The organism is Massilia sp. UYP32 (genome assembly GCF_050434365.1).
In the GTDB taxonomy this organism is placed as follows: domain Bacteria; phylum Pseudomonadota; class Gammaproteobacteria; order Burkholderiales; family Burkholderiaceae_D; genus Telluria; species Telluria timonae.
On the sequence record NZ_JBNDIK010000026.1, the window covers coordinates 54,659 to 109,457 of the forward strand.

The window sequence follows — 54,799 nt, forward strand, 5'->3', positions numbered from 1 at the left end:
CAGAACCCGGACCTGACCGAGGTCCGCGCCGTCAGCCTGGCCCAGGGCAAGGCCAGCCGCAAGGTGGTCGAGTTCACGCTCGGCGTGTCGATCAAGCGCGCGCGCCTGAGCGACGAGGGCGACGAGGCCGCGCACGGCGACAAGCCGGCCGGGGGCAAGCGCGTGGCGGAGAAGTCATGAACATCGACATCAAAGAACTCGGCGCCCGGCTGGCGGCGCAGTTCCAGGACCTGCAGGGCCGTCCGCCCGGCCAGTGGCCGCTGGCGCCGCGCCTGCTGTGCGCCGCCGGCGTGATGGCGGCGGTCGTCGGCCCGGGCTACTACTTCTACTGGAGCGACCAGTTCGCGGCCCAGGAACGCGGCGCGCGCGACGAGCAGAAGCTGCGCGAGGAGTACAAGACCAAGATGGCGCAGGCGATCAACCTGGAAGCGCTCAAGGCGCAGAAGGCGCAGGTCGACCAATACGTGGTGCGCCTGGAGAAGCAGTTGCCGAGCAAGTCCGAAATGTATTCGCTGCTGTCCGACATCAACCAGTCGGGCGTCGGCCGCGGCCTGCAGTTCGAGCTGTTCAAGCCGGGCCAGGAAGTGGTGCGCGACTACTACGCCGAGCTGCCGATCGATATCAAGGTGAGCGGCCGCTACCACGACATGGGCGCGTTCGCCGCCGACATGGCCAACCTGCCGCGCATCGTCACGCTGAACAACCTGACCCTGCTGGCCGGCAAGGACGGCAGCCTGGGACTGCAGGCGGTGGCCAAGACCTTCCGCTACCTCGACCAGGAAGAGCTGGCGGCCCAGCGCGCCGCGCGCGCGGCCGAGAAGAAGAAGGGCAAAGGCAAGGGCAAGACGAGCGCCAAGGCCAAGGCCAAGACCGGGGGCAAGAAATGATGCGCGCACGAGTGACAGCTCTGTTGCTGATGAGCAGCCTGCTGGCCGCCTGCGGCGACGGCGGCGTGGGCGAGACCCGGGCCTGGATGAAACAGGTGGAAAAGCAGACCGTGCCGAAGGTCAAGCCGCTGCCGGAGCCGAAGACCTTCGAGCCCTATGGCTACGATCCGCGCGCGGCGCTCGACCCCTTCGATCCGACCAAGCTGCTGGGCGAGATGGCGCGCATGGCGCAGGCCGGCGGCAATGCCAACCAGCCCGATCTCGAGCGGCCGAAGGAATTGCTGGAGACTTTCCCGCTCGACACGATGCGGATGGTGGGCACGATCCAGAAGGGCGGCGTGAACTACGCGCTGCTGCAGGTCGAGCGTTCGCTGTACCGGGTGCGCAGCGGCCAGCGGATTGGACAGAACTACGGGCGCATCACGCGTGTGAGCGAGGGCGCCGTCGAGATCAGGGAATCGGTACAGGACGCCACTGGCGACTGGGTGGAGCGGATGGCCCACATCGAGCTGCAGAGCCGCGCAGCCAAATAAGGAGAGCAGTAGATGACCTTCAACGTCAAGATTCGCTTCGCCCCGCCGGCCTGGCTGGCGCGCGCCGCGGCCGCACTCATGCTCATGATGTGCGCCGGCGCCGCCCTGGCCCAGGGCAATGCGATCGAGTCGATCACGGCCAACCAGCAGGGCAGCAACGTGGTCATCAACGTGACCATGCGCGAGGTCCCGGCGCGTGCGCCGATCGGCTTCGCGATCACCAACCCGTCCCGCATTGCGCTCGATTTCGGCGCCACCGCCAACGCCACCGGCAAGACGGCGCACGAGCTGAACCTGGGCGACGTGCGCAGCCTGAACGTGGTGCAGGCCGGCGAGCGCACCCGCCTGGTGCTGAACCTGGCGCGCGCCCTGAACTACGCCACCACGATCGACGGCAAGTCGGTGATCGTGACCGTGGAAGGCTCGGGCGGCGTGGCGCGCGCGCTCGACGCCAGCGGCATGCCGGCCGCTGCGGCGGCGCGGGCGTCGCTTCCCGCGACGCGCCCTCAATTGCGCGACCTCGACTTTCGCCGCGGCGCCAATGGCGCCGGCCGGGTCGTGGTCGACCTGCCCGCCAACCAGGTGGCGGTCGACGTGCGCCAGACCGCCGGCGGCGTGACCGTCGACTTCCTCAATGCGCGCCTGCCGGAGGCGCTGCGCCGGCGCCTGGACGTGACCGATTTCGGCACGCCGGTCACCCGCGTCTCGACCCTGGCCCAGGGCGACAATGTGCGCATGACGGTGGAGGCGCAAGGCGACTGGGAACAGTCGGTATTCCAGAGCGACACCCAGCTCGTGGTCGAGGTGCGCAAGGTGGAGAGCGACCCGAATCGCAGCAGCCCGGGCTCGCGCGACAACCCGCAGGGTTATCGCGGCGAGAAGCTGTCGTTCGATTTCCAGGACGTCGAGGTGCGCGCCGCGCTGCAGGCGGTGGCCGACATCTCGGGCCTGAACATCATCGCCAGCGACTCGGTCACCGGTTCGCTGACCCTGCGCCTGAAGGACGTGCCGTGGGACCAGGCGCTGGACGTGATCCTGACCGCCAAGGGCCTGGACCAGCGCAAGAACGGCAACGTGGTGTGGATCGCGCCGAAGGAAGAACTGCTGACCAAGGAAAAGCTCGAGCTCGAGCAGCGCGCCCAGATCGCCGAACTCGAGCCGCTGCGCTCCGAGATCTTCCAGCTCAATTACCAGAAGGCGGAATCGTTCCGCAACGTGTTCGGCCTGGACGCCGGCGGCGCCACCGCGAGCAGCGATGCGGGCGGGCGCAACCGCGTGCTGTCGCGGCGCGGCAGCGCGATCATCGATCCGCGCACCAACCAGCTGTTCGTGACCGACATCGCGTCCAGGATCGAGGACATCCGCAAGCTGATCCAGAAGACCGACATCGCCTCGAAGCAGGTGCTGATCGAGGCGCGCCTGGTCGAGGCCAACGACGGCTTCTCGCGCAACCTCGGCGCCAAGCTCGGCTTCAACGACCTGCGCACCCAGCGCGGCGGCGACTCCGGCTGGCAGATCAGCGGCAACGAGCGCGTCGCCATCGGCGGCAACCTGGCCGGCGTGGGCCAGGTCACCGGCCAGACCCCGGCGACCACCAGCATCGACAACACCACCATGGTCAACCTGCCGGCGGCCGGCATCGGCGGCGTCCCGGCCTCGACGCTGGCGTTCTCGCTGTTCTCCTCGGCCGCCAACCGCTTCCTGAACCTGGAACTGTCGGCGCTGGAAGCCGACGGCAAGGGCAAGATCATCTCGAGCCCGCGCGTGGTCACCGAGGACAAGCAGGTCGCCGTGATCGAGCAGGGCGTCGAGCTGCCCTACGAGCAGGCGACCAGCAGCGGCGCCACCTCGATCTCGTTCAAGAAGGCCAACCTGCGCCTGGAAGTGACGCCGCAGATCACGCCGGACGGCAACGTGGTGCTGGAAGTGGACGTCAACAAGGATTCGAAGGGTGAAGAGACGCGCGCCGGCTTCGCGATCAACACCCAGCACGTCAAGACCAAGGTGATGGTCGAGAACGGCGGCACGGTGGTGCTGGGCGGGATCTACCAGCAGACCGAGCGCAACAACGTGACCAAGGTGCCGCTGCTGGGCGACGTTCCGCTGCTGGGCTACCTGTTCAAGACCAGCGGCGTCGAGCACAGCAAGACCGAGCTGCTGGTCTTCATCACCCCGAAGATCGTGAACGAGAACGTGGCGGGCACGCGCTGAACCGACCTTAACCCCCCAACCGATAATAATATGAAAAACCAGCACATCAAGTACGGCAGCCTGGCGCTGCTCCTGGCCGCGACCCTGTCCGCCTGCGGCGGCGGCGGCGGCAACCCGGGCACACCTAGCGGCAGCGGCGGCAGCGGCACCGGCAGCACGCCGGTCACGCCTGCCGCGCCGACCGTCGGCGTCAGCCTGGTCAATGCCACGGGCAGCGCCAGCACCGCGCTCTCCGGCGCCACCCCGCTGACGGTGCGCGCCCTGGTGCTCGACGCCAACAAGCAGCCGGTGCCGAATGCGCTGGTCACCTTCACCACCGCCGACGACCTGGCCGTGTTCGCGCCGGGCGCCGGCACCGCCCTGACCGACGCCAGCGGCACCGCCAGCATCACCATGCGCGTGGCCAGCCTGGCGGCCGGCGGCGCCGGCGCCGTCACGGCCAGCGTCACCGTGGCCGGCACCACCGTCACCAACACCGCCAACTACGCGGTCAACGCCACCGCGCTGACCTTCAGCGCGCTGCGCCTGGAGCCAGGCAGCATCAATGCCTACGACTCGAGCAAGATCGCGGTCGACCTGCTGGCCAACGGCGCCAGGTACACCGGCCAGGTCAACGTCAACTTCACCTCGGCCTGCGTCGCCGCCGGCAAGGCCACGCTGGCCGCCGTCGTCGCGACCAGCAACGGCACCGCGGAGACGGTCTACCGCGACCAGGGTTGCGGCAACAACGACACCATCACCGTGAGCGCCGACGGCGTCGCGACCCCGGCCACGGGTTCGCTCGTGATCGCCCAGCCGGGCGCCGCGTCGGTGCAGTTCGTCGAGGCGCTGCCGACCGACAAGTCGATCGTGATCCGCGGCCAGGGCGGCATCAACCGCACCGAGACCGCGACCCTGCGCTTCCGCGTGTTCGACCTGTTCAATCGTCCGCTGGCCAACAAGCAGGTCGATTTCATCGCCGAACCCGAGAACCTGGTCACCCTGAACAAGACGACCGACCGCACCGACCAGAACGGCGAGGTGATCACCACCGTCAATTCGGGCAACGTGCCGACCTCGTTCCGCGTGCACGCCGTGCTGCCGGGGACCACGCCCGTCATCTCGACCACCTCGGATTCGATCGTCGTGACCACCGGCCTGCCGACCCAGCGCGCGTTCTCGATCTCGACCACCAGCGGCAACGTGGACGGCTGGTCGTTCGACAGCGGCACCACGACCCCGGCCGCCACCGTCAACGTGCTGCTGGCCGACCAGTTCGGCAACCCGGTGGCGGATGGCACGCCGATCGTGTTCCAGACCAATATCGGCGCCATCGGCACCTCGAGCTCGGGCGGCTGCGTCACCGTCAACGGCGGCTGCTCGGTCCCGTTCCGCACCCAGGAGCCCCGCGTCGCGCTGCCGAACACCCCGGCCACGCCATGCAATACCGGCCCGAACGCGACCCCGGACAGCACCCGTCCGGGCGTGGCGACGATCTGCGCCAGCACCACCGACGGCAGCAATACCCAGTTCGTCAAGACGACGATCACGTTCAGCGACGAAACCCTGGCCCGTGCCTACGTCAACGGCGCCACGTCGCCGTCGACCGGCGACCTGGGCAGCGCCAGCGCCAACGACCCGAAAGTATTCGTGGTCCAGTTGACCGACCTGAACGGCAACCCGCTGCCGTCCGAGTCGACCGTGGCGGTCACCGGCCTGGTCAACGCCACCCTCGTCGACATCAGCCCGGCCCGCGTGCCGAGCATCTTCGCCGCCGCCGGAACCGGCGCGCAGGGTTCGTCGCACCGGATCACCCTGAGCGCCACCGGGACCAAGCCCTGCACCGCGGGCGCCCGGGCGACCTTCAACGTGAGCGTCACCACGCCGCGCGGCGACGTCAGTTCGCTGCCGTTCTCGCTGAACTTCACTTGTCCATAAAATTCGCGGATTGACAGGCGGCCAGTCTATACTGGCCGTCTTTTCATTAGAGCGGGTTTGGTAGTGCCACATCCCAAGAACGACAATATCTTCCTTGTTGGCCTGATGGGGGCAGGGAAGACCACGATCGGACGATTGCTTGCACGCAAGCTCAATCGCCGCTTCGTCGATTCCGACCACGAGATCGAGGCGCGCACCGGCGCCACCATCCCCTGGATCTTCGAGATCGAGGGCGAGGCCTGCTTCCGGCGGCGCGAAGCGGACGTGATCCGCGACCTCTCCGGCCAGCAGGGCCTGGTGCTGGCCACCGGCGGCGGCGCCGTGCTCAATCCGCACAGCCGCGCCCTGCTGGCCGAGCGCGGCACCGTGATCTACCTGCGCGCCTCGATCGGCAGCATCCTGCAGCGCACCGCCCACGACAAGAACCGTCCGCTGCTGCAGACGGCCGACCCGCGCGCGAAACTCGAAGAGCTGTGGGCCCAGCGCGATCCGCTGTACCGCGAGATTGCGGACCTGGTCATCGACACCGGCCGTCCTAACGTACAATCGATGGTACAAACCATATTGGACCAGCTGGCGGCGCAGGAAATGGCTCGCGCGCGCCGGCTTGCAAGGACATCGATGAACGAACAGGACCGCATCACCCTCAACGTCGACCTCGGCGAACGCAGCTATCCGATCGCGATCGGCCCCGGCCTGCTGGACGACGCCGCGCTGCTCGCGCGCCACATCGGCGGCAACAAGGTGGCCATCGTCACCAACACCACCGTCGCGCCGCTGTACCTGGACAAGGTGGCCGGCCACCTGCGTGCCGCGGGCCGCGACGTGGTCGAGATCGTGCTGCCGGACGGCGAAGAGCACAAGAACTGGCAGTCGCTCAACCTCGTCTACGACGCGCTGCTGCAGAACAAATGCGACCGCAAGACCACGCTGGTGGCGCTGGGCGGCGGCGTGATCGGCGACCTGACGGGCTTCGCCGCCTCGAGCTATATGCGCGGCGTGCCCTTCGTGCAGATCCCGACCACCCTGCTGTCCCAGGTCGATTCCTCGGTCGGCGGCAAGACCGGCATCAACCACCCGCTGGGCAAGAACATGATCGGCGCCTTCTACCAGCCGCGCGCCGTCATCGCCGACACCGCGACGCTCGACACGCTGCCGCCGCGCGAGCTGTCGGCCGGCCTGGCCGAGGTGATCAAGCACGGCGCCATCCTCGACGCGACCTTCTTCGACTGGATCGAGGCCAATATCGGGAAACTGATGGCCCGCGAGCCGCAAGCCATCGCCCACGCGATCGCGCGCTCGTGCGAGATCAAGTCCGAGGTGGTGCGCAAGGACGAACGCGAAGGCGGCCTGCGCGCGGTGCTGAACTTCGGCCATACCTTCGGCCACGCGATCGAGAACGGCCTGGGCTACGGCGAATGGCTGCATGGCGAGGCGGTCGGCTGCGGCATGGTGATGGCGGCCGACATGTCGGCGCGCCTGGGCCTGATCGAGCCCGCCGCCGTGGAGCGCGTGCGCGCCCTGGTGCGCGCCGCCGGCCTGCCGGCCGAGGCGCCGGATCTGGGCGAGGCGCGCTGGATCGAGCTGATGGAAGTCGACAAGAAGAACGAGGGCGGGGAGATCCGTTTCATCCTGCTCAAGCCGCTCGGCAGCCCGTCGATCACCACGGCGCCGCTGGACATCCTGCGCTCGACCCTGGCGGCGTGCAGCGGCTGAAAGGCGCATGATGGACTTCGACGCCGGCCTTGCCCCCTACGCGGCGCACTCGTCGCAGTCGCGCGGACGGCGCCACTCCGAGCCGGGCCCGGGTTCGCGCAGCGAATACCAGCGCGACCGCGACCGCATCATCCATTCGACCGCCTTTCGCCGGCTGGAATACAAGACCCAGGTCTTCCTCAACCACGAGGGCGACCTGTTCCGCACCCGGCTGACCCACAGCATCGAAGTGGCGCAGATCGGCCGCACCCTGGCGCGCAGCCTGCGCCTGAACGAAGACCTGGTCGAAGCCACCGCGCTGGCGCACGACCTGGGCCACACGCCCTTCGGCCACGTGGGCCAGGACGTGCTCAACGACTGCATGAAGGATTTCGGCGGCTTCGAGCACAACCTGCAAAGCCTGCGCGTGGTCGACCACCTCGAAGAGCACTACGGCGCCTTCGACGGCCTGAACCTCACGTTCGAGACGCGCGAGGGCATCCTCAAGCACTGCTCGCTCAACAATGCGCGCCAGCTGGGCGAGCTGGGCCAGCGTTTCATCGACCGCAGCCAGCCCAGCCTGGAAGCGCAGCTGACCAACCTGGCCGACGAGATCGCGTACAACAACCACGACATCGACGACGGCCTGCGCTCCGGCCTGTTGACCATGAAGCAGATGGAAGAGGTGGAGCTGTTCGCGCGCCTGCGCAGGCAGGTCGAGCAGCAATACCCTGGCCTGGCGGGACGGCGCGCGCTGTATGAGACGATCCGCCTGATGATCACGGCGATGACGGCCGACCTCGTGGAGACTTCACGACAGCGCATCCTGGACGCGAACCCGCGGACCATCGACGACGTGCGCGCCGGCCCGCCGTTGATCCGCTTCTCGGACACCATGCGCGCCGAGACCACGGCCCTCAAGCGCTTCCTGTACGCCAACCTGTACCGCCACTTCCAGGTCAACCGCATGCGGGTCAAGGCGAGCCGCATCGTGCGCGAGCTGTTCCAGGCCTTCCTGGACGATCCGGTGCTGCTGCCGAACGACTACCAGGTCGAGGGCGACCCGATCAGGCAGGCGCGCAAGATCGCCGACTATATCGCCGGCATGACGGATCGTTATGCGATCCGCGAACATCGGCGGATTTTCTCGCTCGATCATTTCTGAATGGAGGCGGCACCGACCGCACCCAGTGGCGTGGATCAAGCGATGGCCTGCAGCAGAAGGCGCAGGCGCGTCTGAATCCGTGGCTCTGCATCGTCGAGATGGCGCATTGCCTTGGTCATTTCGTTGGATAGCCGGTTGAAGTCACGCTCGACGATCTGTGTCAGCACAGCGATAGTTTGTTCACTTGCGACGCGTCGGATATCCTTGCCTAGCAAATAGACGCCTGCCAGGTCTGGATCGTAGTCGCCGGCTTCGATGACACCATCCTCTTCGTACACACGATCGATATTGCCGGCGGCGGCATAACTGTCCATGAGGTGGATGAGATCGTGAGCATCCTTCGGGTTTTCCAGTCCTCGATCCGACCATGCGACCAGCTTGAGTATGGCAAGTCCCGCAAGAGAGACGACCTTGCCGTCGAAGCCGGGCAGGAATGTCACGCGTTCCGCAGCAGCCAGAACGTCGTCATAACCGGCCAGGTTCATGATGACCTTCATGTCGGGCGGCCAGGCCAGTTCGTCGCTTCCTTGGGTTATTTGTCCGAATGGCACAAGGTCCAGATGGTAGTTGAGATCACCTTGATCGCCCTTGTAGTAAAGGCGCTGTCGTGCCTGCCCACCAGGAATGAAGGTCCCGCGCGCAATGAGCCTTGCCCTGAGCGCATCGAACTGATCCCAGTCCTTGACGGCGATGGTGAAATCCACGTCGTATGTCGCACGCCTGGCGGCAAGTCCGAATACATGGGTGAGCAGGATATCGCGTGCCGTCGCGCCTACAAGCATATAATCGACTTGTTCGGCCTGCGCTTCTTCTGCCACGGCGCGAAGGATGTCGATCGTGACATCATCGATGGGCCGGTCAGCCCTGATTGAACGAGGTGTCAATGAACCTCTCCTTGATCATGCCCGCGGTCTCTTGTGTGCGTGGGTCCAGCAACGCGAGCAGCTCTGAGTACACCAGCAAAGGCGGCGCAGTATCGCGCGCTGTCGTTGGTTTCCAGCGCCAGAATTTCTCCAGTATCTCGATGTCCCCATTGTTGTCTGGCCTGATGCGATACTGCTTGCTCAGTTTCCTGATCATGCCTTCCATATCGTCCGGGCAGACGTACAGGGTTTGCGTGGCCGGCTTGAGGTGCCCGGTCAATCTGGCTGCGGCGACTTCCGATCCCCATACGGCGTCGAATCCCTCCAACTCGGCCTTTTGCCACCAGGACGGTTCGGTAGCGCTGAAACGCCGGCTCTTCAGTTTTGCACGCAGGGTAGTGGGATAGTTGACTGCCCACTCATCGATCAGGCGTTCCGGTTCCAGCAATCTTCTGCGCTCGGAATTCCCTTTATTGATGAGGTAACCGCGGCGCTCCAGATCGTTCAGTACGTTATAGGCTGTTCCCAGCGAAACGCCGGCATGGTTTGCAAGCTCCTTGTAGGGCAAATGAACAGCGTCTGGCTTGGCAAGCAGGACAAATCCCATGCGCAGGGCTGCGGCATTCGTGAGTCCTTTTGCGGCCGGTAAAAGCAGTTGGTTGCGCTCCTTTTTTTCGCCGGTGACGAGAACGAAAAGGCCGGGCGCTTGCAAATAGGCGTTGCCGTTCGTGTCGATGAACTGCAGTCCCGTGACACGACAGTATTCGGCCAGTTCTCTAGTAATGTACGGTGCGATCAACAGGCCTGGATGGCCAGTCGTTTGCAATTGGCGCCTGACATGGTCGATGTGTGCTTTGCGGTCGATCAGGAGCTTGCACTCGACTGCGTAACGGGCGGAGCCGTTCTCATGCACAAGATCGATCGTTGCGTCTGGCCGGTACCCGGCTGATGGGACCGCCTCAAGCTTGGCCATGTGTCCTTCGACATCGACCTTTTCCTTGAGCGCATCGAACGCAGCCAGGATCAGCCCTTCTTGGGCCTCGGCAGGATTATAGGTAATTGCACGATCATTCATTCACTCTTCCTCGTTTCCACAGGCTGTGAATGAAACCATTCTATGCAAGATAGCGAGGATTTTCAATAATTTTTAATTTTCACGTTACGTGAAAATGGATAAAAATTGAAAATTTCAGCTGAACAGACTTGGCGTCGCCAGGTCCAGCAACAGCTTCTTGACCGGCGCCGGCAGCGGCGCTTCCCTGACCACATCCAGCTTCCACCAGACGTGGCCTGGCGCCAGCGCAGCGCGCGCCGTCAGCGTCACCGCGAACGGCGCGATGTGCAGCTTGTAGTGGGTGAAGACGTGCACCAGCGGGCTCAGTGGCCGCACTTCGTCGAGCGTGCCGAAGGCGCTTGCCGCAGCTGCGACGTCGGCCGTACAGACCGGCGGCTCGTCCTCGTCCATCGGCACATGCCCGCCCACCTCCGGCAGCGACAGCAGGCCGCCCCAGATGCCGGTTTGCGGACGCTGTTCCAGCAGCACTTCGCCGCCATCGATCACGACCAGCAGCGCGGTGCGCTTTTCCGGCGTCGCCTTCTTCGGTTTGCGCACCGGCAGGTCGGCGGTGCGGCCGGTGGCGAAGGCCACGCAGCGCGCCTGCAGCGGGCAGCGGCCGCAGTCGGGCCGCGAACGGGTGCACAGGGTGGCGCCCAGGTCCATCAGGCCCTGGGTGTAGGCTTCGATGGCGCCCGGGTTGCCGGCCACCTCGGGCAGCAGGGCGTCGGCGCGCCGCCACAGCGCATCCTCGATTGGCTTGAGGCCCGGATAGGCGTCGATCCCGAACACGCGCGCGAACACGCGCTTGACGTTGCCGTCCAGGATGGCGGCGCGCACGCCGCTGGAAAAGGCCGCGATCGCCGCCGCCGTCGAGCGGCCGATGCCGGGCAGGTCGGCCAGCAGCGCCGGGTCGCTCGGGAACACGCCGTCGTAGTCCCGCACCACGCGCTTGGCGCAGGCGTGCAGGTTGCGCGCGCGGGTGTAGTAACCGAGGCCGCTCCAGTGGGCCATCACGTCGTCAAGTGGGGCTTCGGCCAGCGCGTGGACGGTCGGGAAGCGTTCCAGGAAGCGCGCGTAATAGCCCAGCACCGCGGCCACTTGCGTCTGCTGCAGCATGATCTCGGACAGCCAGACGCGGTAAGCATCCTGGGTGTTTTGCCAGGGCAGGGTGTGGCGGCCATGGCTGCGCTGCCAGGCGATCACGGCCTTCGAGAAGGTCGGATCGGCCAGCTGGTCGAACTCGGTGAGGCGTTTCATGCGGTGTCTTGTGAAGGCGCTAGGCCTCTAATGTGGTGGTGACGCCGGCCGCGATGGCGGCCAGGCGCTGGCGCGTGGATTCGAGCTCGGCCTGGCCGTGCTCGAAGGCGCCGATCTTCTGTTCCAGGCTGTCGCTGGCGTCATGGATGCGCTGGACCGTGGCCTGGCGCTGGCGCAGGCTGTCGCGGTGCTGGCGGATCTGCGCTTCCAGCGGCGCGTTGGCGACCTTCAGCCAGGCTTCGACGTCGGCGTTGGCGGCGCGGTAGACGCGCCGCACGCGCGAGGCGATCGAATCGAAGAAGCGCTCGAGCAGCGTGGCGCGGCTGGTCATCAACAGGGTCGCGGTGCCGAACTGGCGCTCGAACAGCGTTTCGATGGCGTCGATCTCGTCGACGTGGCGCGTCAACGATAACGCTTGCGGCAGCGCCAGCGACAGGCCGTGTTCGGCCGCGAAGCGGCGGTGCATGGCGTCCATCATGGACTTGATCTCGTCGACCTTGGCGCAGGCGTCGAGCAGGCCGGCGCGCGCGCCGGCGAAGTAGTTGCGCACCGGCGCGCGCATGCCGGTGGCGAAGCGCGCCGCCGACATCGCGGCGCGCACCGTTTCGGTCCGGTCCTGCAGGCCATCCATGCCGACCAGGGTGTACAGCTCGGTCGACAGGCGCGTGAACACGGCGCGCGTGCCCTGCAGCTTGAACAGGCCGGCGTCGAATTCCTTCTTTTCGGCCTCCACCCGGCGCACCATGTGGGCGATCATGCCCTGGTTCTTGCCGCGCAGGCTGCGCAGTTCCTGCAACTGCTCGACCAGTTCGCGCAGGCGCGCCGCCACCAGCAGCTGCTGGCCGGCGGCCAGCAGTTCGAGGTCGGCGCGCAGCTGGCGCGCATTGATCGAGCGCCGCGCCGGGATCAGGTGGTGGAACAGCGCCGATTCGAGCTCCCCCAGGCGGCTGCGCTCGAACAGGTCCATGTCGCCGCCGATGCGTCCGACCAGCGCCTTGTGGGCCGAGACCGGATACACCTGGCCGGCGTCCAGCCCGAGCAGGCGCGCGACGTCGTGCTGCTGGCGCGCGATCTCGGCGTCGACAGAGCTCGGACTCGTGAGCTCGTCCCACATGGCGTCGATCTTGTTCAGCACCGCCAGCCGGCCCGGCCCGGCGCCGATATGGGTGCGCCAGACCTCGATGTCGCTGCGCGTCACGCCGGTGTCGGCGGCCAGCACGAACAGCACCGCGTGCGCGTTCGGGATCAGGTTCAGCGTCAGTTCCGGCTCGGTGCCGATCGCGTTCAGGCCCGGGGTGTCGAGGATCACCAGGCCCTGCTTGAGCAGCGGATGCGGCAGGTTGATGATGGCGTGGCGCCAGCGCGGGATGTCGATGCTGTCGTCCGCAACGACGTTGTCGGCCAGGTCGGGATCCTGCGGGTCGAACAGGCCGTAGCGTTCGGCCTCTTTCACCGGTACGCGGCGCGTCTGGCTGACCTGGCGCAGCGTCTCGTGCATCGCGCCCGGATCGTCGAGGTCGAGCGGCAACACGGTCCAGGCGCCGGGATCGTCGCGGTAGTCACCCAGGGACAGCTGGCCGGCGCGGGTCTCGATCGGCAGCAGGCGGATGCAGGGCGGCAGCTGGGCATCCCACAGCAGTTCGGTCGGGCACATGGTGGTGCGGCCGGCGCTGGACGGCAGGATGCGCTGGCCGTAATCGGCGAAGAACAGGGCGTTGATCAGTTCGGTTTTGCCGCGCGAGAACTCGGCCACGAAGGCGACCGACAGCCGGTCGTCGCGCAGGCGTCCGAGGGCGCGCGCCAGCACTTGCTCGCCGGCGGCGTTGATCAGTCCGGCTTCGCGCAGGGCAGTGCCGTAACCCTCGAGGCTGGCGGCAACGCTGGCCCGCCACGCTCCATACTGTTGTAGATCCTGCATCGTTCAGCTCGTAGCCCGTTATATCCCTAGCGCTGGCACTGCGCGCAATAAAACGTCGAGCGCTGGCCCTGCTTGATCTGGCGGACCGGCGCCTCGCACTGGCGGCAGGGCACACCAGCACGATCATAGACGAAATATGTCTGCTGGAAATATCCTGACTGCCCATTTACCGCAATAAAGTCACGCAGGGTACTGCCGCCCTGGACGATGGCGGCGGCCAGGATGTCGCGGATCGCCTCGGCCAGCCGGTCGTAGCGCGCGCGGCTGATGCGCGAAGCCGGTGTCTTGGGGCTGATGCCGGCCCGGAACAGGCTTTCGCAAGCGTAGATATTGCCGACGCCCACCACGATGTCGCCGGCCAGCAGCACCTGCTTGATCGGCGCGCTGCGGCGCCGCGTTTCCCGATGCAGCAGGGCGCCATCGAAATGCTCGCCGAGCGGTTCCACGCCCAGGCCGCGCAGCAGGATGTGCTCCTCCAGCGCGCCGTCCTCGCTCGCATGCCACAGCACGGCGCCGAAGCGGCGCGGATCGTGCAGGCGCAGCACTTGCAGCCCTTCCGGGCCATTGACGACGAGGTCGACATGGTCGTGCTTGCGCGGTTCGATGCCCGGCGGCAGCACGCGCAGGTGGCCGGACATGCCCAGGTGGATGATCAGGGCGCCGTGCTCGAAATGAATCAACAGGTATTTGCCGCGCCGGCCGGTGCCCAGGATGCGGCGGCCCGCCAGCAGCCCGGACAGGCCGGGCGGGAAGGGCCAGCGCAGGCCGTCGCGGCGGCAGATGACCTGCTCGACGACGCGGCCTTCGATATGGGGCGCGACACCGCGCCGGGTGACTTCTACTTCTGGCAGTTCAGGCATGGGGGAGACGAATCGTGTAAAGTCGGGTTGCCGTCGCGGCTGGGCAGCCTGCGGGCCGGGCTGGCGCCAGGAATCCTGGCGCAGCTCATGCGCGGCAGGCGCCTGCGCATGAGCGTAGAATCAAATCAAAACATCAACTCGGATTTTGGACTTGCTTTGAAAAACGCTTTCGCCATTGTAACCGTCTCCGGGCTGCTTGCAGGCCTGCTCTCGGGTTGTGCTGTCTCGCCGCAACAGCAGTCGCTCGCCGCCGGCGAGCAGGCCGGGTCCGGTCAGCAGCAATCCGCACCGCAAGAAGCCGAGCTGGATGAGGAAGAGCTGGCGGCCAAGAAAAAGGCCGAGGAAGAAGCGCGCCTGCCCAAGGTCGAGCTCACGCCCGTGATGCTCGAGCAGTTGATGAAGGCGGAATTCGCGTTTCGCAACGGCGACTGGCAGGGGCCTTATCTGACCGTCTACAACCTGGCCCAGCGCACCGGCGATCCGCGCCTGGCGCGCCGCGCGGCCGAGATGGCGGTGGCCGCCAAGCAGGCCGACGACACCCTGGCCGCGGTGCGCCTGTGGTACCAGCTCGACCCGGAATCCGACGAAGCGACCCAGTATTTCGTCGGCATGGCGGTCACGTCCGACAAGATCGCCGAACTCGAACCGATCTTCGAGCAGCGACTGCGCGAGGCGACCCCGGCCCGGCGCGGCGTGCTGCTGTTCCAGGTCCAGCAATTGCTGGGCCGTGCGAAGGACAAGGAAGCGGCGATCGCCATGCTCGAGCGCCTGATCGCGCCCTACGACAACACGATGGAAGCGCGCGTCGTGCGCGCCCAAATCGCGCTGGTGAAGGGCGACAAGGCGCTGGCCAGCAGCGAAGCCCAGGCGGCCCTGGCGATCAAGCCCGACGCCGAGATCGCCCTCCTGATGCTGGCGCAGGTGACCGAGAACGAGGCGCAAGTGGTGGCCTTGATGCAGAAATTCCTCAAGAGCTATCCGAAGGCCAGCGACGTGCGCGCCGCCTATGCGCGGGTGCTGGTCAACCGCAAGGATTATCCGGCTGCGCGGCGCGAGTTCGAGCTGCTGGTCAAGGCCCAGCCCGACAACGTCGCCCATCTGTATGCGCTGGGCATCCTGGCCACGCAGATGAACGATGCCCTCGGCGCCGAACAATATTTCACGCGCTTCGTGGAAGTGCTGGGGCGCAATCCAGACGACGAACGCGATCCTTCGCGCGCACTATTGATCCTGTCGCAACTGGCGGAAGAGCGCAATGACCTGGTCGGCGCCCTGCAATGGCTGGACAAGGTGCCTGAAGGCACGGATCCGCAAACCCGCTTCAACACCCAGTTGCGCCGCGTCCACCTGGTCGGGAAGGGCGGCGACGTGAACAGCGCGCGGCGCCTGCTGGCCGAGATCAAGACCGACGATCCGGCGCGCCAGGCCCAGCTCATGGCGGCCGAGGCGCAACTGCTGCGCGAAGCCAACCAGCTGCAGGAAGCCTATGCGGTGATGGAAGCGGCCACCAAGCGCTTCCCGAAGAATCCCGACCTGCTGTACGACTTCGCGCTGCTGGCCGAAAAGCTGGGCAAGGTCGACGTGATGGAAGCGCAATTGCGTGAAGTGATGGCGCAGGCGCCGGACAATCACCATGCCTACAACGCCCTCGGCTATTCGCTGGCCGAGCGCAATGTGCGCCTGCAGGAAGCCTACGGCCTGATCGCCAAGGCGCTCGACATGGCGCCGGACGACCCCTTCATCATGGACAGCATGGGCTGGATTCATTATCGGATGGGTAATCTGGCGGAAGCCGAGAAATTCCTGCGCCGCGCCTACGATTTGCGCAAGGACCCCGAGATCGCCGTTCACCTGGGCGAGGTGCTGTGGCAGAAGGGCGATAAATCGGCGGCCGAGAAGCTGTGGCGCGAGGCGCGCGCCAAGGATCCGCAGAACGATACGCTGCGCACCACGCTGGCGCGGTTGCGGCCCGCCTTGTGAAATAATCCAGTCTTGCGGCGGACCGCATTGCGCGGTCCGCTGCGTTTGTCCATTTCCCGATCGTTCCTATGCCACTGACCCGACGTCTTACCCTGCTCGCCGCCGCGTGCTCATTCGCTGCCGCGCTTGCCGGCTGCGCCACCGGCACCGCCAACCTGTCCACCGCCACGGTCGGCGACTACCGCGACACCATCGACCTGTCGGGCAAGCTGTCGGTCAATTACCAGAAGGATGGCAGGCAAGAGTCGATCACCGGCAACTTCAACTGGGAGCAGCGTCCCGAGGCGATCGACGTCGCCCTGATCTCTCCGCTGGGCCAGACCGTAGCCACGATCAATGTCACGCCGAATGCCGCGACCCTGGTCCAGGGCGGCCAGGAGCGCACGGCGGGCGACATCGACAGCCTGACCCAGGAGACGCTGGGCTGGCCGCTGCCGGTATCCGGCCTGCGCGACTGGCTGCAGGGCTATGCGCTGGACGCGCAGGGTCAGCGTTTCCGCGCCTCGCCGGCCAATAACACCGTCACGACCAGGGATGGCTGGCGCCTGCGCTTCGTGGAATGGCAAGACGCTGCCGCGGCCCAGCCGGCGCCGCGCCTCATCCAGGCCGAGCGCGCCGCCTCGGGCGACATCACGGACCTCGCGATCCGCATCGTCATCCTGCCTTCGGCCTGATCCATGCGTTCGTTGTACGATTGCCCGGCGCCGGCCAAGCTCAACCTGTTCCTGCACGTCACCGGCCGCCGCGCCGACGGCTACCACCTGCTGCAAAGCGTGTTCCAACTGATCGACCGCGCCGACCGGCTGCATTTCGACTTGCGCGACGACGAGCAGATTCGCCGCACCAACGACGTTCCGGGCGTGCCCGAAGACCAGGACCTGGTCGTGCGCGCGCTGCGCCTGTTGCAGGCCGAGTTTGCGCGCCGCCATGGCCGGCTGCCGCCAGGCATCTCCGTCAGGGTGGACAAGGTCTTGCCCATGGGCGGCGGGCTGGGCGGCGGCTCGTCGGATGCGGCCACCGCCTTGATGGCGGCCAATGCGTTGTGGGGCGCCGGGCTGGGCCGCGAAGAATTGATGGCGCTGGGCTTGCCGCTGGGCGCCGACATCCCGTTCTTCCTGTTCGGCGAAACCGCGTTCGCGGAGGGCGTGGGGGAGTCCTTGCAGGCGGTGCCGGGGCCGGATTGCTGGTATGTGGTGATCGAGCCGGGTGTCGCGGTGCCGACGCCCGCAATTTTTTCTGCGCCAGATTTGACAAGAGATTCAAAGCCCGTCAGAATAGCGGACTTTTCCAGCTACACCGATTCATGCAGTACGGTTGGTTTTGGGAAAAATGATTTGCAGGACGTGGCGATGCGCCTGTTCCCGCCGGTAGCAGAGGCGGTTGAATGGTTGAGCAGCCATGGCGATGCCAGGATGACTGGCTCAGGGGCGTGCGTGTTTTGCGCGTTCTCCAGCGAAGACGCTGCCGACCAGGTGTTGGCGCAAGTGCCGGGTAAGTGGACGGCATGGAAAGCGAAGTCGCTGCAGACACACCCGCTGATGAAATCGCTCTTGCAAAATCAGGGAGTTATAGAATAAAATACTGCCTGTCGCAGCGTTGAGTAGCAAGTTAAGATGCTGGCGGCAAGTAGTAAAGATCGTGTAGGGGAATCGCCAAGCTGGTTAAGGCACCGGATTTTGATTCCGGCATACCAAGGTTCGAATCCTTGTTCCCCTGCCAAAGTTTTCTTGTTCTGTCGATGCGTGTGCGTCCAGCAAGAAAATCGCGATGCGGTGCCGAGCGCCACATCAGCATGCTAATCAGCCGGTATATCCGGCTGATTGTTTTTCTACCGTACAAACGCTTTTTACCCTTTAGGACTCCCCATGGCTTACGAAAACCTGATGGTTTTTACCGGCAATGCCAATCCGGCACTAGCAGAGGGGGTCGCAAAAAGCCTCGGCATTCCTCTCGGTAAAGCAGTCGTCTCCAAGTTCTCCGATGGCGAAGTCATGGTCGAGATCAACGAGAACGTGCGTGGCAAGGACGTCTTCGTCCTGCAATCGACCTGCGCCCCGACCAACGACAGCCTGATGGAAATCATGCTGATGGTCGACGCCCTCAAGCGCGCTTCGGCCGGCCGCATCACCGCTGCCATTCCTTACTTCGGCTATGCCCGCCAGGACCGCCGTCCGCGTTCGGCGCGTGTCGCGATCTCGGCCAAGGTCGTCGCGAACATGCTGGAAGAAGCCGGCGTCGAGCGCGTCCTGATCATGGACCTGCACGCCGACCAGATTCAGGGTTTCTTCGACATCCCGGTCGACAATATCTACGCATCGCCGATCCTGCTGGGCGACCTGCAGAAGCGTAACTACGACGACCTGCTGGTCGTGTCGCCCGACGTCGGCGGCGTGGTGCGCGCACGCGCCCTGGCCAAGCGCCTGGGCTGCGACCTGGCGATCATCGACAAACGTCGCCCGAAGGCGAACGTGTCGGAAGTGATGAACATCATCGGCGAAGTCGAAGGCCGCAACTGCGTGATCATGGATGACATGGTCGACACCGCAGGCACCCTGTGCAAGGCCGCCGAAGTGCTCAAGGAGCGCGGCGCCAAGAAAGTCGTTGCATATTGCACGCACCCGGTCCTGTCCGGCCCGGCGATCGATCGCATCGCGAGCTCGCCGCTGGATGAACTGGTCGTCACCGACACCATCCCGCTGAGCCCAGCCGGCGCCGCTTGCGGCAAGATCCGCCAGCTGACCTGCGCACCGCTGCTGGCCGAGACCTTCAAGCGGATCGTCAAGGGCGACTCGGTCATTTCGCTGTTCGTCGACTAAGCAGTTTCGACGTCGTATTGCGCGGCGCGCCTGGCTCAACAGCCGGCGCGCCGTTGTAGCATCCAGGATTTCTTGAGCGCGCAATATTGGCGCTCGTTCTTGACCGTCCCTGGTCGCGGGGATGGTCGCCACTTGGGCAACCGGGCCGGGAAACTTTTTTCCCGACATTCGGGCCCGATTTATTTTTGGAGTTTCACATGAAAGTAGTCGCATTCAACCGCACTCAGCAGGGGACCGGAGCGAGCCGCCGCCTGCGCAACGCTGGCCAGACCCCAGGCATCATCTACGGTGGCACCGAAGCCCCGGCGCTGATCGCCCTGGACGGCAACGCGTTGTACCACGCGCTCAAGAAAGAAGCATTCCACGGTTCCGTGCTGGACCTGGAAATCGACGGCAAAACCCAGCAAGTGCTGCTGCGTGACTTCCAGATGCACGCATACAAGCAACTGGTCCTGCACGCTGACTTCCAGCGCGTCGACACCTCGAAGCCGATCCACACCAAGGTCACCCTGCACTTCGTGAACGCCGAGATCTCGCCAGCAGTCAAGCTGAGCGGCGCCATCGTGTCGCACGTGCTGAACGAAGTCGAAGTGTCCTGCCTGCCAGGCCAACTGCCAGAGTTCATCGAAGTCGACCTGTCGAAGCTGGAAGCCGGCCAGTCGATCCACACCGGCGACCTGGTCCTGCCAGAAGGCGTGACCGCGCTGACCCACGGCCAGAACCTGACCATCGTCACCACCTCGATCCCACGCGGCGCAGCGACTGCTGAAACCGCTGCTGAGTAATATCGGCTGATCGCGCCGCTTCGGCGGCGCATCGATAAAAACCCGCCGCGGCTTGCCCGGCGGGTTTTTTGTTTTCCGCCATCGCCGCGGCCCACATCGAGCATCGTTGTGTACGCCGGACGGCCCGTTTGAGCGATAATCGCGTTTTCTCCAAAGAACACCACGCATGTCCATCCGTCTGATCGTCGGCCTCGGCAACCCTGGCCCGGAATACGAACAAACCCGCCACAATGCCGGCTTCTGGCTGGTCGACAACCTGGCCAACAGCCTGCCGGGTTGCCGCCTGCAGCGCGAATCGCGCTTCAACGCCCTGGTGGCCAAGACCTCGATCTCGGGCAACGACGTCTGGCTGCTCGAGCCGCAGACCTTCATGAACCGTTCGGGCCAGTCGGTCGGCGCGCTGGCGCGCTTCTATAAAATCAATCCGGACGAAGTCCTGGTCGTGCACGACGAGCTGGACCTGATGCCCGGCGTCGCCAAGCTCAAGAAAGGCGGCTCCTCGGGCGGCCACAATGGCCTGAAAGACATCACCGCGGCCCTCGGCACCCAGGAATACTGGCGCCTGCGCCTCGGCATCGGCCACCCGCGCAGCCTCAACCTGCAACAGGGCGTGGCCGACTTCGTGCTGCATCGCCCGCGCAAAGAAGAACAAAGCCTGATCGAGGAATCGATCGACAAGAGCCTGCGCATCATCCCGCTCGCCTGCGAAGGCAAGCTCGACGTGGCGACGATGCAGCTGCATACGGCCTGACGCCGCGCTCTTCGCTTCTTTAGCTCATCCTCCCCGCACCACGACCTGCGAGCGCAGGTCGCGCAGCATGCGCTCGAGCGCCGGCCGCATGCGCCGGTAGTCGTCGGGCGAGCAGGTGGCCGCCGTGTGCCTGAACTTGAGCTGGCGCTTGACCGTCACCAGCGCGCCGCGCCGCTGGTAGTGCGAGCGGTAGGCGAAGTTGGCATCGATCACCTTGACGGCGCGCGGCAGGGCCAGCACCTGCGCGCGCTTCGGCAAGTGGAAGCGTAGTTCATCCTCGGCATCGATCGCCGGGCAGACGAACTCCTGGCGCCGCTCGGGTTCCTGCGTGAACGCGAACACGGCGTCGCCCAATCCTCCCCAGAAGTTGTACGTGGTGGCCAGCCCTGTCGGCCCCGGCAGTTGCGTGAAGCCGCTGCTGGCGCCGCGCAGCGACAGGGTATAGTCGTCGGCCACGCCTTCGGTGTCGCCCGGCTCCAGCACGCCGCCGCCCTGTTGCCCCAGCCCTTGCAGCATGCGTTCGACGAAGCGGTCGCGCTCGGCCGCCGGCGTGGCGCGCACCACGCGCCGGTAGGGCTCGGCCTGGGCGCCGCTGCTGGTGCGCGTGACCTTGAAGCGGCTGCCGCCGTCGGGCTGGATGTCGAACTGGGTAAACGTACGGCTGCGCGCCTGCTGGAAGAACGGGATCATCGCGAACTCTCCCGAGCGCGCCAGCACCGCCGGCTTGCCGAGCAGCGCGGCGGGCAGGAAGCCGCCCGCCACCGATTCGGCGGTCGGGTCGAGATACAGCTGCAGCGAAGGGATGTAGACGATCGCATGATTGAGCACGCCGAGCGTCGGCACGCCGGGCAGGCGATAGGCGTCGCCGTTATTGACCAGCGCCACCGTGCTGTCGATGCCGGAGCTGGCCAGCAGCGCCTCGAGCAGGGTCGCGTGGTCCTTGCAGTCGCCGTAGCGGTTGGCCAGCACGCTCGATGCCGCATGCGGCACCACGCCGCCGGGGCCGAGATAGACGCCGACGTAGCGCACGTTCTTGCGCACCCAGTCGGAGAGGGCGATCGCGCGGGCGCGGCGGTCGAGGATGGCGCCCGTGATGCTGGCCGCCAGCGCCGCCACCGTGTCGTCGGGCAGCGCCTTGCCGGCGGCGCGCTCCTGGTAGGCGCGCGCAAAGGCGGTGTAGTCGGCGAAGGTCGAGACCGCGAGCCGCTTGCCGTAGTCGAGATAGCTGACGGAATCGGCCTCCAGCCGCGCATTGTCGCCGTCGACGTAGCGCCAGGCATAGCGGCGCTTGCCGGGCGCGGGCGCAGGCATATTCGTGGCGGCGCTCGCCTCGAAGCCGACCGCATCGGCGTGCAGGGGCATCGAGGCCGGCATGTCGTAGACCAGGCGGAAGTCGCGCTGGCGCTGGAAGCGCGCCGAGGTCAGGTCTTCGAAGTGGCCGGGAAACAGCGGCGTATGGCGCCGCACGACGTAGCGCACCGCGACCCTGTCGCCCGCTTCGACATCGGGGAAGACGACGATCTTGAGCCGCGTGTCCTGGAACATCGGGGCGTCGAGCGAGGCGGCTTCTTGCTGGTCGCGGATCTGGTGCGGCTGCACCGCCAGGCGCCGGCCGTCGGCCTTCTGAGTATGCGCCTCGACGGAGACGACTTCGTCGAGCGACTGGTTGTAGCCGATATAGAACTGGGCGTGTTCGTGCAGCGCCGCGCGGTTGACGATGGTCTTGGCCTGCTCGACCGTGAGCGTGTAGCCGCCGCCCGTCTCGACCACGAAATGCTGGACGTGGCGGTCCACCACCACCGAGCGGTCGGTGCCGCTGTCGGCCTCGAGCGCGCTGGCCGACGCAGGCAGGCACAGCAATGGACACAGAAGCAGACACAGCATGACGACGAAGCGCAGATGCATGACACTCTCCGGACACGCGACCGGCCCATGTTACGCAGCGGTACGGTGGCAGGATTGATCGGGCGCAAGGGCATGCTTCCTGCGATAATTCCGGCATGAAGTCGCTCACTTTTCATGCCGGGCCAGTGGCCATGGCCCAGATTGCGGAACACGGCTTGCGGGCCCGGGACGTGGCCATCGTGCCGGCCGCGGCGGGCGGCCCGAAGGGGCTGATCTTCCAGTCGCTGGACCAATGGATGTTCGGCGAATGGTTCCCTTCGGCCCCGCGCGAACGCACGCTGATCGGCGCTTCGATCGGCGCCTGGCGCATGGCCGCCGCCTGCCAGAAGGATCCGGTCAAGGCCCTCGCCCTGCTGGGCGAGCTGTATGCGGGCCAGCGCTACACGAGCTTGAAACCTACGCCGCAGGACATCGACGCGGTCGTGCAAGCCTTGCTGGGCGAACTGGTGCGCGGGCATGAAGACGACATCGTCAACCACGAGCATTACCGGCTGCACCTCCTGACCGTGCGCGGACTGCGTTCGCTGGCGTCGCCCGCGCACCGCTACGCAGAGATGCGCGGCTTCCTGTCGGCGGCGCTGCACAACGCCGGCTCGCGCGCCTGGCTCGGGCGCCTGATGGAGCGGGTCGTGATTGGCCATGCGCGCAGCCAGGCGCCATGGCTGCGCGAGCGCTTCGACAGTTTCAATACGCATTTCTCGACGCTCACGCGCGACAACCTTGCGCCCGGATTGCTGGCTTCGGGCACGCTGCCCCTGCTCATGAAGGCGGTGACCGGCATCGCCGAGGCGCCCGCCGGCAGTTACTGGGACGGCGGCATCATCGACTATCACCTGGCGCTGCCGTATTCGCGGGCCAGGGGCGAGCTGGTGCTGTACCCGCATTTCACCGAGCACATCGTGCCGGGCTGGCTGGATAAGGGATTCCCGTGGAGGAGGGCGGCGCGCGGCGCCAATCGCGGCTGGCTCGACAACGTGCTGCTGGTGGCGCCATCCGATGAATTCCTGCGCACGCTGCCGCGCGGGAAACTGCCGGACCGGGCCGACTTCAAGTTCTACGGTTTGAATCACGATGAGCGCGTGCGCACCTGGAAGCGGGCGATCGGGGAAGGGGAGCGATTGCGCGACGAGCTGGCCGAATTCGCGCTGCGGCCGGACCTGGGCCGCATCAAGCCGATCTAGATTGTCACAGTAGAAACCCGACCGTTGCAGCGGGCACGGAAAGCGCCGTATTTTGCGGCAGCCGGCCCTGTCCGGGTTACAATGCACGGTTTGGAGCGGTTTACCGATCGCTCGCGTTTACCGAATCAGAAAGAGTTCCCATGACCCTCAAATGCGGCATCGTCGGCCTGCCCAACGTTGGCAAATCCACCCTGTTCAACGCACTGACCAAGGCCGGCATCCCGGCTGAAAACTACCCGTTCTGCACCATCGAGCCGAACGTGGGCGTGGTCGAGGTGCCGGATCCGCGCATCGACGCGCTCTCCGCCATCGTCAAGCCGGAGCGCGTGGTCAAGGCCATCGTCGAATTCGTCGACATCGCGGGCCTGGTGGCCGGCGCGTCGAAGGGCGAGGGCCTGGGCAACCAGTTCCTGTCGCACATCCGCGAAACCGACGCCATCGTCAACGTGGTGCGCTGCTTCGAAGACCCGAACGTGATCCACGTGGCCGGCAAGGTCAGCCCGATCGACGACATCGAAGTCATCCAGACCGAACTGGCGCTGGCCGACATGGGCACCGTCGAGAAAGCCATCCACCGCGAGCAGAAGAAGGCGCGCTCGGGCGACAAGGACGCGGCCAAGCTGGTCGCGCTGCTGGAGCGCCTGATGCCGCACCTGAACGAAGGCCAGCCGGTGCGCACCATGGGCCTCGACAAGGAAGAGATGGCGATCATCTATCCGCTGCACCTGATCACCGCCAAGCCGGCGATGTTCGTGGCCAACGTGTCGGACACCGGTTTCACCAACAACCCGCTGCTGGACCAGCTGACTGAGTTCGCCAACAAGCAGAACGCCCCGATCGTCGCCATTTGCGCCGCGATCGAGTCCGAAATCGCCGAGATGGACGATGCCGACAAGGTCGACTTCCTGAACGACATGGGCATGGACGAGCCGGGCCTGGATCGCCTGATCCGCGCCGCATTCAAGCTGCTGGGCCTGCAGACCTACTTCACCGCCGGCGTGAAGGAAGTGCGCGCCTGGACCGTGCCGATCGGCGCCACCGCGCCGCAGGCCGCGGGCGTGATCCACACCGACTTCGAGCGCGGTTTCATTCGCGCGCAGACCATTTCGTATGATGACTTCCTGACCTACAAGGGCGAGTCGGGCGCCAAGGAAGCGGGCAAGATGCGCGCCGAAGGCAAGGAATACATCGTCAAGGATGGCGACGTGCTGAACTTCCTGTTCAACGTCTGATCCACCGGGGGCGCGCTGCGCCCACCCCAACGCAAGCCCTTCCTTCCGAAGGGCTTGTTGCTTTTTGGCTTATACAAAAACAACAAGGCATGCCGTCTGGATACGGTTGAGCTACAGGAAAACATGAACGATACAGTCCAGAACCGCTTGCTGCCGGTGCCGTACTGGCGCGCCGCGCTGGCCGAAGTCAGCCTGCTGCATCCCGAGGTGGCGCCCGACAGCAAACCTATCGCGCTCGCGGAAAACGACGGCGCGTGGCGGGTCGCGCAAGCCGCGCCCGACCTGGCGAGCTGGATCGAGGCACAGTTCAATGCCAGCAAGCTGGAACGTGCCGGCCGCATCCCCTTCGTGCTGATCCCGGCCCGGCTGGCGCTGGACGCGAGCCATGGCGCCAAGCAGGACGGCGCCGAGTTGCACAAGGGCGCTTCGGTGCTGTGCATCCCCTGCCTGCTGGACCGTCAGGGCGTGTTGTCGCCCGACCCCGAACGCATGCCGTGGATTCCGCGCGAGCTGCTGGAGCCGACCCTGCAGCGCACATCGGTCGGCGCGCTGGCCAGCGTCGACGCATTCATCGGCGCGCTGCCGGAACAAGCCATCGGCATGGGCGATACCTTCCACGTGGCGGCGCGCCTGTTCGAAGCCGTGACCGGCGCCGGGCTGCCCGGGCTTTCTGCAATGGCGCCGGCCGATGGGCGGCAGCAGCTGCCGGATTTCGCGCTGGACGAGCATCGCCTGGTGTCGGGCTGGCACGGCATGCCCTACGAGCCGCCGATCGTCGCGCGGCATCTCCTGAAGCTGTATGACCGCATCATCGCCGAGGGGCCGCCCACGCCGCTGCTCGACACCTTGCGCACCATTGCCGACCGGCCGGCGCGCGCGCCGTTGCCGCTGCAGCAGACCGCGCCGTATGACGGCCAGACGGTCGGCCACATGCATCCGCTTCACCACTTGTCGCCGTCCCAGCGCACGGCGATGGTCGAGCTGCAGCGCCTGGGCGAGGGGCAGGTCCTGGCGGTGAACGGTCCGCCCGGCACCGGCAAGACCACCTTGCTGCAAAGCGTGGTCGCCCAGCTCTGGGTCGATGCGGCCCTGGCCGGCGGCGATTGTCCGCTGATCGTGGTCGCCTCGACCAATGTGAAGGCGGTCGAGAACGTGCTCGACAGCTTCGCGAAAATCTCGGCCGAGACCGGGCACCGGCGCTGGCATCCCTACGGGCGCGGCTTCGGGCTGTTCCTGGCGTCCGAATCGCGCCAGACCCAGCATCCGGTCTGCACCGGCAAGAGCCACCCCTTCGAGGAGTTCGAGACGCCGGAAATGCTGGCGGCGGCGGAGCGCCATTACCTCGACTGCGCGGCGATGCACTTCAGGCGGCGCGGCGATGGCGTTGGCACCGTGGTCCACGACCTGCACGCCGAACTGAAGGAGCTTGCCGCCCGCCTCGACACGCTGGTGGCGGCGCGCCATACCCTGTTCCATGCGCTCGGCCAGGACGTCGACGACGGCGCCGTTGCCTCGTACCGCGCCTTGCTGGCGACCTTGAACGAGGAACTCACGCGTTGCCGTGAACAGCTGGCGCAACTGCGCGCGCGCCTGGACGAAAGCGAACAGGCCGCCGACGCCGCCTTGCGCGCCTACGAGGCGCGCCGCGACGACATCATGCAGGCCGAGAAGGCATGGGCGGCCTACCTGGCCGACGCCTCGATCTGGCTCGACCTCTTCAGTTTCGTGCCGGCCGTGCGCCGGCGCCGCATGGCGCGTGACCGCCAGGTGCTGATGGCGCATCCGCTGACTGCCGACCTCCAGCACCGCGCCGACGGCGTGCCGGGGCATTTCCATACGCTCAAGAAGGAAGCGCTGCAGCACAAGAACGATGCCGTAGCCGAGCTGCTCGCCTTGAAAGGGGAGCTCGCGCGTCAGGGAGACGACGTCAAGCAGGAGATGGCGCGGGCCGAGACGGAGCGCGCACGCATCACCAGTGCCTTCGCCGCCTGGCGCGACGTGGCCGGCGACGATCCGGAACTGCTCGACGCCAGCCTGGTCAACCTGAACGAACACCTGGACAAGAAGGTACGCGCGCGCATGTTCGCCGTCGCCGATTGGTACTGGTCGGGCCAGTGGATCCTGGAGGTGCGGCACCGCATCAGGAGCGGCATCAAGGATACGAAGGGGCGCAGCAAGCTCGAAGCGAAGTACCGCCGCTTCGCCAAGCTCTCTCCCTGCCTGGTGTCGAACTTCCACATGGCGCCGTCGTTCTTCACCGCCTGGGAAGGCGAAGACATGCCGTTCTGGAATACGATCGACCTGCTGGTGGTCGATGAGGCAGGGCAGGTCTCGCCCGATATCGGCGCGCCGATGTTCGCCCTGGCGCGCCGCGCGATGGTGGTCGGCGACACCTTCCAGATCGAGCCGGTCTGGAACAGCGGCGAAGCGACCGACCGCGCCAATGCCGTCAAATTCGGCCTGGCGCCGGCCTTCCATGACCCCGCCTACGAGCGCCTGGAGCAGGGCGGCTACACATCGGCCAGCGGCAGCCTGATGCGCATCGCCAACCGCAGCTGCACGGTCCAGCAGTACGAGGACGTGCGCGGCCTGATGCTGACCGAACACCGCCGCTCTGTGCCGGAGCTGATCGATTACTGCAACCGGCTGATCTACGCCGGCCGCCTCGAACCGAAACGCGCGTCGCTGCCGCCGGAAGCGCGGATCCTGCCGCCATTCGAGCTGATTCACGTGGGCGGCAGGGACACCCGGCGCGGCGGCAGCCGCTACAACGAGCTCGAGGCGGCCGCGGTCGTCGACTGGGTCAAGGCCCACCGCGCCGACATCGAACGGCATTACCTCGATGGCGCCGGCAAGCCGACGCCGATCTGGCAGCTGGTGGGCATCGTGACCCCGTTCGCCGCCCAGGCGGGCGCCATCGAGCGGCGCCTGCGCCGCGACATGCCGGACCTGCTGCGCAAGGACAGCCGCCTGACGGTCGGCACCGTGCACGCGCTGCAGGGCGCCGAGCGCGCCATCGTGCTGTTCTCGCCGACCTATGGCGAGAGTTTCAATGGCGGCGCCTTCTTCGACCAGAAGCCGAACATGCTGAACGTCGCGGTATCGCGCGCCCGGGACAGCTTCATCGTCATCGGCAACCGCAAGGTGTTCGATGCCGGCCGGACTGCGCTGCCATCCGGCCTGCTGGCGACGTATCTGGTGGAGCGCAGCCGCGAGACGGTCGAGGGCTAGTGCACGGGCAGGGGCGGATTGCATCGAATCCGCCCTTCGGGATCGTGCCAGCGGCGCCGATTGCTGCCATACTGTTGGCTTCTTACCATCCCGATCACAGCATGGCCATCGTCACTGAACTCCTCCTTTACCCGATCAAGTCCTGCGCCGGCCTGTCCGTGCCCGAGGCGACGCTCGCCCTCGACGGCCTGTCGGCGGGCGGCGTGCACGACCGCGAATGGATGGTGGTCACGCGCGAAGGCCTGTTCCTGACCCAGCGCGAATACCCGCGCATGGCCACCATCGCGCCGCGCGTCGAGGGCGATGCGCTGGTGGTCGAGGCGCCCGGCCTGTCGCCGCTCCGTTTGCCGCTGGCGCACGCGCCTGCGGCGCCGGCGATCGAGGTGCTGATCTGGGACGACCACGTCCTGGCCGCCGACTGCGGCGACGATGCCGCCGCCTGGTTCGCGGATGCCGTCGGCGCCCCATGCCGCCTGGTGCGCTTCCGCCCCGACGTCGTGCGCCCCAAGATCAGCCCATGGACCGGCGGCCTGCCCGCCGCGGCCCGCTTCTCGGACGGCTACCCGATCCTCTTGATCGGCCAGTCCTCGCTCGACGACCTGAACGCCAGGCTGGCGAAAGCCGGCCGTGCCGCGCTGCCCATGAACCGCTTCCGCCCCAACGTGGTCGTGGAAGGCATCGACGCCTTCGAAGAAGACTTCGTGGAGACCTTCAGCGATGGCGAGATCAACCTGCGTCCGGTCAAACCCTGCGCCCGCTGCCCGATCCCGTCGGTCGACCAGGCCACCGGCATCCCTGGCCCCGACCCACTCGACATCCTGCAAACCTACCGCGCCAACGCCCGCATGGAAGGCGCCGTCACGATGGGCATGAACGTCATCGTCCAGGACGGCATTGGCCGCACCTTGCGCGTGGGCCAGGAACTAAACGCCGAGCTTGCTTTCTAAGCACCACGGCAGGTCGAACGCCGGCGACACCGCAACAGTGTCGCAAAATCGCCTATTCCCGCATCTTCCGCGATATTGACAGGCGGTTTTTCATATCCAAGCAAGATTGGATGGCGTAATGTTACGGTTATTGCTGAAAGGAATGCTCCATGCATGAGCCGAGCGCGTCGACGCGAGAACTGATGGCGGAAAACGAGACCTTGCGCGCGCGCATGGCGTACCTGCTCGAGCAGGCCGAACGCAACCACGAAATCATGTGCCGCCACCAGGCCTTCGACCTGCAGATCGTTGGCGCCGGCAGCTTTCCGGAGCTGGTCGGCACGATCTTCCGCACGCTGCCGGTGATCTCCGAACTGGACACCGTCACCCTGTCGCTGGTCGACCCGGATGCCGACATCTATACCGTCATGCACCGCCTGGGCGTCGATTTCGAGGGGTTTCCCAACCTGATGTTCTGCGAGCATGCGGTCGAACTCGGCTTCGACATGTCGCCCGAGCGCCGTCCGCGTCCGATCCTCGGCGCCTATGCGCCGGGCCAGCACTGCGCCATGTTCCCGCATCCGCCCGCCGGGCTGCAGAGCGTGGCCCTGGTGCCGCTGCTGCGCAATACGCGCCTGATCGGCAGCCTCAACCTGGGCAGCACCGACCCGACCCGCTTCACGCCGAACCTGGGCACCGATTTCGTCGAGCACATGGGGTCGATCATCGCGATCTGCCTCGAAAACGTGATCAGCAACGAGATGCTGAAATACATCGGCCTCACCGATTCGCTCACCGGCGTCTACAACCGCCGCTACATGGACCGCCGCCTGCTCGAAGAGATCGCGCGCGCCCGGCGCCAGGGCTATCGCCTGTCCTGCATGTACATCGACATCGACCACTTCAAGCGCGTCAACGACACGGTCGGCCACCAGGGCGGGGACGATGTGTTGCGCGAGGTGTGCGGCCGCATCAAGGCCGAGCTGCGCATGTCGGACGCGCTCGGGCGCTTCGGCGGCGAGGAATTCGTGGTGCTGTTGATCGACGCCGACCTGGAAAGCGCGAGCATGGTCGCGCAGCGCATCCGCGCCAGCGTGGCCGCCGACCCGGTAAGCCTGAATTCGGGCGAGCGGGTCGACGTGACGGTGTCGATCGGCGTCGCCGCGTTGTCAGCGCAGTTGTCCGCGCAGTTGACCGATATTGCGCGCGACAACGCCATCGAAGGCGTCGCGCAAGAGCTGGTGGCGTCGGCCGATGCGGCGCTGTACCAGGCCAAGGCCGGCGGCCGCAACAAGGTCGTCACCTTCGCGTAGGAGCGTCATAGCAACCGGTCCTCGGCCCGGCTGATCGCCTCCCCATCCCCGCGCAACACCACCACGTCGCCCGCGGCCAGCACCAGCTCGGGGCGAGGCTCGACATCCGCGCCGCCGCGCCGCAGCGCCGTCACCTCGGCCGCCACGTCCTCCAGCCGCAGCTCCAGCAAGCTCCTGCCCACGGCGCCCGCCTGCGCATGCAGCCGCACCGAATGCAGCCGCACGTGCCCCGGCTCGAGATCGGCGCCGCTGTCGCTCGCGCCGTGGAAGTAGCCGCGCAGGCTTGCGTAGCGGTCGTCGCGCGCCGCCTGCACCCGGTGCACCACGCGCCGCAGCGGCACGCCCAGCGTCACCAGCGCGTGCGAGGCCAGCATCAGGCTGCTCTCCAGCGCTTCCGGCACCACCTCGGTGGCGCCGGCTGCCTTGAGCATCTCGGTGTCGCGGTCGTCGTAGCTGCGCACGATCACCGGCAGCGCCGGCGCCAGTTCGTGCACCAGGTGCAGCACCTTCATGGCGAAGCGGGTGTCGGCGAAGGTGATCACCAGGGCGCTGGCGCGGCCGATGCCGGCCGCCATCAGGCTCTCGCGCCGCGTCGCGTCGCCGTACGAGACGGTGGCGCCGGCGGCCTGCGCGTCCTGCACCCGCTCCGGGTCCAGGTCGAGCGCATGCCAGGGCAGCGCCTCTTCCTTGAGCAGGGCTGCCAGGCTCTGGCCATTGCGCCCGAAGCCGGCAATGATCACGTGGTTCTGGGTCTTCATGGTGCGCGTGGCGAGCTGGGTCAGCTGCAGCGACTGCGTCATCCATTCGTTGGCCGCGAGCTTCATCACGATCCGGTCCATGCTCGCGATGACGAAGGGCGCGAGCAGCATTGACAGCACCATCGAGGCCAGCACCAGCTGCATCACGAACGGGTCGACCAGCTTCGAGCCGGAGGCGTGATTGAGCAGCACGAAGCTGAACTCCCCCGCCTGGGCCAGCGCCAGGCCGGTGCGCATCGCCGTGCCAGGCGCGGCCCCGAAGGCGCGCGCGAGCAGGGCGATCAGGCCGAACTTGAGCAGCACCACCAGCGCCAGCAGGAGCAGCACCAGCCACCAGTGTTCGATCACCATCCGCAGGTCGAGCAGCATGCCGATCGTGATGAAGAACAGCCCGAGCAGCACGTCGCGGAACGGCTTGATATCCTCTTCCACCTGATGCTTATAGGGCGTCTCCGAGATCAGCATGCCGGCGACAAAAGCGCCCAAGGCCAGCGACAGGCCGGCCTGCTCGGTGATCCAGGCCGCGCCCAGGGTCACCAGCAGGAGGTTGAGCATGAACAGCTCTTGCGAGCGGCGCTTGGCGACGACCGTGAACCAGCGCCCCATCAGCTTCTGGCCGAAGAACAGCAGCAGGGCCAGCACCAGCGCCGCCTTGACCGCTTCCACCCCGAGCGTGATCGCCAGGTCTTCCGGATCGCGCGCCAGCGCCGGAATCATGATCAACAGCGGCACCACCGCCAGGTCCTGGAACAGCAGGATGCCGACGCTGCGCCGCCCATGCTCGCTCTCGAGTTCCAGCCGTTCGGTGAGCAGCTTGACGACGATGGCGGTCGAAGACATCGCCAGCGCGCCGCCCAGCGAGAAGGCGGCCTGCCAGCCGAGCGCAATGCCGGGCAGGAGCCAGGCCGCCAGCAGGGCGATCCCCATGACGGCCACGATCGTCGACACCACCTGGGCCAGGCCCAGCCCGAACACGATGCGCCGCATCGAGCGCAGTTGGCCAAGCGAGAACTCCAGGCCGATCGAGAACATCAGGAACACGACCCCGAACTCGCCCAGCGCATGGGTGGTGGGACTGTCCTCGGCCAGGGCCAGGGCGTGGGGGCCGATCAGGACGCCGACGGCGAGGTAGCCGAGCATCGGCGGCAGTTGCAGGCTACGAAAAAGCACCACGCCCAGGACGGCGCAGCCCAGCAGGAGGAGGGTGAGTTCAAGACCGGAATGCATTGATGCGATGCTGGGATAAACAGCAAAAGTGTTGATCTTATGGCACTAGCCAGGTGTGGTGCGGCATGCGCTTGTTATCGTTTGTTACGACTGGCAAGTTTTTTGCTTTCCCAATTCGTTTATACTTCCAAAATGAGTGTAACCGATGAAAAAATAATGCCGAAAAGTTTTGACGAGACCCTGGCCCGGCGCGTGTTGGAACTGGGTCGCGAAACGCTGTCGATCGAAGCCGACGCCATCCGCGCCCTGCAGGCGCGCCTGGGCGACGACGACAGCTTCGTGAACGCCGCGCAGCTGATCCTGGGCTGCGACGGCCGCGTGGTCGTGTCCGGGATGGGCAAGTCGGGCCACATCGGCCGCAAGATCGCCGCCACCCTGGCGTCCACCGGCACCCCGGCCTTCTTCATGCACCCGGGCGAGGCCGCGCACGGCGACCTGGGCATGGTCACCAGGAACGACGTGGTGATCGCGATTTCCAACTCGGGCGAATCGTCCGAGATCCTCGACATCCTGCCGGCCGTGAAGCGCCTGGGCGCGCGCGTGATCGCCATGACCGGTAAACCAGCCTCGCGCCTGGCCAAGCTGGCCGACGTGCACCTGAACATCGCGGTGGACAAGGAAGCCTGCCCGCTCAACCTGGCGCCGACCACCAGCACCACCGTCACCCTCGCCATGGGCGATGCGCTGGCCGTGGCGCTGCTGGATGCGCGGGGTTTTCGTGAACAAGACTTCGCGCTGTCGCATCCGGGCGGCGCGCTGGGCCGCCGCCTGCTGACCCATGTGCGCGACGTGATGCGCAGCGGCGACGCGGTGCCGAGCGTGGGCCCCGAAACCTCGCTGGTCGAAGCGCTGCTCGAAGTGACCCGCAAGGGCCTCGGCATGACCGCCATCGTCGACGCCGAAGGCCGTCCGGTCGGCGTGTTCACCGACGGCGACTTGCGCCGCGTGATCGAACGCATGCACGACTTCTCGAACGTCCAGATCCGCGACGTGATGCACGCCAACCCGCGCCGCGTGCGGCCCGAGCAACTGGCGGTCGACGCCGTCGCCGTGATGGAAGAATTCCGCATCAACCAGATGCTGGTGGTCGACGAGGACGACCGCCTGGTCGGCGCGCTGCACATCCACGACCTGACCCGCGCCAAGGTGATCTGATGAGCGACACATTTATCCCGGCCATTACCCCATTGGCCCATATGGAGCGCGCGGCGCGCGTCAAGGTCATGATCTTCGACGTCGACGGCGTGCTGACCGACGGCAGCCTGACCTACGGCCCGGAAGGCGAAGTCACCAAGACCTTCAATGTGCTCGACGGCCTGGGCATCCAGCTGCTGAACAAGACCGGCGTCCAGACCGCGATCATCAGCGCGCGCCTGTCGCCGATCGTCGTCAAGCGCGCGGCCGATCTCGGCATCTCGCACGTCCACCAGGGCATCCACGACAAGCGTATCGGCTTCGCCAAGCTGTTGGAAGCCACCGGCTTCACGGCGGAGCAGTGCGGCTACATCGGCGACGACGTGATCGACTTGCCGCTGTTCGCGCGCGTCGGCTTCGCCGTCGCGGTGCCGTCCGGCCACCCGGAGGTGCAGCACCGCGCGCACTACGTAACGAAAAACGCCGGCGGGCGCGGCGCGGTGCGCGAGGTGTGCGACCTCGTGATGCGCGCCCAGGGCACCTACGACCAGGCGCTCGCGCCGTACTTCGCCTGAGGCTTTAAAAATGGCTACCGTCGTCGTCAACAAGCGCACCGCCCACCGCTGGAATCTCCTGGCGATGATCGTCATCGGCACCTTCTTCGCCTTCGGCAGCTTCTGGCTGCTGCAACTGATGCAGGGGTCCGACATCGACGCCCAGCTGGGCGGACCGCCGGACGAACCGGACTACATCGTCGAGAACTTCTCCTTCGTGCGCATGACCGAGAACGGCCAGCCGAGCTACCTGGTGTCGGGCAAGCGCCTGGAGCATATTCCGCGCGGCGACGTGTCGCACGTCGAGGCGCCGGTGCTGCGCGGCGTCGAGCCGGGCCGCCCGCCGATGACGGTGGTCGCGAAGAACGCGCAGATCCATCACCAGGAGCACCGGGTCGAGCTGATCGGCGACGTCGACCTGCAGCGCCCCAAGACCGCGCAGAGTGAATCGCTGCACGTGCGCACCCAGGCGCTCACCGTGCTGCCGGACGAAGAAATACTGAAGACCGATCTGCCGATCGACATGCAGCTCGGCGCGTCCAGCGTCAAGGGCACCGGCATGGTCGCCAACAATGCGACCATGCAGCTGCACCTGTCCAGCCGCGGCCAGATCGTCTATCCGCCACGCCAGCGCTGATCCTCCAGAAACGCCGCGTGCCAACCAGAGACCCGTATCCACCAACCATGAAAAAACTACTTGTCGCCGCCTTCCTTTCCCTGCTGTCGCTGACCGCGGCCGCCGAACGCGCCGATTCGCTCAAGGAAGCGGTCATCAACTTCGATTCGCTCGACATCGACGAGGTGACCGGCACCCGCATCCTGACCGGCAACGTGGTGCTGACCCGCGGCACCCTGGTGCTCAAGTCCGACCGCGCCCTGGTCAAGGAAAGCCCGGAAGGCTATATGAGCGTGACCCTCACCGCTGCCGGCGGCAAGGTCGCCACTTTCCGCCAGAAGCGTGACGGCGGTCCCGACCTGTGGGTCGACGGCCAGGCCGAGCGCATCGAGTACGACGAGCGGTCGGAACTGGTGCGCCTGTATTCCAACGCCGTCGTGCGCGAACTCGAAGGCGCGCGCATGACCAACCAGATCACCGGCCCCTTCATTTCCTACGACAACCGCAAGGAAGTGGCCACGGTGCGCAACGACGAAAGCGGCAAGAGCGTCGCCGGCGGCGGCCGCGGCACCCTGATCCTGGCGCCCAAGCGCGCACCCGCCGGAGGCGCCCAATGACGGCGATTCCGATGGAGCTGGGCGATCGCAGCACACTGGTCGTCAAGGGCCTGCAGAAGAGCTATGGCAAGCGCCTGGTGGTGCGCGACGTGTCGCTGCAGGTCGAATGCGGCGAAGTGGTCGGCTTGCTGGGCCCGAACGGCGCCGGCAAGACGACGTCGTTCTACATGATCGTCGGCCTGGTGCCGTCGGACGCCGGCTCGATCGACATCAACGGCACCGACATCACCAGCCTGCCGATCCACCGCCGCGCCGTACTGGGCCTGTCTTACCTGCCGCAAGAGGCTTCGGTGTTCCGCAAGCTGACGGTGGAAGAGAACATCCGCGCCGTGCTCGAGCTGCAGAAAGACAACGGCAAGCCGCTGTCGAAAGACCAGATCAACGAGCGCCTCGACACCCTGCTGGCCGACCTGCAGATCGAGAAGCTGCGCGAGAATCCGGCGCTGTCGCTGTCGGGCGGCGAGCGCCGCCGCGTGGAAATCGCGCGCGCGCTGGCGACCAATCCGCGCTTCGTGCTGCTCGACGAACCGTTCGCCGGCGTCGACCCGATCGCCGTGATCGAGATCCAGCGCATCGTGCGCTTCCTGAAGGAGCGCCGGATCGGTGTTTTGATCACCGACCACAACGTGCGCGAGACGCTCGGCATCTGCGACCGCGCCTACATCATCAACCAGGGCGCGGTGCTTGCCTCCGGCCGTCCTGACGACATCATCGCCGACGAGTCGGTGCGCCGCGTGTACCTGGGTGAACACTTCCGCATGTGAGCGACGCCTAGATGAAACAGTCCCTGCAACTTCGCACTTCGCAGCACCTCGCGCTTACGCCGCAACTGCAGCAGTCGATCCGGTTGCTGCAACTGTCGACGCTCGAGCTGCACCAGGAGATCGAGCAGATACTGGGCGATAACCCCTTGCTCGAGCGGCTCGACGATCCGCTCGACCGATCGGTGCGCCTGCTGGCCGATGGCGCCATCAACAATGCGCCCGCCAATGGCGAAGCGCCGCCGGCGCCCGGCCAGCAGGCCGAGGGCGAGGGTGCGCCGGCGCAGGAGGGCGAGGGTTTCGAGGGCGGCGCCGACAACGAACGCGTCGATGCCGACTGGAGCGACGGCGGCGCGCCATCGTCCGGCGGCGGCGAGGACGAGGACGGCCGCCCGCAACTGGAGGCCTGCGCCATCACGCTGCGCGAACACCTGATGGAACAGGTGCGCGAAGCCATCCTGTCGGCGCGCGACCGTGCGCTGGCCGAGCTGGTGATCGATGCGCTGGACGACAACGGCTACCTGGAAGAGCCGCTCGACGAGATCCACGCCAGGCTGCCCGAAGAACTCGAGATCGAGATCGACGAATTACGGTGTGCGCTGGCGCTGGTGCAGAGCATGGACCCGGTGGGCGTCGGCGCGCGCAGCGCGGCCGAGTGCCTGGCGCTGCAGATCCGGCGCATGCCGGGCGTGCCGCTGGTGACGCGGCGCATGGCGCTGACCATCGTCGAGGGTTACCTGAGCTGGTTCGCCCAGCGCGAATACAGCAAGCTGAAAAAAGCGCTCGACTGCGACGACGAAGACTTGCGCGAGGTGCAGGCCGTGGTGCGCCAATGCAATCCGCATCCGGGCGCGGCGTTCGCCTCGAACGTGTCGGACTACGTGGTGCCGGACGTGATCGTGCGCCGTTCCAAGAGCGGCTGGGCGGTCACCCTGAACCCGGACGTGATGCCGCGCCTGCGCGTGAACAGCCTGTACGCCAGCCTGCTCAAGCAGGGCAAGAGCGAAGCGCAGATGGGCGCGCAGCTGCAGGAAGCGAAGTGGCTCATCAAGAATATGCGCCAGCGATTCGACACCATCCTGCGCGTGGCGGAGGCGATCGTCGAGCGCCAGCGCAACTTTTTCTCCCATGGCGCGGTTGCCATGCGGCCCCTTGTTTTACGTGAGATAGCTGATACACTAGGCCTACACGAGAGCACAATTTCTCGTGTCACAACGCAGAAATACATGCTGACCCCGCACGGCATGTTTGAGTTGAAGTATTTCTTCGGCAGCCACGTTGCCACCGAGGCGGGAGGCGAAGCATCCTCGACGGCAATCCGTGCGCTCATCGCACAATTGACAGGAGCAGAAGACCCTAGGAACCCATTGTCCGACAGCAAGATCGCGGAGATGCTCGGGGAACAAGGCATGGTCATCGCGCGCCGGACGGTTGCAAAATACCGTGAAGCCCTCAAGATACCCCCTGTAAGCCTCCGCAAGTCCTTGTAACTGCGCCGTCCACACCCGTCGTGCCTTGTCGCGTTGGTGTGGTCCACACGGTGCAACCTTTTCAAAGGAGTGTGTATGAACCTCACAATCAGTGGCCATCATCTCGAAGTAACCCCCGCCATCCGTGAATACGTTCAGAATAAGCTCGAGCGCATCATTCGCCATTTCGACCAGGTGATCGACACCCACGTCTTCCTGGCCGTCGACAACCTCACTGAAAAAGAAAAAAGGCAGAAAGCAGAGATCAACGTCCAGGTGTCGGGCAAGACCCTGCACGTGGCAAGTGTCGCGCAAGACCTGTACGCCGCGATCGATACGCTGATGGATAAGCTGGACAGACAGATTCTGAAACACAAGCAAATGCTGAAGGACCATAGCCGTACCTCGATCAAACGCCTGCCGGAAAACGGCGGCGAAGACGCTGCTGTCGCCTGATCAGGCGCAGGGCTCACACTAGCTAAGGGCGTCTGAGGGGACGCCCTTTTTGCATCCAGCTCCCCGATATGACGCGTTTCGTGTGTTCGGTAAAATGCATGTCTCTCCATTACGGATTACGCCATGACCGACCACGTCCTGACCCGCGTCGCCAACCGCACCGGCATCATCACCCTGGACCGCCCGAAGGCGCTCAATTCGCTGTCGCTCGAGATGGTGCGCGCGCTCACCACTGTGCTGCGCGCCTGGCGGCATGACGGGCAGGTCGACGCGGTCGTACTGACCAGCAGCAGCGAGAAGGCCTTGTGCGCGGGCGGCGACATCCGCTTCTTCCATGAGGTCGGCCATGCGACGCCGATGGGCGGCAGCGCGCTGCTCGAGGATTTCTTCACCGAAGAATACGCGCTGAACCACCTGATCCATTTCTACCCGAAGCCCTACATCGCCATCATGGATGGCGTCGTGATGGGCGGCGGCATGGGCATCGCCCAGGGCGGCCCGGACTGCGGCCTGCGCATCGTGACCGAGCGCACGAAGATGGCCATGCCCGAGGTGAACATCGGCCTGTTCCCGGACGTCGGCGGCAGCCACTTCCTGTCGCATGCGCCCGGACAGCTGGGCAACTACCTGGGCCTGACCGGGCTGACGATCGGCGCCGCCGACGCGCTCCATATCGGTCTGGCCGATGTCTTCGTGCCGGGCGCCGAACTGCGGGCCCTGCATGCCCTGATCGCGTCCACACCCGGCGCCGACCTGCCGGCGGCGATCCGCGCTTTCGCGGCGCCGTTCGCGCAGAAGGCGGGCAATGGCGAACTGCAGGCCCAGCGCCAGCTGATCGATGCGCATTTCGGCGCCGCGTCGGTCGCCGCGATCATGGCTTCGCTCGAAGGCGACGAGACGCCGTTCGCGCAGCGCGCCCTGGCGGCGATGCGCCAGCGCTCGCCCCTATTGATGTGCGTGACCCACGAACTGCTGGCGCGCGGCGCGCAGCTGTCCGTGGCCGACTGCCTGCGCATGGAACGTTCGCTGGTGCGTCACAACTTCGCGCATGGCGAAGTGCTGGAAGGCGTGCGCGCGCTCGTCATCGACAAGGACAATGCGCCGCGCTGGAATCCGCCTTCGCTCGATCAGGTGACGCCCGACATGGTGGCGCGCTTCTTCGACCCGGTGTGGCCGGAGCATGCGCATCCGCTCAGGCATCTCGCATAATCCGCTGCGTGCATATCCATTTTTGCGTGACACCATATCGGTGAGGTGTGAACATCGGGTCTTCATGACCTGAAAGGAAACCCGATGCGCCTGCCTGCCTTGCTGATCTCGATGACCTTGTCCTGCGCCGCCGCCGCGCAGGATTACCAGCCGGCCTTCGATCCGAGCCGGCTCAAGGGCCCCGCGACGGGGCCGGTCAACGAGATCATGGTGCTCGGCTCGCCCCACCTGGCGCACCTGCCCAAGACCTTCCAGACGTCGAGCCTGGCCCCGCTGAACGACCGGCTCGCCGCCTGGAAGCCGCAGGCGATCGCGGTCGAGGACCGCTCCGGGCCGCAGTGCGATTTCATGCGCCGCTATGCGGCGCGCTACCAGGAGGCGGTCGACGGCTATTGCTGGGATACCGCGCCGGCCAGGGCGGCGACCGGGCTCGACGTGCCGCAGGCCACCGCCGAGGCCGAACGGCTGCTGGCCGCCTGGCCCGCGGCGCCGTCGGCGGCCCAGCGACGGCGCCTGGCGGCCGTGTTCCTGGCCGGCGGCGAGGAGGCGTCGGCCGTGGTCCAGTGGCTCCGCCTGCCGAACGCCGAGCGCCGCGCCGGCGACGGCCTGGATGAGGTCCTGGTCGCACGGCTGCAAAAGCTCGCGGTTCATCCCAACGAAAGCGTGGCGATCGCGGCGCAGCTGGCGGCCCGGCTGGGGCATGAGCGCGTATATGCGATGGACGACCAGACGGCAGGCCGCCCCTACGCCGATCGCAAGGCGGCCGGCGAGGCGATCATGAAGGCCTGGGACAATCCGGCCAATGCCAAGCGCAAGAAGGAGGACGAGATCCTCGACCGGGGCGTGGATACTCCGGAAGGCCTGCTGGCGATGGTTCGCGCCTACAATTCGCCGGCCCACGTCGCGGCGAGCTTCGAGATCGATTTCGGCGCGGCGCTGAACGAGCCGTCACCGCAGCGCTTCGGCCGCGCCTACGTCGGCTACTGGGAAACGCGCAACCTGCGCATGGCGGCGAACATCCGCGACGTGGTGGGCGTCATGCCGGGCACGCGGCTGCTGGTCATCGTCGGTGCTTCGCACAAGGGTTACCTGGAAGCCTACCTGCACCAGATGCACGACGTGCGGGTCGTCGATACAGCGGCGTTGCTGCGGTAAATGCTGCACATGAAAGATAAGGTCATCCTGCGTGAGTCGGGCGTCCCTGCAAGCCGCGGTGAGAATGCGTGAGCTTGCGCGCTATCTCCTTGTGCTACTGTCAGATTCTTATCACCGATGACAGCTGCACATGATTTCCTGGCAAAACCTGATCTCCGAACACCGCGCGCTCTCGCAGTTCGTGAAAGCCTCCCTGGCCATCAGCGTCGTATCGTTGGCATTCCTGGTCGCATATCACATGGGTGAGGGCATGGGCGCCGCTGCCTACTACTTCTTCAATAGCTGACCAGCGACGACGAGATCACGCAGCCGGATTCTTCGGCTGCTCCCGATGCCGCACGATCACCCGTTCGGTATCGCCGAAGTAGGCGCCGAGGTGTTCGGCCATGTACACCGAGCGGTGCTGGCCGCCGGTGCAGCCCACCGCCACCGTCAGGTAGCTGCGGTTGTCGGTCTTGAACGACGGCAGCCACTTGGCCACGAAGTTGCGGATGTCGGCCAGCATCTCGATCGCGCTCGGCTGGGCGTCGAGGAAGTCGATCACCGGCTGGTCCTTGCCGGTGAGAGGGCGCAGGGCCAGGTCGTAGTACGGGTTCGGGATCGCGCGCACGTCGAACACGAAGTCGGCGTCGAGCGGCACGCCGACCTTGAAGGCGAACGATTCGAAGAACAGGGTCAGCGGCGCATGGGCGACCTCGGCCAGCTCCTTGATCCAGGCGCGCAGTTTATTGGCCGAGAGCTCCGAGGTGTCGATCACGTGGCCCAGGTTCTCGATCGACGACAGGCGCTCGCGCTCTTCGGCGATGCATTCGATCAGGGTGCGGCGCGAGGCCGGGTTCTCGCCCGGGCGCAGCTCGTGCGACAGCGGATGGCTGCGCCGCGTTTCGGAAAAACGCGCGACCAGCGAATGGGTGCTCGAGGTCAGGAACATGACCTTGACCGCATGGCCGTCCTCGCGCATGCGGCGCACGCTCACCGGCAGTTCGACCAGCGACTCGGCGCTGCGCGCGTCGACCGCGACCGCCATCTTGGCGGTGCCGGTTTCGTTGACCGTATTGACGAGGGCCGGCAGCAGCGCCGGCGGCAGGTTGTCGACGCAGTAGTAACCCGCGTCTTCCAGGACGTTCAGGGCCACGGACTTGCCCGAGCCCGAGATGCCGGTGATGAGGACGATGTGCATGCGGCGATGATACCGCAACCTTCACCCGATGGCACGCCGCCGCGCCGTCGATACCGGTTCCTCAGTTGTTCAATCCGCGCTCATGGCCTGGCGCTGGCGCTCCATGAATTCCTGCAGCGTGTCGATGCCGCGCAGTTGCAGGATCGTGTTGCGCACCGCGGCTTCCAGCAGCACCGCGATGTTGCGGCCGGCTGCCACCGGAATGACGACCTTGCGGATCGGCAGGCCCAGCACGTCTTCGGTCGGGAAGTGGAAGGGCAGGCGCTCGACCTCTTCGTCCAGCGCGCCGCGCTTGACCAAGTGCACGATCAGCTTCAGGCGCATCTTGCGCCGCACTGCTGTCTCGCCGAAGATCGCCTTGATATCCAGCAGGCCCAGGCCGCGCACTTCGAGCAGGTTCTGCAGCAGCGGCGGGCAGCGGCCCTCGATCATGTTCGGCGCAATGCGCGAGAATTCCACGGCGTCGTCGGCCACCAGGCCGTGCGAGCGCGAGATCAGTTCAAGGCCCAGTTCGCTCTTGCCCAGGCCCGAGTCGCCCGTGATCAGCACGCCCACGCCCAGCACGTCCATGAACACGCCGTGCATGATCACGCGCTGGGCCAGCTTTTTCGATAAATACACGCGCAGGAAGTCGATCACCTGCGCCGCCGGCAGCGGGGTCGAGAACAGCGGGATGTTCTGCTCGTCGCAGATCGCCAGGATGTCGGGCGGGGTTTCCAGGCCCTGGGCGATGATCAGCGCGGGCGGGCCACCGCCGATCAGTTCGCCAACCACATGGCTGCGCGAATTGGCCTTGAGGCGGTGGTAGTAGTCGAGTTCCTGGTGGCCGAACACCTGGATCCGGCCCGGGTGGATCAGGTTCAGGTGGCCGACCTGGTCGGCGGCCGAGGCGGCGTCGCCGGCGATCTGGCGTTCACCGCCGGGAAAGCCCGCGAACCAGCCGAGTTGCAGGCTGTCGCGGTTGTCGTCGTACAGCCGTTGGATGGTCAGCGGAGACTGCAGCATGGGCATTGTCGTCGTCGCAAAATAAGGCGCGCGGCGTGATTGCCGCGCGTTTCACTAGACGTGCAGTTTAACCCAGAGCCTGGAGGCTGGGTTGCCAGTTGATAATGCGGTCATGCACCGACTTCGGATCCGGGTCGGTCGCCAGGGCGGTGCGCACCGACTCGTCGGAGAACAGCTCGGCGATCTCGGACAGGATCTCGAGGTGCTGCTGGGTGACGTGGTCGGGGATCAGGAGGAAGAACAGCAGGTTCACCGGCTGGCCGTCGGGCGACTCGAAGGGAATCGGCTCCTTCAGGCGCACGAAGGCGGCCAGCGGAGACTTGAGGCTCTTGCTGCCCTTGATGCGGCCGTGCGGGACGGCAACGCCATGTCCCAGGCCGGTCGAGCCCAGGCGTTCGCGCGCGAACAGGTTGTCCGAGACGATCGAGCGGGCGATGCCGCAATTGTTCTCGAAGATCAGGCCGGCCTGCTCGAAAGCCCGTTTTTTGCTCGACACTTCGATATCGAGTTGCACGTTCTCGAGCGAGAGGATTTTGCTTAGGTTCGTCATAACGTGGGTGCGATGCACGCGTGGAGTGCTTGCGAGCACGGGATTATAGGCCTGTTTAGGGCCCGAGACACTCGAATTCGCGACAGTTTGGCCTTCTCGCCGAACGGCCGCACGATACCCGTCGAAACGGGATAAGCAGCTAGTTGATCTGCATCAACATCGTTACGCAATTTCCTCAACGAATCAGCTGTTGAAGCCAGCAATCGTATGCCGGTCCTTCTGAATACCGTCGATTACTCGAAGCTCTGCTTAAAAACAAGGCAGGTCGTTCAGTATCGTATAGCAAAAGGAGACGCCATGCACCTTGCATGGCTGTCGCCTAAAACGCACAAGCGTGCGAGTAATATCCTGACAGAAATGCGATGTTTACTGGCGCGCGCCACGCAGATTACCCGGCTTGCCGGTGCTGAAGTTGGCCCGCCATGGATTGATGTCCAGGCCGCCGCGCCGCGTGTAGCGTGCATACACGGCCAGCTTGCTCGGCTGGCACTGGCGCAGCACGTCCATGAAAATGCGCTCTACACATTGCTCGTGGAATTCATTGTGCTCGCGGAAGCCGATCAGGTATTTCAGCAAGCCTTCCTGGTCGATCTGCGGGCCGACGTAGCGGATCTGCACCGTGCCCCAGTCCGGCTGGCCGGTGACCAGGCAATTGGACTTGAGCAGGTGCGACACCAGGGTTTCCTCGACCGGCGCTTCCTCGTGATTGGCCTTGAGCAGCTGCGGGGCCGGCGAGTAATCGTCGACCTCGATGTCGAGGCGGTCGAGCAGCGTGCCCTCGAGCTCGCCCATTCCGATCTTGCCGAATTGTTCCGGATGGGTCAGGGTGACGTGGACCGGCGCGCCGAAGCCGTTCGACAGGTCGTCGCGCAGCAGGGCCAGCAGGGCCTCGGGGCCGGCGAGGCGGGTCTGGTTGAACGAGTTCAGGTAGAGCTTGAACGACTTCGATTCGACGATGTTCGGCGAATCGGCAGGCGCCGTCACGGTCGCGATCGCGACCTGCGGCTTGCCGCGCATGTTCAGCCACGACAGTTCATAGGCGTTCCAGATGTCGACGCCGAAGAAGGGGAGCGTGCCGGAGAGGCCCAGTTCCTCGCGCTTTTGCTGGCGCGGGATCGGGAACAGCAGTTCCGGAGCGTATTGGCTCTGGTAGGCGGAGGATTTGCCGAGTGGCGATTGGTCAGGTGTATTCATAATGATGGCGGTAGGTGGAAGGCCTTGCCTTCCACGCGTTCAATGAAACGATGCCGGTCACACCGCAAGATCACCGGCATCTGGGGTCTATGCCCCCAAAAACAATTTATAGACGGGATTGCCGCTCTCGTCCCAGTAACGATAACCGAGCGAGGCCAGGAATTGCCGGAACTCATCCATCTCGGCCTGCGGCACCTGCAGCCCGACCAGGATGCGCCCCACGTCGCCGCCCTGGTTGCGGTAGTGGAACAGCGAGATATTCCAGTTCGGCGCCATGCTGTCCAGGAAGCGCATCAGCGCACCCGGCCGTTCGGGGAACTCGAAACGATACAGCAATTCGTCATGCGCAAGTGAACTTTTCCCGCCGACCAGATGGCGGATGTGCAGCTTGGCCAGCTCGTCGTAGGTCAGATCCAGCGTCTTGTAGCCGTGTTCCTCGAAGGTGCGCGCCAGCATGCCCGACTCGCTGCGACTGCCCACCTGCACGCCGACGAACACATGGGCCTCGTTTTCATGGCTGATGCGGTAATTGAATTCGGTGACGTTGCGCGGGCCGACCAGCGCGCAGAAACGGCGGAAGCTGCCGCGCTGCTCGGGCACGGTCACGGCGAAGACCGCCTCGCGCGATTCGCCCAGCTCGGCGCGCTCGGCCACGAAGCGCAGGCGGTCGAAGTTCATATTGGCGCCGCAGGCCACCGCCACCAGCGTCTCGTTTTTTATCGGCTCGCGGTTCATCTGCGAGCGCTCGACATAGGCCTTGGCGCCGGCCACCGCCAGCGCGCCGGCCGGCTCGAGGATGCTGCGCGTATCCTGGAACACGTCCTGGATCGCGGCGCAGATGGCGTCGGTGTCGACCAGGATGATCTCGTCGACCACTTGCTGGGCGACGCGGAAGGTTTCCTCGCCCACCAGGCGCACCGCGGTGCCGTCCGAGAACAGGCCGACGTCGGTCAGGGTGACGCGCTGGCCGGCCTTCAGGCTGCGCGCCATCGCGTCCGAATCCAGGGTCTGCACGCCGATGATCTTGATGTCGGGACGGATCTGTTTGACGTAGGCGCCGATGCCGGCGATCAGGCCGCCGCCGCCGATGGCCACGAAGATCGCATGGATCGGGCTCGACAGCTGGCGCAGGATTTCCATGCCGATCGTGCCCTGGCCGGCGATCACGTCCGGATCGTCGAAGGGGTGAACAAAAGTAAGGCGCTGTTCTTTTTCCAGCAGCAGCGCGTGGTTATAGGCGTCGGTGTACGAGTCGCCATGCAGCACGACTTCGACGCTGGCGCCGCCGCGCGCCTTGACCGCGTCGATCTTCACCTGTGGGGTCGTGGTCGGCATCACGATCAGCGCGCGGCAGCCCAGACGGCAGGCCGACAGCGCCACACCCTGGGCGTGGTTGCCGGCCGAGGCGCAGATCACGCCGCGCTTGAGTTGCTCGGGCGTCAGGTTCGCCATCTTGTTGTAGGCGCCGCGCAGCTTGAAGCTGAACACGCTCTGCATGTCTTCGCGCTTGAAATAAATGCGGTTGCCCATGCGCTGGGACAGGGTCGGGGCGAGGTCGAGCGGCGTCTGTTCGGCGACGTCGTAGACGCGGGCGGTCAGGATTTTTCGAAGGTAGTCGGTAGTCATGGTCGGATTGCAATAGTCAGGCCGGCAGGGCCGGCGGACGGACGACGTGAACTGTTCCGCTAAGGTGGGTGACCGTGGCGCAAAGGTCGATGCGACTGGCTGGGTGACAGGCTCGTCGTATCGTGTCGTGACGAAAGTACCGGATCATTATAATGGAGGCTTATTGCCACCACTAGGCCACCGCAAGGCGCCCCATAAGCCCGCATGATCGAATCCGCTGTCCAATGGCTGCTTGACTTCCTGGCTGCACCGACCGTCGGGCTGACCTCGATCTTCATCGTCAGTTTCGTTTCCGCCACCTTGCTGCCGCTCGGCTCAGAGCCGGCCGTGTTCGCGGTGATCAAGGCCAATCCCGACATGTTCTGGCCGGCAATCCTGGTGGGGACGCTCGGCAATACCCTGGGTGGCGCCTTCGACTATTTCCTTGGCTACCGCGCCAAGGTCGCGTTCGCGAAAGAACGCCAGAGCCGCTGGTTCGGCTGGCTCAAGCGCTATGGCGCCAAGACCATGCTGCTGTCGTGGCTGCCGGGCATCGGCGACCCGCTGTGCACGCTGGCCGGCTGGCTGCACCTGCCGTTCTGGCCCAGCGTCATGTATATGGCGATCGGCAAGTTCGCGCGCTATCTGACCATGACCCTGGCGCTGCTGTACATCCCGGACAGTTTCTGGACCAATCTCGGTGATATGCTGACCCGTATCACCGGCTGAGTATTCCTTTCCGACAGCGGCCGGGTCATCAGGAAGACGCCGATGCTCGAACTGCGACCGAACTGCGAACACTGCAATATGGCCCTGCCGCCGGCCTCGACCGAGGCGCGCATCTGCTCCTACGAGTGCACGTTCTGCGCCGCCTGCGTCGACGGCGTATTGCTGAACGTCTGCCCGAACTGCGGCGGCGGCTTCGCGCCGCGGCCGGTCCGGCCCGCGCGCGACTGGAAGAACGGAAACTATCTCGGCCACGACCCGGCGCGCACCGAGCCGACGCTGCGGCCGGTGGATCCGGCCGCGCATGCGCGCTTCGCGGCCGCCATCCAGGACATCGCGCCGTCGGAGCGCTAGCGTCCTGCACGTTCGCAAGGGGCGGTTCATAATGGATGTTTCGACGCAGCCCCAGGATCGTGCATGACCGACCGCCTTCCCGTTCCCCTCGACAAAGCGTATCGCCTGATGAACCACGGCCCGACCGTGCTCGTATCGAGCCGGCATGGCGAAGCGATCAACGTGATGGCCGCCGCCTGGTCGATGCCGCTCGACTTCGATCCGCCGAAGGTGGCGGTGGTGCTCGACAAGAGCACGCTCACGCGCCGGATGATCGAGGCGTCCGGCGAATTCGCCCTGATGGTGCCGTCGCGCGAACTGGCGCAGCTGACCCTGCAGGTCGGCTCGACCACGGGCCGCGAAGTCGACAAGTTCGCCGCCTTCGGCGCCGGCCATTGGACCGGCGAGCAGGTCGGCGCGCCGCTGCTGGACGGTTGCCTGGCCTGGCTCGAATGCCGCCTGCTGCCCGAACCGCACATCCAGGAAACCTATGACCTGTTCCTCGGCCAGGTGGTCGCCGCCTGGGCCGATCCGGCCGTGTTCCGCGACGGCCACTGGGTCACGACCGAAGGCGGGCCGAAGAGCATCCACTACGTCGCGGGCGGGCATTTCTTCGAGCTGGGCGAGGCGTTCGAGGCGAGCGCGGAATTGCCGCAGACGTCAAACAACGCCGGATGACATATGCCGTTCGGGTCGCGCTGGCTCATAAACGTTGCATCAGAAGCCTTGCAGGCAAATAAAGTTTGCACTTTCAAAATAGTATAGACATTTTGTTTCGCGCCGTAGAATGGCGGCCCGGGCATTAGCCGAGCGTGGTGCATCGCAATAAGCTAGAATGAACGTCCTTCGGGCCTGTCCGATCGTCGACCAGAATTCATGAACGCCCCCGCACACATCCATACCCTGCTTGCCGACAACGCACCCGCGCGCCTGCGCGAGATCCCTTATAACTACACTTCGTTCTCGGACCGCGAAATCGTGATCCGCCTGCTCGGTGAGTCATCGTGGGAGCTGCTCGACAGCCTGCGCGGCGCGCGCCAGACCGGCCGTTCGGCACGCATGCTGTACGAGGTGCTGGGCGATATCTGGGTGGTGCGCCGCAATCCCTACCTGCAGGACGACATGCTGGACAACCCGAAGCGCCGGGCCAAGCTGATCGAAGCGCTGCACCACCGCCTGGCCGAGATCGACAAGCGCCGCACCACGGTCGATGCGCTGGACGGCGGGGATCCGGAGATGGTCGCCACCCGCAGCGCCGCCGTCGAACAGCTGCTGGCCGCCGCGCGCCGCGCCGTGGACGACTTCGGCCGCGAATTCGCCGAAACCTACGACCTGCGCAAGCGCGCCACCAAGGTGCTGGGCGCCTACACCGACAAGCGCAACATCCGCTTCGACGGCATGCACCGCACCTCGCACGTGACCGATGCCACCGACTGGCGCGTCGAGTATCCCTTCCTGGTCCTGCTGCCCGACAGCGAGGACGAGATGGCCGGCCTGGTCAAGGGCTGCATCGAGCTCGGATTGACCATCATCCCGCGCGGCGGCGGCACCGGCTACACCGGCGGCGCGATCCCGCTCACGCCGATGTCGGCCGTGATCAACACCGAAAAGCTGATCGGCATCGGCGAGGTCGAGATGACGACCATGCCGGGCCTGAACCGCGAGTACGCGACCATCCACACCTATGCCGGCGTCGTCACGCAGCGCGTGTCGCAGGCGGCCGAGAAGGCCGGCTTCGTGTTCGCGGTCGACCCGACCTCGGCCCACGCGTCCTGCGTGGGCGGCAATATCGCGATGAACGCGGGCGGCAAGAAGGCCGTGTTGTGGGGCACGGCGCTCGACAACCTGGCCTCGTGGCGCATGGTCGACCCGAACGGCGACTGGCTCGACGTCACCCGCATCAACCATAACCTGGGCAAGATCCACGACGCGCCGACGGCCGAGTTCCTGCTCGAATGGACCCATCCGTCGCTCAAGGGCGCCCCGAAAGGCCAGCCGTTCCGCACCGAGACCCTGACCATCGAGGGCAGGCGCTTCCGCAAGGAGGGCCTGGGCAAGGACGTCACCGATAAATTCCTGGCCGGCCTGCCGGGCATCCAGAAAGAGGGCACCGACGGCCTCATTACGTCGGCGCGCTGGATCCTGCACAAGATGCCCAAGTTCACCCGCACGGTGGCGCTGGAATTCTTCGGCCAGGCGCGCGACGCGATCCCGTCGATCGTCGAGATCAAGGATTACCTGGACAGCCTGCCGAAGAACGGCGACCCGGCGTTTGCCACGCTGCGCCTGGCGGGCCTCGAGCACCTGGACGAGCGCTACCTGCGCGCGGTCGGCTACGCCACCAAGTCCAAGCGCGGCGTGCTGCCCAAGATGGCGCTGTTCGGCGACATCGTCGGCGACGACGAGAACGCGGTGGCGCTGGCGGCATCCGAAGTGGTGCGCCTGGCGAACACCCGCGTGGGCGAGGGCTTCGTCGCCGTCAGCCCCGAGGCGCGCAAGAAGTTCTGGCTCGACCGCGCCCGCACCGCGGCCATCGCGCGCCACACCAACGCCTTCAAGATCAATGAAGACGTGGTCATTCCCCTGAACCGGATGGGCGAGTATACCGACGGCATCGAGCGCATCAACGTCGAGCTGTCGATCAAGAACAAGCTGCAGCTGGTGGACCAGCTGCGCGCCTACCTGGCGAGCGACCACCTGCCGCTGGCCAAGAGCGACGACGCCAGCGGCGACGGGGTCGACCGCGACGAGATCATGGGCGACCGCCCGCTGCAGGCGCGCGCCCTGGTCGACCTGGTCGACAAGCGCTGGACCTTCATCCTGGCCAATCTCGATGCGTCGCTGGGTGAAGTGCGCGAGCAGCTGCAGTCGCTGGGCCTCGACCACCTGGACCAGGCGATCACGCAGCGCCTGGCGATCCAGCCCGATGCGCGCCTGTTCGACGCGGTGCAGGACCATACCGTGCGCGTGTCGTGGAAGGCCGAAGTACGCGCGCCGCTGCGCCAGATCTTCAACGGCGCCGCCTACCAGTGCATCCTCGACGAAGCGGTCGCGATCCACAAGCGCGTGCTGCGCTCGCGCGTGTTCGTCGCCCTGCACATGCACGCGGGCGACGGCAACGTCCACACCAACCTGCCGGTGAACTCGGACGACTACGCCATGCTGCAGGACGCGCACAAGGCGGTCGAGCGCATCATGAAGCTGGCGCGTTCGCTGGACGGCGTGATCTCGGGCGAGCACGGCATCGGCATCACCAAGCTCGAATTCCTGCTTGATTCCGAGATCCAGGACTTCCGCGACTACAAGGTGCGCGTCGATCCGGAAGGCCGCTTCAACAAGGGCAAGCTGCTCAACCTCGAAGGCGCCCACGCCGACCTGCGCAACGCCTACACGCCGTCGTTCGGCCTGATGGGCCACGAATCGCTGATCATGCAGCAGAGCGATATCGGCGAGATCGCCAACAGCATCAAGGACTGCCTGCGCTGCGGCAAGTGCAAACCCGTGTGCACGACCCACGTGCCACAGGCGAACCTGCTGTATTCGCCGCGCGACAAGATCCTCGCCACGTCGGCGCTGATCGAAGCCTTCCTGTACGAGGAACAGACCCGCCGCGGCGTCTCGCTGCGCCACTGGGAAGAGTTCGAGGACGTGTCCGACCACTGCACCGTGTGCCACAAGTGCGTCACGCCCTGTCCGGTCAACATCGACTTCGGCGACGTGTCGATGAATATGCGTAATCTGCTGCGCAAGATGGACAAGCGCAGCTTCAAGCCGGCCAACCGCGCGGCCATGTTCTTCCTGAACGCGACCGATCCGACCACCATCAACGCCACGCGCAAGGCGATGGTCGACCTGGGCTTCAAGGCCCAGCGCATGGGCAACCGCCTGCTGAAAGGCCTGGCCAAGCCGCAGACGGCGTCGCCGCCGCCGACCACGGGCAAGCCGCCGGTGCGCGAGCAGGTGATCCACTTCGTCAACAAGAAGATGCCGGGCAACCTGCCGAAGAAGACGGCGCGCGCGCTGCTCGACATCGAGGACGACAAGATCGTCCCGATCATCCGCAACCCCAAGAAGACCACGGCCGACACCGAAGCCGTGTTCTACTTCCCGGGCTGCGGCTCCGAGCGCCTGTTCTCGCAGGTCGGCCTGGCCACGCAAGCGATGCTGTGGGAAGTCGGCGTGCAGACCGTGCTGCCGCCGGGCTATCTGTGCTGCGGCTATCCGCAGCGCGGCGCCGGCCAGTACGACAAGGCCGACAAGATGATGACGGATAACCGCGTGCTGTTCCACCGCATGGCCAACACGCTGAACTACCTCGACATCAAAACGGTCCTGGTCTCGTGCGGCACCTGCTACGACCAGCTCGCGACCTATGAATTCGAGAAGATCTTCCCCGGCTGCCGCATCATGGACATCCACGAGTACTTGCTGGAGAAGGGCGTCAAGCTCGAGGGCGTGAACGGCACCCGCTACATGTACCACGACCCCTGCCACACGCCGATGAAGCTGCAGGATTCGATGAAGACGGTGAACGCGCTGGTCTCGACGGTCGACAACGTCAGGATCGAGAAGAACGACCGCTGCTGCGGCGAGTCGGGCACCTTTGCCGTGACCCGTCCCGACATCTCGACCCAGGTGCGCTCGCGCAAGGAAGTCGAGATGGTCAAGGGCGCGGATAAACTGCGCGCCGACGGCTTCAAGGGGGATGTGAAAATCCTGACTAGCTGCCCGTCCTGCCTGCAGGGCTTGAGCCGTTACAACGACGACTCGGGCACCACTGCCGACTACATCGTGGTCGAGATCGCGAAGCACCTGCTGGGCGAGAACTGGCTGCCGGAGTACGTGGCGCGCGCCAATAACGGCGGCATCGAAAGGGTGCTGGTATGACGCGGGAAGCTGGCTGCGAGCTGTGCGAGCTGTCCGTGCCGACCGTATGGCGCGGCGACAAGTTCAGCGTCATCGTCGTCGACGACGCCAACTACCCCGGCTTTTGCCGCGTGATCTGGCACGATCACGTGCGCGAGATGAGCGATCTGTCGCGCGCAGACCGGCTGCTGGTGAACGAGGCGGTGTTCCTGGTCGAGGAGGCGGTGCGCGAAGTCATGCAGCCGCTGAAGGTCAATGTGGCCAGCCTGGGCAATGTGGTGCCGCACCTGCACTGGCATATCATTCCGCGCTATGCGGACGACGCGCATTTCCCGGCGCCCGTATGGGCCCAGGCCGTGCGCGAGACCGAAGCCGACACCCTGGCAGCGCGCCGCGCGCTGGCCGGACAACTGGGCGCCGCCATCGCGCGCCGTTTCAACTGACAGAGAAAAGATTCATGCCTAATCCAACCGAACTCACCGTCCACCAGAAATCGCGCGTGCTCGACGTCGCCTACGACGACGGCAGCGCCTATTCGATTCCATTTGAACTGATGCGCGTGTACTCGCCGTCGGCCGAAGTGAAGGGCCATGGCCCGGGCCAGGAAGTGCTGCAGGTCGGCAAGCGCGAAGTCGGCATCGCCGACGTCGAGCAGGTCGGCAACTACGCGATCAAGCCGACCTTCTCGGACGGCCACGACACCGGCATCTTCAGCTGGGACTACCTGTACGAGCTGGGTCGCAGCCAGGAGTCGCTGTGGAAGCAGTACGTGGCGCGCCTGCAAGCCGCGGGCTTCGACGAAGAAACCGGCCGCGCGCCGGGCGCCATCCTGCCGGGTTCGGCGCCGGCCAAGTCGGGCGGCGGCGGTTGCGGGTCGGGCAGCTGCGGCTGCAAGTAAGCTGAATCAACCACGGCCGCTTTTCGGCGCCGTGGAAATCAATTTCGCGCCACAACTGGTGGCGTGTCCTTCGAAGGCCACTGGAACGCCGTCGATCGTGACCTTCGGGTCGCCCTCGGCGATGACGCAGTTCTGGTGGCCCTGAATCGGGCAGAAGCAGCGGTCGCCCTTGCGTGCGACCCTGACGCCCATGACCGTCGTCTTCGATGCTGCCGCGACCACTCTCCCGCCGTGGGTGGTGGGGTCGTTCAGGCGGATGACCTTGCGCATGGCGATGACTCCTGCTCGCGGCTATTGCGAATAGCCTTGCATGATCGGGCGCGCATCGTGGCGCAAGCCCCACCACGTCATGAAGGCGTTGTTCGCACCGCGTGCGCGGAACCAGGGCGCATTGGCGTCGATGGGGCGTACGATGGCAGGGGGCGTGACCACGGTGGCTGTCGGTTGCTCGAGGTCGGTGGTGCCTGCGACCAGCACCGTCTTGCCGATGTGATTGGCGTAGCCGATGGCCAGCGCGACATTGGTCAGTGCGCTCCCGGCGCGCATTTCACCCAGCAGGGCGGACGTGTTGAAGGTCTGCGTCATGAAATCCAGTTCGGGGATGTTTTCGGTGACGGTGCGGGCCAGGCCCGCCAGCCGCTCGGAGGAATGTGGGTGCGTGCTGTTGGCGTCGTGGATCACGAAGCCGATGTCGGTCGGGCGTTTTCCCGCGTTTCGTGCAGCTTGTTCCAGCGCCGTTTTCCAGGCGTGGACCTGGCGTGGGGTGCCGTCGTCCGCTGCGACATCCTGCACCCTGGTTTGCGCCGGATAGGACAGCCAGGCCAGGGGCGCGCGACCGGTCTTGTAGTCGGGACCGGCCAGGACGAGGAGGACGATGTTTTCATTGATTTGTTCGTCCAGGGGGCGACTCGGGGCGTCCCAGTTCATGACCCATACGGTCTCCGACGGGTGTTGCCGCAGATAGTCGAGGCCTTGGGTCAGCGAGGTGAAGCCGGCGTTGGCGCCGCCTTGCGTGATACGGACATCCGGCAGCGTGTCACGGGTCCACGAATTGGGGAAGTTGGGATTGCCGATGTCGAAGGCTCGTTTGATCTCGGTTCGGATGTATATGGTTTCTTCGGAAGGATCGAGCTGTCCTTCCGGAAGCGCGAACTCGACGCGGATTCCGGCGAGCTCGCGTCGTGTGGATTTGTCCTTGATTGCATGTGCGTTGTAGAAGTATTTCTCATCACTGAAATACTTGTCGCGATAAGCGTAGACCAGCTCGTCGAAGTAGGTGTTGAAATAGTACTTAAACGAAGCTTCGCCATCACTACCATTTACGATCGACCCGACGACCTGGAAAGAGCCATACCTTTTAGGGTTCTTTTTTACCATATCGTCATCGGCATTCGGCTTGACCAATCCTAATGTCCAGAGTAATTGCCATTCCGTTGGATAGTCCTTGCGCTGCAATGGGTTCATCCATTGAAGTCCTACGACTTGTGCCTGAAATGGCCCTGATTGGATCTGTGCCGCCGATACCGCAGATGCATCAGGTTTGGCGGGAAGTCTTGCACACGCGGTTGTTAGAAGTAGTACAAACGCAGAAATGAATGCGGGTAGCACGGCCAAGCGGATCATGAGTTCTCCATCGGTAAGGACTATCGACGAATCCGACTCGATTCGCCAGGTCGTCATGAGTGAAATCCACGCTGCCAGAATGAATGTCAGCAGCACCAGGACAGATTTTCTGGTCGTTGTGCGTGTTGCTGAAAGGGCGATCTTTTTCGCATACATCATGGTCACCTCTTGTTCGTGATTTTTTCCGGAATCCGCCCAGGGCTTGCAGGGGAAGATGTCCAGTCCAAAGGAGAGTCGTCGACAATCAGTCCGGTTGCGAAGTACTTGTAAAGTTCCTGGCCTTCAGAGCCTGTCAGAATTTCTGTGTGGAACGGGGTCATGAAATAATCCCGAAAGGACTGTTCCATGACCGAAGTGATGACCACCAAGAAGCCCAAAAA

49 protein-coding genes and 1 tRNA gene (1 of these 50 only partly in view) are annotated in these 54,799 nt (G+C 65.6%); 35 read left to right on the forward strand and 15 right to left on the reverse strand.

All coding sequences use genetic code 11. The annotated features are described in order from the left end of the window. The 7 genes from ABIB42_RS20030 to ABIB42_RS20060 form a co-directional block, all read left to right on the forward strand. Positions 1–180 carry the 3' portion of a PilN domain-containing protein gene (locus tag ABIB42_RS20030; protein WP_429248879.1) on the forward strand. 453 nt of this gene lie to the left of the window's left edge, so 180 of the gene's 633 nt are visible here — the last part of the coding sequence; the start codon falls outside the window, past its left edge; it ends in the stop codon at positions 178–180. Continuing rightward, positions 177–887, forward strand: a complete 711-nt coding sequence (locus tag ABIB42_RS20035; protein ID WP_429248880.1) for a type 4a pilus biogenesis protein PilO — start codon at positions 177–179, stop codon at positions 885–887. Before ABIB42_RS20030 ends, ABIB42_RS20035 begins: the two co-directional genes overlap by 4 nt. An 11-nt stretch (positions 888–898) precedes the next feature. After that, positions 899–1,420, forward strand: coding sequence for a pilus assembly protein PilP (locus tag ABIB42_RS20040; protein WP_429248881.1), 522 nt, complete (start codon positions 899–901; stop codon positions 1,418–1,420). A gap of 12 nt (positions 1,421–1,432) precedes the next feature. After that, positions 1,433–3,631, forward strand: a complete 2,199-nt coding sequence (pilQ, locus tag ABIB42_RS20045) for a type IV pilus secretin PilQ (protein ID WP_429248882.1) — start codon at positions 1,433–1,435, stop codon at positions 3,629–3,631. A gap of 30 nt (positions 3,632–3,661) precedes the next feature. Further along, positions 3,662–5,548, forward strand: a complete 1,887-nt coding sequence (locus tag ABIB42_RS20050) for an Ig-like domain-containing protein (protein WP_184237953.1) — start codon at positions 3,662–3,664, stop codon at positions 5,546–5,548. Between the two features lie 105 nt (positions 5,549–5,653). Further along, the gene (aroKB, locus tag ABIB42_RS20055; protein WP_221434669.1) at positions 5,654–7,264 is read left to right on the forward strand and encodes a bifunctional shikimate kinase/3-dehydroquinate synthase AroKB; all 1,611 of its coding nucleotides are present in this window, start codon (positions 5,654–5,656) and stop codon (positions 7,262–7,264) included. Positions 7,265–7,274: 10 nt separating this feature from the next. Continuing rightward, entirely contained in the window at positions 7,275–8,408 is a 1,134-nt protein-coding gene (locus ABIB42_RS20060; protein WP_005663352.1) for a deoxyguanosinetriphosphate triphosphohydrolase, read from the forward strand. Between the two features lie 35 nt (positions 8,409–8,443). Here the strand turns inward: ABIB42_RS20060 and ABIB42_RS20065 are convergent, their stop codons facing one another. The 5 genes from ABIB42_RS20065 to mutM all read right to left on the reverse strand — a co-directional run bounded on the left by ABIB42_RS20065 (position 8,444) and on the right by mutM (position 14,363). Further along, positions 8,444–9,292 carry a nucleotidyl transferase AbiEii/AbiGii toxin family protein gene (locus ABIB42_RS20065; protein WP_429248883.1) on the reverse strand — a complete coding sequence of 283 codons (849 nt, stop codon included), beginning with the start codon at positions 9,290–9,292 and terminating at the stop codon, positions 8,444–8,446. Continuing rightward, positions 9,267–10,346 carry a type IV toxin-antitoxin system AbiEi family antitoxin gene (locus tag ABIB42_RS20070; RefSeq protein ID WP_005663349.1) on the reverse strand — a complete coding sequence of 360 codons (1,080 nt, stop codon included), beginning with the start codon at positions 10,344–10,346 and terminating at the stop codon, positions 9,267–9,269. Before ABIB42_RS20070 ends, ABIB42_RS20065 begins: the two co-directional genes overlap by 26 nt. 114 nt (positions 10,347–10,460) lie before the next feature. Then, a complete protein-coding gene (mutY, locus tag ABIB42_RS20075; RefSeq protein ID WP_429248884.1) occupies positions 10,461–11,585 on the reverse strand; it encodes an A/G-specific adenine glycosylase in 1,125 nt (374 codons plus the stop codon). Between the two features lie 19 nt (positions 11,586–11,604). Next, a complete protein-coding gene (locus ABIB42_RS20080) occupies positions 11,605–13,503 on the reverse strand; it encodes a dynamin family protein (RefSeq protein ID WP_429248885.1) in 1,899 nt (632 codons plus the stop codon). A gap of 26 nt (positions 13,504–13,529) precedes the next feature. Beyond that, the gene (mutM, locus tag ABIB42_RS20085; protein ID WP_429248886.1) at positions 13,530–14,363 is read right to left on the reverse strand and encodes a bifunctional DNA-formamidopyrimidine glycosylase/DNA-(apurinic or apyrimidinic site) lyase; all 834 of its coding nucleotides are present in this window, start codon (positions 14,361–14,363) and stop codon (positions 13,530–13,532) included. 108 nt (positions 14,364–14,471) lie between these two features. Between mutM and ABIB42_RS20090 the strand changes: the two genes are divergently transcribed. From ABIB42_RS20090 to pth, 7 genes are all read left to right on the forward strand, one after another. After that, on the forward strand, positions 14,472–16,343 hold the full coding sequence (locus tag ABIB42_RS20090; RefSeq protein WP_429248887.1) for a tetratricopeptide repeat protein: 1,872 nt from the start codon (positions 14,472–14,474) through the stop codon (positions 16,341–16,343). Positions 16,344–16,411: 68 nt separating this feature from the next. After that, positions 16,412–17,017: an outer membrane lipoprotein LolB gene (locus ABIB42_RS20095; RefSeq protein ID WP_005663344.1), complete on the forward strand. Its 606-nt coding sequence runs from the start codon at positions 16,412–16,414 to the stop codon at positions 17,015–17,017. 3 nt (positions 17,018–17,020) lie between these two features. Next, complete coding sequence (gene ispE / locus ABIB42_RS20100) at positions 17,021–17,920, forward strand: 4-(cytidine 5'-diphospho)-2-C-methyl-D-erythritol kinase (RefSeq protein ID WP_312486211.1); 900 nt, start codon at positions 17,021–17,023, stop codon at positions 17,918–17,920. Between the two features lie 65 nt (positions 17,921–17,985). Then, a tRNA-Gln gene (locus ABIB42_RS20105) sits at positions 17,986–18,062 on the forward strand. A gap of 146 nt (positions 18,063–18,208) precedes the next feature. Beyond that, the gene (locus ABIB42_RS20110; protein ID WP_005663342.1) at positions 18,209–19,159 is read left to right on the forward strand and encodes a ribose-phosphate pyrophosphokinase; all 951 of its coding nucleotides are present in this window, start codon (positions 18,209–18,211) and stop codon (positions 19,157–19,159) included. A gap of 197 nt (positions 19,160–19,356) precedes the next feature. Then, a complete protein-coding gene (locus tag ABIB42_RS20115; protein ID WP_005663341.1) occupies positions 19,357–19,944 on the forward strand; it encodes a 50S ribosomal protein L25/general stress protein Ctc in 588 nt (195 codons plus the stop codon). A 166-nt stretch (positions 19,945–20,110) separates the two neighbouring features. Next, positions 20,111–20,695, forward strand: coding sequence for an aminoacyl-tRNA hydrolase (gene pth / locus ABIB42_RS20120; protein ID WP_071360692.1), 585 nt, complete (start codon positions 20,111–20,113; stop codon positions 20,693–20,695). 24 nt (positions 20,696–20,719) lie between these two features. On the opposite strand, the gene ABIB42_RS20125 is transcribed toward pth, so the two are convergent. After that, positions 20,720–22,600, reverse strand: a complete 1,881-nt coding sequence (locus tag ABIB42_RS20125) for a DUF3857 domain-containing transglutaminase family protein (RefSeq protein WP_429248888.1) — start codon at positions 22,598–22,600, stop codon at positions 20,720–20,722. Positions 22,601–22,731: 131 nt separating this feature from the next. Between ABIB42_RS20125 and ABIB42_RS20130 the strand changes: the two genes are divergently transcribed. The 5 genes from ABIB42_RS20130 to ABIB42_RS20150 all read left to right on the forward strand — a co-directional run bounded on the left by ABIB42_RS20130 (position 22,732) and on the right by ABIB42_RS20150 (position 30,483). Next, positions 22,732–23,781: a patatin-like phospholipase family protein gene (locus ABIB42_RS20130; protein WP_429248889.1), complete on the forward strand. Its 1,050-nt coding sequence runs from the start codon at positions 22,732–22,734 to the stop codon at positions 23,779–23,781. Between the two features lie 140 nt (positions 23,782–23,921). Next, on the forward strand, positions 23,922–25,013 hold the full coding sequence (ychF, locus tag ABIB42_RS20135; protein ID WP_005663337.1) for a redox-regulated ATPase YchF: 1,092 nt from the start codon (positions 23,922–23,924) through the stop codon (positions 25,011–25,013). 123 nt (positions 25,014–25,136) lie between these two features. Beyond that, positions 25,137–28,244, forward strand: coding sequence for a DEAD/DEAH box helicase (locus ABIB42_RS20140; RefSeq protein WP_429248890.1), 3,108 nt, complete (start codon positions 25,137–25,139; stop codon positions 28,242–28,244). Positions 28,245–28,345: 101 nt separating this feature from the next. Then, positions 28,346–29,191 (forward strand): MOSC domain-containing protein, encoded by an 846-nt coding sequence (locus tag ABIB42_RS20145; RefSeq protein ID WP_429248891.1) that lies wholly within the window; start codon positions 28,346–28,348, stop codon positions 29,189–29,191. A gap of 149 nt (positions 29,192–29,340) precedes the next feature. Next, positions 29,341–30,483, forward strand: coding sequence for a GGDEF domain-containing protein (locus ABIB42_RS20150; protein WP_005663330.1), 1,143 nt, complete (start codon positions 29,341–29,343; stop codon positions 30,481–30,483). Positions 30,484–30,488: 5 nt separating this feature from the next. Here ABIB42_RS20150 and ABIB42_RS20155 read toward each other — a convergent pair whose 3' ends face one another. Then, positions 30,489–32,468, reverse strand: coding sequence for a monovalent cation:proton antiporter family protein (locus ABIB42_RS20155; RefSeq protein WP_005663328.1), 1,980 nt, complete (start codon positions 32,466–32,468; stop codon positions 30,489–30,491). 156 nt (positions 32,469–32,624) lie between these two features. On the opposite strand from ABIB42_RS20155, the gene ABIB42_RS20160 reads away from it, so the two are divergent. The 10 genes from ABIB42_RS20160 to ABIB42_RS20205 all read left to right on the forward strand — a co-directional run bounded on the left by ABIB42_RS20160 (position 32,625) and on the right by ABIB42_RS20205 (position 40,725). After that, entirely contained in the window at positions 32,625–33,623 is a 999-nt protein-coding gene (locus tag ABIB42_RS20160; protein WP_005663326.1) for a KpsF/GutQ family sugar-phosphate isomerase, read from the forward strand. Further along, positions 33,623–34,177: a KdsC family phosphatase gene (locus ABIB42_RS20165; protein WP_005663324.1), complete on the forward strand. Its 555-nt coding sequence runs from the start codon at positions 33,623–33,625 to the stop codon at positions 34,175–34,177. Before ABIB42_RS20160 ends, ABIB42_RS20165 begins: the two co-directional genes overlap by 1 nt. A 10-nt stretch (positions 34,178–34,187) precedes the next feature. Beyond that, on the forward strand, positions 34,188–34,793 hold the full coding sequence (lptC, locus tag ABIB42_RS20170; protein WP_005663322.1) for an LPS export ABC transporter periplasmic protein LptC: 606 nt from the start codon (positions 34,188–34,190) through the stop codon (positions 34,791–34,793). 47 nt (positions 34,794–34,840) lie between these two features. Next, a complete protein-coding gene (gene lptA / locus ABIB42_RS20175) occupies positions 34,841–35,389 on the forward strand; it encodes a lipopolysaccharide transport periplasmic protein LptA (protein ID WP_005663321.1) in 549 nt (182 codons plus the stop codon). 11 nt (positions 35,390–35,400) lie between these two features. Next, on the forward strand, positions 35,401–36,153 hold the full coding sequence (lptB, locus tag ABIB42_RS20180; RefSeq protein WP_040775454.1) for an LPS export ABC transporter ATP-binding protein: 753 nt from the start codon (positions 35,401–35,403) through the stop codon (positions 36,151–36,153). A gap of 11 nt (positions 36,154–36,164) precedes the next feature. Further along, the gene (locus tag ABIB42_RS20185; RefSeq protein WP_005663318.1) at positions 36,165–37,640 is read left to right on the forward strand and encodes an RNA polymerase factor sigma-54; all 1,476 of its coding nucleotides are present in this window, start codon (positions 36,165–36,167) and stop codon (positions 37,638–37,640) included. A 75-nt stretch (positions 37,641–37,715) separates the two neighbouring features. Then, positions 37,716–38,075 (forward strand): ribosome hibernation-promoting factor, HPF/YfiA family, encoded by a 360-nt coding sequence (gene hpf, locus ABIB42_RS20190; RefSeq protein ID WP_005663316.1) that lies wholly within the window; start codon positions 37,716–37,718, stop codon positions 38,073–38,075. A 123-nt stretch (positions 38,076–38,198) separates the two neighbouring features. Then, positions 38,199–39,284, forward strand: a complete 1,086-nt coding sequence (locus ABIB42_RS20195) for an enoyl-CoA hydratase/isomerase family protein (protein WP_005663314.1) — start codon at positions 38,199–38,201, stop codon at positions 39,282–39,284. Between the two features lie 84 nt (positions 39,285–39,368). Beyond that, entirely contained in the window at positions 39,369–40,439 is a 1,071-nt protein-coding gene (locus tag ABIB42_RS20200; RefSeq protein ID WP_005663312.1) for a DUF5694 domain-containing protein, read from the forward strand. A 130-nt stretch (positions 40,440–40,569) separates the two neighbouring features. Then, entirely contained in the window at positions 40,570–40,725 is a 156-nt protein-coding gene (locus tag ABIB42_RS20205) for a hypothetical protein (protein ID WP_273029313.1), read from the forward strand. 15 nt (positions 40,726–40,740) lie between these two features. Here ABIB42_RS20205 and rapZ read toward each other — a convergent pair whose 3' ends face one another. The 5 genes from rapZ to ilvA form a co-directional block, all read right to left on the reverse strand. Beyond that, on the reverse strand, positions 40,741–41,619 hold the full coding sequence (rapZ, locus tag ABIB42_RS20210; protein ID WP_071360680.1) for an RNase adapter RapZ: 879 nt from the start codon (positions 41,617–41,619) through the stop codon (positions 40,741–40,743). Positions 41,620–41,688: 69 nt separating this feature from the next. After that, positions 41,689–42,624 carry an HPr(Ser) kinase/phosphatase gene (gene hprK / locus ABIB42_RS20215; protein ID WP_005663306.1) on the reverse strand — a complete coding sequence of 312 codons (936 nt, stop codon included), beginning with the start codon at positions 42,622–42,624 and terminating at the stop codon, positions 41,689–41,691. Between the two features lie 67 nt (positions 42,625–42,691). After that, complete coding sequence (locus tag ABIB42_RS20220; protein WP_005663304.1) at positions 42,692–43,174, reverse strand: PTS sugar transporter subunit IIA; 483 nt, start codon at positions 43,172–43,174, stop codon at positions 42,692–42,694. Between the two features lie 366 nt (positions 43,175–43,540). After that, positions 43,541–44,368, reverse strand: coding sequence for an NADPH-dependent 7-cyano-7-deazaguanine reductase QueF (queF, locus tag ABIB42_RS20225; RefSeq protein WP_219862239.1), 828 nt, complete (start codon positions 44,366–44,368; stop codon positions 43,541–43,543). 87 nt (positions 44,369–44,455) lie between these two features. Continuing rightward, positions 44,456–45,994, reverse strand: coding sequence for a threonine ammonia-lyase, biosynthetic (gene ilvA, locus ABIB42_RS20230; protein ID WP_273029312.1), 1,539 nt, complete (start codon positions 45,992–45,994; stop codon positions 44,456–44,458). A gap of 204 nt (positions 45,995–46,198) precedes the next feature. Between ilvA and ABIB42_RS20235 the strand changes: the two genes are divergently transcribed. The 6 genes from ABIB42_RS20235 to ABIB42_RS20260 all read left to right on the forward strand — a co-directional run bounded on the left by ABIB42_RS20235 (position 46,199) and on the right by ABIB42_RS20260 (position 52,796). Then, on the forward strand, positions 46,199–46,702 hold the full coding sequence (locus ABIB42_RS20235; protein WP_005663301.1) for a YqaA family protein: 504 nt from the start codon (positions 46,199–46,201) through the stop codon (positions 46,700–46,702). Between the two features lie 42 nt (positions 46,703–46,744). Then, on the forward strand, positions 46,745–47,053 hold the full coding sequence (locus tag ABIB42_RS20240) for a DUF1272 domain-containing protein (RefSeq protein WP_184237988.1): 309 nt from the start codon (positions 46,745–46,747) through the stop codon (positions 47,051–47,053). Between the two features lie 63 nt (positions 47,054–47,116). Continuing rightward, positions 47,117–47,710: a flavin reductase family protein gene (locus ABIB42_RS20245; protein WP_005663297.1), complete on the forward strand. Its 594-nt coding sequence runs from the start codon at positions 47,117–47,119 to the stop codon at positions 47,708–47,710. Between the two features lie 198 nt (positions 47,711–47,908). After that, the gene (locus tag ABIB42_RS20250; RefSeq protein WP_184237990.1) at positions 47,909–51,919 is read left to right on the forward strand and encodes a DUF3683 domain-containing protein; all 4,011 of its coding nucleotides are present in this window, start codon (positions 47,909–47,911) and stop codon (positions 51,917–51,919) included. After that, positions 51,916–52,341 carry an HIT family protein gene (locus ABIB42_RS20255; RefSeq protein WP_184237992.1) on the forward strand — a complete coding sequence of 142 codons (426 nt, stop codon included), beginning with the start codon at positions 51,916–51,918 and terminating at the stop codon, positions 52,339–52,341. The genes ABIB42_RS20250 and ABIB42_RS20255 overlap by 4 nt, the downstream gene beginning before the upstream one ends. Before the next feature lie 14 nt (positions 52,342–52,355). Then, positions 52,356–52,796 (forward strand): gamma-butyrobetaine hydroxylase-like domain-containing protein, encoded by a 441-nt coding sequence (locus ABIB42_RS20260; RefSeq protein WP_184237994.1) that lies wholly within the window; start codon positions 52,356–52,358, stop codon positions 52,794–52,796. Between the two features lie 6 nt (positions 52,797–52,802). Here ABIB42_RS20260 and ABIB42_RS20265 read toward each other — a convergent pair whose 3' ends face one another. The 3 genes from ABIB42_RS20265 to ABIB42_RS20275 all read right to left on the reverse strand — a co-directional run. Beyond that, complete coding sequence (locus ABIB42_RS20265; RefSeq protein ID WP_005663289.1) at positions 52,803–53,066, reverse strand: PAAR domain-containing protein; 264 nt, start codon at positions 53,064–53,066, stop codon at positions 52,803–52,805. A 21-nt stretch (positions 53,067–53,087) separates the two neighbouring features. Further along, a complete protein-coding gene (locus ABIB42_RS20270) occupies positions 53,088–54,578 on the reverse strand; it encodes a hypothetical protein (protein ID WP_429248892.1) in 1,491 nt (496 codons plus the stop codon). A gap of 2 nt (positions 54,579–54,580) precedes the next feature. Beyond that, positions 54,581–54,799, reverse strand: a 219-nt coding sequence (locus ABIB42_RS20275; RefSeq protein ID WP_429248893.1) for a hypothetical protein, incomplete at its 5' end; no start/stop codon positions are given.

What these genes read in the sequence shown, in the direction of transcription:
- ABIB42_RS20035 (WP_429248880.1), top strand. Translation starts at nt 177, where the DNA reads ATGAACATCGACATCAAAGAACTCGGCGCCCGGCTGGCGGCGCAGTTC.
- hpf (WP_005663316.1), top strand. Translation starts at nt 37,716, where the DNA reads ATGAACCTCACAATCAGTGGCCATCATCTCGAAGTAACCCCCGCCATC.
- ABIB42_RS20270 (WP_429248892.1), bottom strand. Translation starts at nt 54,578, where the DNA reads ATGATGTATGCGAAAAAGATCGCCCTTTCAGCAACACGCACAACGACC.
- mutY (WP_429248884.1), bottom strand. Translation starts at nt 11,585, where the DNA reads ATGAAACGCCTCACCGAGTTCGACCAGCTGGCCGATCCGACCTTCTCG.
- ABIB42_RS20155 (WP_005663328.1), bottom strand. Translation starts at nt 32,468, where the DNA reads ATGCATTCCGGTCTTGAACTCACCCTCCTCCTGCTGGGCTGCGCCGTC.
- ABIB42_RS20220 (WP_005663304.1), bottom strand. Translation starts at nt 43,174, where the DNA reads ATGACGAACCTAAGCAAAATCCTCTCGCTCGAGAACGTGCAACTCGAT.
- pth (WP_071360692.1), top strand. Translation starts at nt 20,111, where the DNA reads ATGTCCATCCGTCTGATCGTCGGCCTCGGCAACCCTGGCCCGGAATAC.
- mutM (WP_429248886.1), bottom strand. Translation starts at nt 14,363, where the DNA reads ATGCCTGAACTGCCAGAAGTAGAAGTCACCCGGCGCGGTGTCGCGCCC.
- ychF (WP_005663337.1), top strand. Translation starts at nt 23,922, where the DNA reads ATGACCCTCAAATGCGGCATCGTCGGCCTGCCCAACGTTGGCAAATCC.
- ABIB42_RS20160 (WP_005663326.1), top strand. Translation starts at nt 32,625, where the DNA reads ATGCCGAAAAGTTTTGACGAGACCCTGGCCCGGCGCGTGTTGGAACTG.
- ABIB42_RS20070 (WP_005663349.1), bottom strand. Translation starts at nt 10,346, where the DNA reads ATGAATGATCGTGCAATTACCTATAATCCTGCCGAGGCCCAAGAAGGG.
- ABIB42_RS20260 (WP_184237994.1), top strand. Translation starts at nt 52,356, where the DNA reads ATGCCTAATCCAACCGAACTCACCGTCCACCAGAAATCGCGCGTGCTC.
- ABIB42_RS20265 (WP_005663289.1), bottom strand. Translation starts at nt 53,066, where the DNA reads ATGCGCAAGGTCATCCGCCTGAACGACCCCACCACCCACGGCGGGAGA.
- ABIB42_RS20255 (WP_184237992.1), top strand. Translation starts at nt 51,916, where the DNA reads ATGACGCGGGAAGCTGGCTGCGAGCTGTGCGAGCTGTCCGTGCCGACC.
- lptA (WP_005663321.1), top strand. Translation starts at nt 34,841, where the DNA reads ATGAAAAAACTACTTGTCGCCGCCTTCCTTTCCCTGCTGTCGCTGACC.
- lptC (WP_005663322.1), top strand. Translation starts at nt 34,188, where the DNA reads ATGGCTACCGTCGTCGTCAACAAGCGCACCGCCCACCGCTGGAATCTC.
- pilQ (WP_429248882.1), top strand. Translation starts at nt 1,433, where the DNA reads ATGACCTTCAACGTCAAGATTCGCTTCGCCCCGCCGGCCTGGCTGGCG.
- ABIB42_RS20235 (WP_005663301.1), top strand. Translation starts at nt 46,199, where the DNA reads ATGATCGAATCCGCTGTCCAATGGCTGCTTGACTTCCTGGCTGCACCG.
- ABIB42_RS20240 (WP_184237988.1), top strand. Translation starts at nt 46,745, where the DNA reads ATGCTCGAACTGCGACCGAACTGCGAACACTGCAATATGGCCCTGCCG.
- ilvA (WP_273029312.1), bottom strand. Translation starts at nt 45,994, where the DNA reads ATGACTACCGACTACCTTCGAAAAATCCTGACCGCCCGCGTCTACGAC.
- ABIB42_RS20060 (WP_005663352.1), top strand. Translation starts at nt 7,275, where the DNA reads ATGGACTTCGACGCCGGCCTTGCCCCCTACGCGGCGCACTCGTCGCAG.
- ABIB42_RS20080 (WP_429248885.1), bottom strand. Translation starts at nt 13,503, where the DNA reads ATGCAGGATCTACAACAGTATGGAGCGTGGCGGGCCAGCGTTGCCGCC.
- ABIB42_RS20245 (WP_005663297.1), top strand. Translation starts at nt 47,117, where the DNA reads ATGACCGACCGCCTTCCCGTTCCCCTCGACAAAGCGTATCGCCTGATG.
- ABIB42_RS20195 (WP_005663314.1), top strand. Translation starts at nt 38,199, where the DNA reads ATGACCGACCACGTCCTGACCCGCGTCGCCAACCGCACCGGCATCATC.
- ABIB42_RS20050 (WP_184237953.1), top strand. Translation starts at nt 3,662, where the DNA reads ATGAAAAACCAGCACATCAAGTACGGCAGCCTGGCGCTGCTCCTGGCC.
- ABIB42_RS20145 (WP_429248891.1), top strand. Translation starts at nt 28,346, where the DNA reads ATGGCCATCGTCACTGAACTCCTCCTTTACCCGATCAAGTCCTGCGCC.
- ABIB42_RS20250 (WP_184237990.1), top strand. Translation starts at nt 47,909, where the DNA reads ATGAACGCCCCCGCACACATCCATACCCTGCTTGCCGACAACGCACCC.
- ABIB42_RS20095 (WP_005663344.1), top strand. Translation starts at nt 16,412, where the DNA reads ATGCCACTGACCCGACGTCTTACCCTGCTCGCCGCCGCGTGCTCATTC.
- ABIB42_RS20200 (WP_005663312.1), top strand. Translation starts at nt 39,369, where the DNA reads ATGCGCCTGCCTGCCTTGCTGATCTCGATGACCTTGTCCTGCGCCGCC.
- ABIB42_RS20185 (WP_005663318.1), top strand. Translation starts at nt 36,165, where the DNA reads ATGAAACAGTCCCTGCAACTTCGCACTTCGCAGCACCTCGCGCTTACG.
- ABIB42_RS20090 (WP_429248887.1), top strand. Translation starts at nt 14,472, where the DNA reads ATGAGCGTAGAATCAAATCAAAACATCAACTCGGATTTTGGACTTGCT.
- ABIB42_RS20130 (WP_429248889.1), top strand. Translation starts at nt 22,732, where the DNA reads ATGGCCCAGATTGCGGAACACGGCTTGCGGGCCCGGGACGTGGCCATC.
- rapZ (WP_071360680.1), bottom strand. Translation starts at nt 41,619, where the DNA reads ATGCACATCGTCCTCATCACCGGCATCTCGGGCTCGGGCAAGTCCGTG.
- ispE (WP_312486211.1), top strand. Translation starts at nt 17,021, where the DNA reads ATGCGTTCGTTGTACGATTGCCCGGCGCCGGCCAAGCTCAACCTGTTC.
- hprK (WP_005663306.1), bottom strand. Translation starts at nt 42,624, where the DNA reads ATGCTGCAGTCTCCGCTGACCATCCAACGGCTGTACGACGACAACCGC.
- ABIB42_RS20110 (WP_005663342.1), top strand. Translation starts at nt 18,209, where the DNA reads ATGGCTTACGAAAACCTGATGGTTTTTACCGGCAATGCCAATCCGGCA.
- ABIB42_RS20125 (WP_429248888.1), bottom strand. Translation starts at nt 22,600, where the DNA reads ATGCATCTGCGCTTCGTCGTCATGCTGTGTCTGCTTCTGTGTCCATTG.
- ABIB42_RS20115 (WP_005663341.1), top strand. Translation starts at nt 19,357, where the DNA reads ATGAAAGTAGTCGCATTCAACCGCACTCAGCAGGGGACCGGAGCGAGC.
- ABIB42_RS20140 (WP_429248890.1), top strand. Translation starts at nt 25,137, where the DNA reads ATGAACGATACAGTCCAGAACCGCTTGCTGCCGGTGCCGTACTGGCGC.
- ABIB42_RS20150 (WP_005663330.1), top strand. Translation starts at nt 29,341, where the DNA reads ATGCATGAGCCGAGCGCGTCGACGCGAGAACTGATGGCGGAAAACGAG.
- lptB (WP_040775454.1), top strand. Translation starts at nt 35,401, where the DNA reads ATGGAGCTGGGCGATCGCAGCACACTGGTCGTCAAGGGCCTGCAGAAG.
- ABIB42_RS20205 (WP_273029313.1), top strand. Translation starts at nt 40,570, where the DNA reads ATGATTTCCTGGCAAAACCTGATCTCCGAACACCGCGCGCTCTCGCAG.
- aroKB (WP_221434669.1), top strand. Translation starts at nt 5,654, where the DNA reads ATGGGGGCAGGGAAGACCACGATCGGACGATTGCTTGCACGCAAGCTC.
- ABIB42_RS20165 (WP_005663324.1), top strand. Translation starts at nt 33,623, where the DNA reads ATGAGCGACACATTTATCCCGGCCATTACCCCATTGGCCCATATGGAG.
- queF (WP_219862239.1), bottom strand. Translation starts at nt 44,368, where the DNA reads ATGAATACACCTGACCAATCGCCACTCGGCAAATCCTCCGCCTACCAG.